The organism is Kocuria sp. JC486 (assembly GCF_011602805.1).
In the GTDB taxonomy this organism is placed as follows: domain Bacteria; phylum Actinomycetota; class Actinomycetes; order Actinomycetales; family Micrococcaceae; genus Kocuria; species Kocuria soli.
The window spans coordinates 1-57,671 of record NZ_JAAOZS010000006.1 but is presented as its reverse complement, the minus strand read 5'-3'; the positions used below and the strand labels follow the sequence as shown (position 1 = coordinate 57,671).

49 protein-coding genes, 1 tRNA gene, 1 pseudogene and 1 riboswitch (1 of these 52 running past the window's edge) are annotated in these 57,671 nt (G+C 68.1%); of the genes and pseudogenes, 30 read left to right on the top strand and 21 right to left on the bottom strand.

Annotated features, from left to right (window positions below; translation table 11 throughout):
• Together GWK18_RS05050 and GWK18_RS05045 are read right to left on the bottom strand one after the other, a co-directional pair.
• Positions 1-455, bottom strand: partial view of a response regulator transcription factor gene (locus GWK18_RS05050; RefSeq protein ID WP_123825114.1) — the 5' portion only. It extends 358 nt beyond the left edge of the window; 455 of the gene's 813 nt are visible here — the first part of the coding sequence; its start codon is at positions 453-455; its stop codon lies beyond the left edge, outside the window.
• Positions 452-1,807, bottom strand: a complete 1,356-nt coding sequence (locus tag GWK18_RS05045) for a histidine kinase (RefSeq protein ID WP_166833615.1) — start codon at positions 1,805-1,807, stop codon at positions 452-454. Before GWK18_RS05045 ends, GWK18_RS05050 begins: the two co-directional genes overlap by 4 nt.
• A gap of 158 nt (positions 1,808-1,965) precedes the next feature.
• Between GWK18_RS05045 and GWK18_RS05040 the strand changes: the two genes are divergently transcribed.
• Positions 1,966-2,724 carry a GAP family protein gene (locus GWK18_RS05040; RefSeq protein ID WP_123825116.1) on the top strand — a complete coding sequence of 253 codons (759 nt, stop codon included), beginning with the start codon at positions 1,966-1,968 and terminating at the stop codon, positions 2,722-2,724.
• A 19-nt stretch (positions 2,725-2,743) separates the two neighbouring features.
• Here the strand turns inward: GWK18_RS05040 and GWK18_RS05035 are convergent, their stop codons facing one another.
• Positions 2,744-3,385 carry a Maf family protein gene (locus GWK18_RS05035; protein ID WP_166833613.1) on the bottom strand — a complete coding sequence of 214 codons (642 nt, stop codon included), beginning with the start codon at positions 3,383-3,385 and terminating at the stop codon, positions 2,744-2,746.
• A gap of 46 nt (positions 3,386-3,431) precedes the next feature.
• Positions 3,432-3,869 carry a ChaB family protein gene (locus tag GWK18_RS05030; protein WP_123825118.1) on the bottom strand — a complete coding sequence of 146 codons (438 nt, stop codon included), beginning with the start codon at positions 3,867-3,869 and terminating at the stop codon, positions 3,432-3,434.
• A gap of 150 nt (positions 3,870-4,019) precedes the next feature.
• Here GWK18_RS05030 and GWK18_RS05025 point away from each other — a divergent pair, with 150 nt between their 5' ends.
• Positions 4,020-5,102 carry a biotin/lipoate A/B protein ligase family protein gene (locus tag GWK18_RS05025; RefSeq protein ID WP_166833611.1) on the top strand — a complete coding sequence of 361 codons (1,083 nt, stop codon included), beginning with the start codon at positions 4,020-4,022 and terminating at the stop codon, positions 5,100-5,102.
• Between the two features lie 113 nt (positions 5,103-5,215).
• Here GWK18_RS05025 and adhP read toward each other — a convergent pair whose 3' ends face one another.
• From adhP to GWK18_RS05010, 3 genes are all read right to left on the bottom strand, one after another.
• Complete coding sequence (gene adhP / locus GWK18_RS05020; protein ID WP_166833609.1) at positions 5,216-6,241, bottom strand: alcohol dehydrogenase AdhP; 1,026 nt, start codon at positions 6,239-6,241, stop codon at positions 5,216-5,218.
• 104 nt (positions 6,242-6,345) lie between these two features.
• Positions 6,346-6,780 (bottom strand): DUF779 domain-containing protein, encoded by a 435-nt coding sequence (locus GWK18_RS05015; protein ID WP_123825121.1) that lies wholly within the window; start codon positions 6,778-6,780, stop codon positions 6,346-6,348.
• Positions 6,780-8,303 carry an aldehyde dehydrogenase family protein gene (locus tag GWK18_RS05010; protein WP_123825122.1) on the bottom strand — a complete coding sequence of 508 codons (1,524 nt, stop codon included), beginning with the start codon at positions 8,301-8,303 and terminating at the stop codon, positions 6,780-6,782. The genes GWK18_RS05015 and GWK18_RS05010 overlap by 1 nt, the downstream gene beginning before the upstream one ends.
• A 406-nt stretch (positions 8,304-8,709) precedes the next feature.
• On the opposite strand from GWK18_RS05010, the gene GWK18_RS05005 reads away from it, so the two are divergent.
• Positions 8,710-9,672 (top strand): hypothetical protein, encoded by a 963-nt coding sequence (locus GWK18_RS05005; protein ID WP_123825123.1) that lies wholly within the window; start codon positions 8,710-8,712, stop codon positions 9,670-9,672.
• A gap of 94 nt (positions 9,673-9,766) precedes the next feature.
• On the opposite strand, the gene GWK18_RS05000 is transcribed toward GWK18_RS05005, so the two are convergent.
• The 4 genes from GWK18_RS05000 to GWK18_RS04985 form a co-directional block, all read right to left on the bottom strand.
• Positions 9,767-11,545: a DUF885 domain-containing protein gene (locus GWK18_RS05000; protein WP_123825124.1), complete on the bottom strand. Its 1,779-nt coding sequence runs from the start codon at positions 11,543-11,545 to the stop codon at positions 9,767-9,769.
• Positions 11,546-11,594: 49 nt separating this feature from the next.
• Positions 11,595-11,861 carry an acyl-CoA carboxylase epsilon subunit gene (locus GWK18_RS04995; RefSeq protein WP_233568744.1) on the bottom strand — a complete coding sequence of 89 codons (267 nt, stop codon included), beginning with the start codon at positions 11,859-11,861 and terminating at the stop codon, positions 11,595-11,597.
• Positions 11,858-13,441 (bottom strand): acyl-CoA carboxylase subunit beta, encoded by a 1,584-nt coding sequence (locus tag GWK18_RS04990; protein WP_123825125.1) that lies wholly within the window; start codon positions 13,439-13,441, stop codon positions 11,858-11,860. The genes GWK18_RS04995 and GWK18_RS04990 overlap by 4 nt, the downstream gene beginning before the upstream one ends.
• A gap of 184 nt (positions 13,442-13,625) precedes the next feature.
• A complete protein-coding gene (locus GWK18_RS04985) occupies positions 13,626-13,910 on the bottom strand; it encodes a YciI family protein (RefSeq protein ID WP_199732560.1) in 285 nt (94 codons plus the stop codon).
• Positions 13,911-14,113: 203 nt separating this feature from the next.
• Here GWK18_RS04985 and GWK18_RS04980 point away from each other — a divergent pair, with 203 nt between their 5' ends.
• From GWK18_RS04980 to GWK18_RS04965, 4 genes are read left to right on the top strand one after another with little or no spacing between them, the layout of a single operon-like run.
• Entirely contained in the window at positions 14,114-15,001 is an 888-nt protein-coding gene (locus tag GWK18_RS04980) for a biotin--[acetyl-CoA-carboxylase] ligase (protein WP_123825126.1), read from the top strand.
• Positions 14,998-15,612: a PH domain-containing protein gene (locus GWK18_RS13075; protein WP_123825127.1), complete on the top strand. Its 615-nt coding sequence runs from the start codon at positions 14,998-15,000 to the stop codon at positions 15,610-15,612. Before GWK18_RS04980 ends, GWK18_RS13075 begins: the two co-directional genes overlap by 4 nt.
• Positions 15,609-17,015, top strand: a complete 1,407-nt coding sequence (locus tag GWK18_RS04970; protein ID WP_233568745.1) for an adenylate/guanylate cyclase domain-containing protein — start codon at positions 15,609-15,611, stop codon at positions 17,013-17,015. The genes GWK18_RS13075 and GWK18_RS04970 overlap by 4 nt, the downstream gene beginning before the upstream one ends.
• Positions 17,012-18,109 carry a protein phosphatase 2C domain-containing protein gene (locus GWK18_RS04965; RefSeq protein WP_166833607.1) on the top strand — a complete coding sequence of 366 codons (1,098 nt, stop codon included), beginning with the start codon at positions 17,012-17,014 and terminating at the stop codon, positions 18,107-18,109. The genes GWK18_RS04970 and GWK18_RS04965 overlap by 4 nt, the downstream gene beginning before the upstream one ends.
• Positions 18,110-18,167: 58 nt before the next feature.
• On the opposite strand, the gene GWK18_RS04960 is transcribed toward GWK18_RS04965, so the two are convergent.
• Positions 18,168-20,300 (bottom strand): acyl-CoA dehydrogenase, encoded by a 2,133-nt coding sequence (locus tag GWK18_RS04960; protein ID WP_123825129.1) that lies wholly within the window; start codon positions 20,298-20,300, stop codon positions 18,168-18,170.
• Between the two features lie 93 nt (positions 20,301-20,393).
• Complete coding sequence (locus tag GWK18_RS04955; protein WP_158609543.1) at positions 20,394-21,134, bottom strand: TetR/AcrR family transcriptional regulator; 741 nt, start codon at positions 21,132-21,134, stop codon at positions 20,394-20,396.
• A 169-nt stretch (positions 21,135-21,303) separates the two neighbouring features.
• Here GWK18_RS04955 and GWK18_RS04950 point away from each other — a divergent pair, with 169 nt between their 5' ends.
• From GWK18_RS04950 to GWK18_RS04930, 5 genes are all read left to right on the top strand, one after another.
• Complete coding sequence (locus tag GWK18_RS04950; protein ID WP_123825131.1) at positions 21,304-22,659, top strand: acetyl-CoA C-acetyltransferase; 1,356 nt, start codon at positions 21,304-21,306, stop codon at positions 22,657-22,659.
• An 89-nt stretch (positions 22,660-22,748) separates the two neighbouring features.
• A complete protein-coding gene (locus GWK18_RS04945) occupies positions 22,749-24,257 on the top strand; it encodes a 3-oxoacyl-ACP reductase (protein ID WP_348535836.1) in 1,509 nt (502 codons plus the stop codon).
• Position 24,258: 1 nt separating this feature from the next.
• Positions 24,259-25,365 carry a MaoC/PaaZ C-terminal domain-containing protein gene (locus tag GWK18_RS04940; RefSeq protein WP_166833602.1) on the top strand — a complete coding sequence of 369 codons (1,107 nt, stop codon included), beginning with the start codon at positions 24,259-24,261 and terminating at the stop codon, positions 25,363-25,365.
• A 48-nt stretch (positions 25,366-25,413) separates the two neighbouring features.
• Positions 25,414-27,594 (top strand): NAD-dependent DNA ligase LigA, encoded by a 2,181-nt coding sequence (gene ligA / locus GWK18_RS04935; protein ID WP_348535835.1) that lies wholly within the window; start codon positions 25,414-25,416, stop codon positions 27,592-27,594.
• A gap of 515 nt (positions 27,595-28,109) precedes the next feature.
• Entirely contained in the window at positions 28,110-28,841 is a 732-nt protein-coding gene (locus tag GWK18_RS04930) for a transglycosylase family protein (protein WP_325049540.1), read from the top strand.
• A 154-nt stretch (positions 28,842-28,995) separates the two neighbouring features.
• Here GWK18_RS04930 and GWK18_RS04925 read toward each other — a convergent pair whose 3' ends face one another.
• A complete protein-coding gene (locus GWK18_RS04925; RefSeq protein WP_166833598.1) occupies positions 28,996-29,613 on the bottom strand; it encodes a hypothetical protein in 618 nt (205 codons plus the stop codon).
• A gap of 256 nt (positions 29,614-29,869) precedes the next feature.
• Between GWK18_RS04925 and gatC the strand changes: the two genes are divergently transcribed.
• From gatC to GWK18_RS04900, 5 genes are all read left to right on the top strand, one after another.
• Positions 29,870-30,166, top strand: a complete 297-nt coding sequence (gene gatC / locus GWK18_RS04920; RefSeq protein WP_123825135.1) for an Asp-tRNA(Asn)/Glu-tRNA(Gln) amidotransferase subunit GatC — start codon at positions 29,870-29,872, stop codon at positions 30,164-30,166.
• Between the two features lie 11 nt (positions 30,167-30,177).
• On the top strand, positions 30,178-31,797 hold the full coding sequence (gatA, locus tag GWK18_RS04915; protein ID WP_123825136.1) for an Asp-tRNA(Asn)/Glu-tRNA(Gln) amidotransferase subunit GatA: 1,620 nt from the start codon (positions 30,178-30,180) through the stop codon (positions 31,795-31,797).
• Positions 31,794-33,296: an Asp-tRNA(Asn)/Glu-tRNA(Gln) amidotransferase subunit GatB gene (gatB, locus tag GWK18_RS04910; protein ID WP_166833596.1), complete on the top strand. Its 1,503-nt coding sequence runs from the start codon at positions 31,794-31,796 to the stop codon at positions 33,294-33,296. Before gatA ends, gatB begins: the two co-directional genes overlap by 4 nt.
• 49 nt (positions 33,297-33,345) lie before the next feature.
• Positions 33,346-33,651 carry a membrane protein insertion efficiency factor YidD gene (gene yidD, locus GWK18_RS04905; RefSeq protein ID WP_123825138.1) on the top strand — a complete coding sequence of 102 codons (306 nt, stop codon included), beginning with the start codon at positions 33,346-33,348 and terminating at the stop codon, positions 33,649-33,651.
• Between the two features lie 109 nt (positions 33,652-33,760).
• A complete protein-coding gene (locus GWK18_RS04900) occupies positions 33,761-34,621 on the top strand; it encodes a CPBP family intramembrane glutamic endopeptidase (RefSeq protein ID WP_123825139.1) in 861 nt (286 codons plus the stop codon).
• Between the two features lie 9 nt (positions 34,622-34,630).
• Here the strand turns inward: GWK18_RS04900 and GWK18_RS04895 are convergent, their stop codons facing one another.
• On the bottom strand, positions 34,631-36,874 hold the full coding sequence (locus GWK18_RS04895; protein ID WP_166833594.1) for a S9 family peptidase: 2,244 nt from the start codon (positions 36,872-36,874) through the stop codon (positions 34,631-34,633).
• Between the two features lie 70 nt (positions 36,875-36,944).
• On the opposite strand from GWK18_RS04895, the gene GWK18_RS04890 reads away from it, so the two are divergent.
• From GWK18_RS04890 to GWK18_RS04870, 5 genes are all read left to right on the top strand, one after another.
• Positions 36,945-37,751 carry a CPBP family intramembrane glutamic endopeptidase gene (locus GWK18_RS04890; RefSeq protein ID WP_123825141.1) on the top strand — a complete coding sequence of 269 codons (807 nt, stop codon included), beginning with the start codon at positions 36,945-36,947 and terminating at the stop codon, positions 37,749-37,751.
• Positions 37,752-37,827: 76 nt separating this feature from the next.
• Positions 37,828-37,942: riboswitch (SAM riboswitch) on the top strand.
• Between the two features lie 66 nt (positions 37,943-38,008).
• Complete coding sequence (locus tag GWK18_RS04885) at positions 38,009-39,385, top strand: bifunctional o-acetylhomoserine/o-acetylserine sulfhydrylase (protein ID WP_166833592.1); 1,377 nt, start codon at positions 38,009-38,011, stop codon at positions 39,383-39,385.
• A 1-nt stretch (position 39,386) separates the two neighbouring features.
• Positions 39,387-40,607 (top strand): homoserine O-acetyltransferase, encoded by a 1,221-nt coding sequence (locus tag GWK18_RS04880; protein ID WP_166833590.1) that lies wholly within the window; start codon positions 39,387-39,389, stop codon positions 40,605-40,607.
• Between the two features lie 183 nt (positions 40,608-40,790).
• Positions 40,791-41,801 (top strand): hypothetical protein, encoded by a 1,011-nt coding sequence (locus tag GWK18_RS04875; RefSeq protein ID WP_166833588.1) that lies wholly within the window; start codon positions 40,791-40,793, stop codon positions 41,799-41,801.
• A gap of 60 nt (positions 41,802-41,861) precedes the next feature.
• Positions 41,862-42,509 (top strand): phospholipase, encoded by a 648-nt coding sequence (locus tag GWK18_RS04870; RefSeq protein ID WP_245192868.1) that lies wholly within the window; start codon positions 41,862-41,864, stop codon positions 42,507-42,509.
• Between the two features lie 45 nt (positions 42,510-42,554).
• On the opposite strand, the gene GWK18_RS04865 is transcribed toward GWK18_RS04870, so the two are convergent.
• A complete protein-coding gene (locus tag GWK18_RS04865; protein ID WP_123825146.1) occupies positions 42,555-42,788 on the bottom strand; it encodes an RNA-binding S4 domain-containing protein in 234 nt (77 codons plus the stop codon).
• Positions 42,789-42,861: 73 nt separating this feature from the next.
• Here GWK18_RS04865 and GWK18_RS04860 point away from each other — a divergent pair, with 73 nt between their 5' ends.
• The 3 genes from GWK18_RS04860 (at position 42,862) to GWK18_RS04850 (ending at position 46,599) form a co-directional block, all read left to right on the top strand.
• Entirely contained in the window at positions 42,862-43,941 is a 1,080-nt protein-coding gene (locus tag GWK18_RS04860; RefSeq protein ID WP_348535834.1) for a DMT family transporter, read from the top strand.
• 294 nt (positions 43,942-44,235) lie between these two features.
• Positions 44,236-45,615, top strand: coding sequence for a glycine--tRNA ligase (locus tag GWK18_RS04855; RefSeq protein WP_123825148.1), 1,380 nt, complete (start codon positions 44,236-44,238; stop codon positions 45,613-45,615).
• A 6-nt stretch (positions 45,616-45,621) separates the two neighbouring features.
• Positions 45,622-46,599 (top strand): N-acetyltransferase, encoded by a 978-nt coding sequence (locus GWK18_RS04850; protein ID WP_166833582.1) that lies wholly within the window; start codon positions 45,622-45,624, stop codon positions 46,597-46,599.
• A 94-nt stretch (positions 46,600-46,693) separates the two neighbouring features.
• Here GWK18_RS04850 and GWK18_RS04845 read toward each other — a convergent pair whose 3' ends face one another.
• Both GWK18_RS04845 and GWK18_RS04840 read right to left on the bottom strand, forming a co-directional pair.
• Entirely contained in the window at positions 46,694-47,218 is a 525-nt protein-coding gene (locus tag GWK18_RS04845; RefSeq protein ID WP_123825150.1) for a TM2 domain-containing protein, read from the bottom strand.
• Positions 47,219-47,234: 16 nt separating this feature from the next.
• The gene (locus GWK18_RS04840; protein WP_166833580.1) at positions 47,235-47,738 is read right to left on the bottom strand and encodes a TM2 domain-containing protein; all 504 of its coding nucleotides are present in this window, start codon (positions 47,736-47,738) and stop codon (positions 47,235-47,237) included.
• A 208-nt stretch (positions 47,739-47,946) separates the two neighbouring features.
• On the opposite strand from GWK18_RS04840, the gene dusB reads away from it, so the two are divergent.
• The 4 genes from dusB to dnaG all read left to right on the top strand — a co-directional run bounded on the left by dusB (position 47,947) and on the right by dnaG (position 54,006).
• The gene (gene dusB / locus GWK18_RS04835) at positions 47,947-49,188 is read left to right on the top strand and encodes a tRNA dihydrouridine synthase DusB (protein ID WP_166833578.1); all 1,242 of its coding nucleotides are present in this window, start codon (positions 47,947-47,949) and stop codon (positions 49,186-49,188) included.
• A gap of 96 nt (positions 49,189-49,284) precedes the next feature.
• Entirely contained in the window at positions 49,285-50,622 is a 1,338-nt protein-coding gene (locus GWK18_RS04830) for a deoxyguanosinetriphosphate triphosphohydrolase (protein ID WP_166833680.1), read from the top strand.
• 128 nt (positions 50,623-50,750) lie between these two features.
• Positions 50,751-52,085, top strand: a complete 1,335-nt coding sequence (locus tag GWK18_RS04825) for an aromatic acid/H+ symport family MFS transporter (protein WP_166833576.1) — start codon at positions 50,751-50,753, stop codon at positions 52,083-52,085.
• A 34-nt stretch (positions 52,086-52,119) separates the two neighbouring features.
• Positions 52,120-54,006 carry a DNA primase gene (dnaG, locus tag GWK18_RS04820; RefSeq protein ID WP_166833574.1) on the top strand — a complete coding sequence of 629 codons (1,887 nt, stop codon included), beginning with the start codon at positions 52,120-52,122 and terminating at the stop codon, positions 54,004-54,006.
• On the opposite strand, the pseudogene GWK18_RS04815 reads toward dnaG, so the two are convergent.
• Positions 53,994-55,470, bottom strand: a pseudogene (locus GWK18_RS04815) (PepSY-associated TM helix domain-containing protein). The gene dnaG and the pseudogene GWK18_RS04815 sit on opposite strands and share 13 nt — an antisense overlap.
• Positions 55,471-55,632: 162 nt before the next feature.
• Positions 55,633-56,268, bottom strand: coding sequence for a hypothetical protein (locus GWK18_RS04810; protein ID WP_166833572.1), 636 nt, complete (start codon positions 56,266-56,268; stop codon positions 55,633-55,635).
• Positions 56,269-56,352: 84 nt separating this feature from the next.
• On the opposite strand from GWK18_RS04810, the gene GWK18_RS04805 reads away from it, so the two are divergent.
• Positions 56,353-56,428 (top strand) — tRNA-Asn (locus GWK18_RS04805).
• A gap of 352 nt (positions 56,429-56,780) precedes the next feature.
• On the opposite strand, the gene GWK18_RS04800 is transcribed toward GWK18_RS04805, so the two are convergent.
• Positions 56,781-57,449, bottom strand: a complete 669-nt coding sequence (locus GWK18_RS04800; protein WP_123825155.1) for a hypothetical protein — start codon at positions 57,447-57,449, stop codon at positions 56,781-56,783.
• Between the last annotated feature and the right edge of the window lie 222 nt (positions 57,450-57,671).

Sequence of the window (57,671 nt, the reverse complement as noted above, 5' to 3'; positions counted from 1 at the left end):
ACGGACCTCAGGACTTCAGGGGCCAGGACCGCGTCCCCGGCGGCCACTCGCTGAACCGCGGCCACGATCTCCTGTGGCTCGGCCGACTTCACCAGGAAGCCGTCGGCCCCGGCCTCCAGGGCCGCCATGACGTACTCGTCCAGGGCGAAGGAGGTCAGGACGACGACGCTGGCGCCGGCCTCCCGCAACTGCCCGATCACGCTCAGGCCGCTGGGTCCGGGCATCCGGATGTCCAGCAGCACCACCTGGGGTCGTAGCGCTCGGGTGAGTTCGACGGCCTCGGTAGCCTTCTCGGCCTCACCCAGAACGAGGAACGGTTCCGGTGCCGTTTCCAGGATCAACCGCACCCCCGCACGGATGGCGGCGTGGTCGTCGGCCAGGACCACGGTGGTGCCCGGCACTCGTGGGTGGGATGTGGGCGTGCTCGGGGTGGACGGAATCAGTGCCTCGGTCATGGTCGGGGTGCCTTCTCATCGTGCTGGATTGAGACCTCCACGGAGGTCTCGTGTCTTCGGGGCAGAGCAAGTGGCTGAGCAGGCGGTGTCGTGGTGGCGGGCCAGAGTGCCTCCACGGTCCAGGTCGTGGCACAACTGTCGGTGGCAACCGGCCCGGCCGTGAACGTTCCTCCCGACTCCTCCGTGCGTAGCCGCATGGATCGCAGGCCGAGTCCGTCGTCCTCACGGGGCTGCGTGGTGGTGGTGCGGGACCTGCACAGGAGGTGGAGGGCTCCGTCGTCGTGGGTGAGTGACAGGTCGACGGGGCCCGGGGAGGCGTGTTTGAGCACGTTGGTGACGGACTCCTGGGCCACGCGAAGGGCCGCTTGCGCCGTCGCGGGGTCGGCGTGATCCAGCAGCAGCCCGGCCTGCTCGGCCTCGGTCGCCCGGGCCTCCGGGAAGGAAGCGCGGAGCCGGGCCGCGAGGCTACCCCATGTGCCGCGGTGGTCGAGGTCCTGATCCATGCCCTCGCGGAGCACGTCGATCAGCGTGCGCATCTCCGTGAGGGCATCCACGGACGCCGTTCGGATCGACTCCAACGTCTTGTCCCGGGTGGCGGCCGGTGCGGTGCGCATGCCTTCGGTGCGCAGGGCCGCCGTCTGCAGGGCAATGGCAGAAAGGTGCCCGGCGACGCCGTCGTGCAGGTCCTGGGCGATTCGGCGGCCGTGCTCCTGGACCTGCAGGGCGGCGCGGGCCTCCGCGAGTTCCCGCTCGCGGACCGCCAGCTGACGTTGCGCCGCGGCGGCGATCTCCGCTTGGCGCCGCGCCTCGCTGTGATTGCGCACCTCCCAGGCCCACAACAGAGGCAGGATCAACACCACCCCCAGCTGCACACCCGCCGCGAACCACAATTCGGGTTCGCGGGACACCGCAGTGGTGGCCAGCGTCCCCGCGATGGTGAGAACCACGCACAGGACAGTGGTGTTCCGTGCCAGACGCGGCGTGCCGTAGAGCACTGCGCTGAAGGCAGCTTCGAACTGCAGGAACGCGGCACCCAGCTCACCCGTCAAGAGCATGGCGAGTGTGGCGGACAGTCCGGTGACCACCAGAACCACCAGGGGGCGACGTTTCCGGAAGGCCGTGGTGGCGGCACCGACCAGCAACAGGCCCAACGACAGCTGAGGGGAGTGCTCACCCGGCAGGAGCAGGTCCTTCGCCATCGACCAGTCCGTCATCCACAACAGCACGACCACGACGACGTAGGTCGCGGCTGCGGGGAAGTCGAGAGACCTGCTTGCCCCTGCACCGTGGGCATCGATGCTGCCGGAGGGCTCAGCACCGGGGGATTCGACATCGGCAGGGTCGGTGGTCATGGTCCCGAATCTAATGTGCGCCCGTCAGCGGAGACAGGGGTCGGACGGGAACCGGGACGAAGATCCATCGATTGGGGGAGAAGGGGAGGGGTATGAGGTGTCCAGTGACGGTACCGATGGCCGATGCCCCGTGAACCCCGCGCGGACAGGCTGGAGACATGAACATTCTCGAGGCCGTCTTCACGGGGTTGAGCGCCCAGGAGGCCGTGACCCTCGGCGGACTGGCGCTGATCGATTCCACCAGCACGGGGACCTTGGTGCTGCCCCTGGTGCTCTTGCTCTTTACCTCCGGCGGCGGACGGGGCGGGGCCCGAGCCGTGGCGCTACGGGTCACGCTCTACCTGGCCGTCATCGCGCTGTTCTACTGGCTCCTGGGTGTGGCTCTCCTGGCGGGTGTCACCGTCGCCTTCCAACCCGTCGCCGACTTCCTGGCCACCCGCGTGGGCGCGGCCGCGTTGGTTGCCCTGGGCGCCGGGCTGACCGCGTTGAGCTGGTGGGTGGATCCCAAGGAGATCCGTAAGCGTGGAGGGGACCCGGACGCCTCGACTCGCCGTTGGATTGCACGCGCCGAACGTGCCGTGCGCAGGTGGCCGGCCCTGGCTGCGCTCGCGGTCGTTGCGGGACTGATCGAGGTCGCCTCGATGTTGCCGTACCTGGCAGCCATCGGTGGACTGGCCCAGTCGGAGTTGCCCCGCGGGGCTTCGGCGCTCGTGTTGGTGGCCTACTGCCTGGTCATGGTGCTGCCCGCGATGGTTCTGGTGATGGCGCGAATGGTCCTGGGGGAACGGATCGATCGTCCCGTGGCCGCGCTTCGGAACTGGGCGGTGCGCACCACGCCCACCACGCTGGCCTGGGTGCTCGGCATCGTCGGCGTGGTGATCATTGTGCGGACCGTGCCCACCCTGCTGGGTGGTTGACGAGGGGTCGCGCGGCGGGTCAGCTACCGGGCCGCCACAGGTCCGTGACGGCGACGCCGGCCCGTGCCGCCAGTTGGCGCAGGACGTTGACGGAGAGGCCGATGACAGCGTGCAGGTCGCCGTCCACGCGCTCGATGAACGCCGCACCGTAACCGTCCAGGGTGAAGGACCCTGCGACCCACAGGGGTTCTTGGGTGGCGACGTAGGCCGCGACGTCGTCGTCGCTCAGGGACGCGAAGGTGACGTCCGCCCCGGCCTCCATGCCGTCGCGGAACCCGGTTCCGCCGTCGTCGGGACTGCGGGTGTCGATCATCCAGTGGCCGGTGTGGAGGTGGCCGGTCCGCCCGCGCATGGCGCTGATCCGCTGGGTGGCGCGCTCGGGGGTCAACGGTTTGCCGTGGACCTCACCGTCGAAAGCGAACACCGAATCGCACCCGATGACCAGGTGCCCGGCCGCTTCGGGCAGGCTCGCGACGGCTTCGCACTTGGCACGGGCCAGCAGAAGTGCGATCTCTCGGGGGGCCGTGGCACCCGCGGCGGCAACGACGGCGTCCTCGTCGACCTCCGAGGCCAGCTGGGTGAATCCGATTCCCGAATCGCGCAATAACTTAGCGCGTGCAGGGGACTGGGAGGCCAGAACGATCAGCGGAGTCTCGGGCATGCGCCCCAGCCTAGGTCAGGCGCTGCAGCCACGGCCGGGTCAAGTGCTACCCGTTGTCCCGTGCCTGCCGGTCCTCGCGGTCATTGGCCTTCTGGATCGCCGCGACCAGCTCCTCCTTGGTCATCTCGGACCGACCGTCGATGTCGAGGCGCTGGGCGACCTCGTACAGGTGCTCCTTGCTCGCGTTGGCGTCCACGCCACCGGAGGTTTCGCCCTTGCGGGTGTTCGGGCCCTCGGACCGCTCGTCCGACGGACCCGGTTCGTCCTTCGGCTCCCAGTGGTCTCCGACCTTTTCGTGGGTGCGTTTAAGAGCGGCCCAGGCGGTCTGGTGGGCGCGCGCCTCGTCGTCGTACTGTTCCTCCGCGGAGCCCAATGCTTCTGCGTAGGTGCGTTGCGCCTTGTCGTCGGACCGTTGCAGGGTCGATGGAAGATCCTCGACCTCGGGGACGTTGGCATCCCCGGACGAAGTGTTCTTGGGACTCACGGCTGCCTCCCGGATCGACTGCGAGCGAATGTTCCGCAATCGTAAGCACGCTGCCCACTGGTGCGGAATGGAAGGCTGAACGTGATTCCCGCAGAACCGTGGACGGCTCCGGCCGCCCGGTAACGCGACAGCACGAGGTGAGGAGATTCGGTGCACGGAGAGTACAAGGTTCGCGGAGGAAAGCTCGTCGTCGTCGACCTGGAACTCAGCGGACAGGGCGACCTGGCCACCTTCCGGGACGTGGTGGTCTCCGGTGACTTCTTCCTGGAACCCGATGACGCCTTCGAGGACCTCAACGCAGCGTTGGAAGGACTCCCGGCCCACTTGAGCGTGGAGGGCATCGCCCGTGCGATCGAGGCCAAGTTCGAGGCCCGCGCCCTGGCCGGCGGGGACGAAGTCCGCATGATCGGCTTCAATGCAGAAGCCGTAGCGATCGCCGTCCGCCGAGCCGTGGGCGCGGCCCAGAGCTGGGCGGACCTGGACGTGGAGGTCATCGGCATGAGGACCATGGACCCCGCCATGCACGTCGCCCTGGACGAGGTCTTGGCGGCAGAGATGGCCGCGGGTCGCCGCGGCCCCACCTTGCGGTTCTGGGACTGGGACGACGCCCTGGTGGTGATCGGTTCCTACCAGTCGGTGCGCAACGAGGTCGACACGGAAGCGGCGGCCGAATACGGCGTCGGCGTGACCCGTAGGATCACCGGGGGAGGCGCGATGTTCATGGAGCCCGGCAACTGTGTGACGTACTCGCTCATGGTGCCCGCCGGTCTGGTGGAGGGGCTCAGCCATGAACGGGCCTACGCGTTCCTGGACGAATGGGTCATGGGTGCCCTGGAACAGATCGGGGTCAAGGCCCGCTACGTGCCGCTCAACGACATCACCACGGACCAGGGCAAGATCGGCGGCGCAGCTCAGCGACGGTTCGCGGACGGGACCCTTCTGCACCACGTGACCATGAGCTACGACATCGACGCCGACAAGATGCTCCAGGTGCTGCGCATCGGGCGGGAAAAGCTTTCCGACAAGGGCATCAAGTCGGCCAAGAAGCGGGTGGACCCCATGCGCTCGCAGACGGGCATGGTACGGGAGGCGATCATCGAGTCCTTCCGCGAGTACTTCCTGAGCAACTACCGCTCCCATGAAGGGGACTACCGCCCGGAGGAACTCGAGGCCGCCCGCGCCCTGGTGAAGTCCAAGTTCGCCACGGAGAAATGGACTCACCGCGTCCCGTGACCTCCCCCTGAGCCCCCTCCGAGTGCCGCACGCGCCGAGACCTCCGAAAGAGCCCGTTCCACAGCGCAATGTGGGCTCTTTCGGAGGTCTCGGCACACTCAGCTCGGGAGCGCTCAGTACTCGATGACCACGCGGCCTTCGATCTTCCCGTGGATCATCTCGTCGAACACGGCGTTGATGTCCTCGAGCGGACGCTTGGAGAACGTGGGGTGGATTAGCCCGCGGCTGTAGAACTCCAGCGCCTCCTCCATGTCCCGGCGCGTCCCGACGATCGACCCGCGAATGGTCAACCGCTTGAGCACGATCTCGAAGATCGGGGCCGGGAACTCACCCGGAGGCAGACCGTTGAACACGATCGTGCCCCTGCGGCGGGTCATCCCGATGGCCTGTCCGAACGCATCCGGGTGGACGGCCGTGACCAGCACACCGTGCGCACCGCCGATGGCCTCCTGGATGGCTTCCGCGGGGTCGGCGGCGAACGCGTTGACCACCACCTCCGCACCGTGCTGCTTGGCCAACTCGAGTTTGTCGTCGGCGACGTCGACCGCGGCCACTCGCATCCCCATGGCCACGGCGTACTGCACGGCAATGTGCCCCAGTCCGCCCACGCCGGAGATCACGACCCACTGACCGGGCTTGACCTCGGTCTCCTTGAGCCCCTTGTAGACGGTGACGCCGGCGCACAGGACCGGGGCGATCTCGTAGGAGTCGGCACCCTCGGGAATCAGGGCGCAGTACCGTGCATCGACCAGCATGTACTGGCCGAAGGAACCGTCCACGGAGTAGCCGCCGTTGGACTGCTGTTCGCACAGCGTCTCCCACCCGGCTTCGCAGTACTCGCACTCGCCGCAGGCACTCCACAGCCAGGCATTGCCCACCATGTCGCCGACCGCAACGCGCGTGACTCCCTCGCCGACTTCAACCACTTCACCCACGCCTTCGTGGCCCGGGATGAAGGGCGGGGTGGGCTTCACGGGCCAGTCACCGTGGGCTGCGTGCAGGTCCGTGTGGCACACGCCGGAAGCCACCAGCTTGACCAGCGCCTGACCGGGGCCGGGCTTGGGCATCGGGGTCTCGGTCACGTCCAGGTCTTCGCCGAATGCCTTGACCACTGCTGCGTTCATCGTCTGTTCGGTCATGTTCGTGCACGTCCTCTCGTCAGCGGCCGGCCTCCGAGGCGCGGGGGTGGCCGCAGAGGTTCACCGGGTACTTCCATTGAAGCCCGGAACGGCCGTGGGGTACATCACGTTGCACACAGTTGACTGCGCGTGAGGAACCGTTGACCCGTGGGAGCTTCGAGCGAGAACCCCGATCCGCGGCCCTTGACCGCGTCGATCACCAGGGCCGTGTGTTTCCACGCGTTGAACTGCTCACGGGAGATCCACAGCTCCAGCGGCCCGAGCACGGAGCCGTCGTCGTCGCTGAGCTCCGCCGTGCCCATCAGGACGTCGGCCCCACCCGTGCGGAACTCCCCTGCGGGGAAACACATGGGCGCGGAGCCGTCGCAGCATCCGCCCGACTGGTGGAACATGAGCGGACCGTGCCGCCGCCACAACTCTCGCAGGAGCTCGACGGCGGCCGCCGTGTACGCCACCCGCGCGACGTCATCCTCGGGGCCCGGTGCGGCCTCGAGGACGACGTCGAACCCGGCCACCTGCGTGACGGGTTTCTGGGACATCAGAACAACCCCATCGCGTTCTGCGAGTACGAGACCAGGAGGTTCTTGGTCTGCTGGTAGTGGTCCAGCATCATCAGGTGGTTCTCACGGCCGATGCCCGAGGACTTGTACCCGCCGAAGGCCGCGTGCGCGGGGTAGTTGTGGTAGTTGTTCACCCACACGCGCCCGGCCTGGATGGCCCGCCCGGCACGGTAGGCGGTGGTCCCGTTACGCGACCACACGCCGGCGCCCAGGCCGTAGAGGGTGTCGTTCGCGACCGAGATCGCCTCGTCGAAGTCGGTGAACGAGGTCAGGGAAAGGACCGGGCCGAAGATCTCCTCCTGGAAGATCCGCATGGTGTTGTCACCCTCGAAGATCGTGGGCTGGACGTAGTAGCCGCCGGACAGGTCGCCGTCGAGCTCCATGCGCTCGCCACCGATCAGTGCCTTGGCACCCTCCTGCTTGCCGATGTCCAGGTAGGAGAGGATCTTCTCGAGCTGGTCCGTGGAGGCCTGGGCGCCCACCATGGTGTTGGTGTCCAGGGGGTTACCCTGGACCATCTTCTTGACCCGTTCCACGCCCTCGGCCACGAACTCGTCGTACATCCCCTTCTGCACCAGGGCGCGGGAGGGGCAGGTGCAGACCTCGCCCTGGTTGAGCCCGAACAGCGCGAAGCCCTCCAGCGCCTTGTCGTAGAAGGCGTCCTTCTCCTGCGCAATGTCGTCGAAGAAGATGTTGGGGGACTTGCCGCCCAGCTCCAGGGTCACCGGAATGATGTTCTCGGAGGCGTACTGCATGATCAGGCGGCCCGTGGTGGTCTCACCCGTGAACGCGATCTTGCGGATCCTCGGGTTGGAGGCCAGCGGCTTGCCCGCCTCGGCACCGAAACCGTTGACCACGTTGACCACGCCGGCCGGGATCAGGTCCTCCAGGAGTTCGATCAGGAACAGGATCGACGCCGGGGTCTGCTCGGCGGGCTTGAGCACCACGCAGTTGCCGGCGGCCAGGGCGGGGGCCAGCTTCCAGACGCCCATCAGGATGGGGAAGTTCCAGGGGATGATCTGTCCCACCACGCCCAGCGGCTCGTGGAAGTGGTAGGCCACCGTGTCCTCGTCGATCTGGGACAGCCGACCTTCCTGTGCCCGGATCGCGCCCGCGAAGTAGCGGAAGTGATCGATGGCCAGCGGGATGTCCGCGGCCAGCGTCTCGCGGACCGGCTTCCCGTTGTCCCAGGTCTCGGCCACGGCAATGGCTTCGAGGTTCTCTTCCATCCGGTCGGCGATCTTGTTGAGCAGGACCGCTCGTTCGGCCGGAGTGGTGGCGTTCCACGACGGCGCCGCGGCCCACGCGGCGTCGAGTGCCGCCTCGATGTCCTCGGCCGTGCCACGGGCCACTTCCGCGAAGGCCTTGCCCGTCACGGGCGTGATGTCCTCGAAGTACTCGCCCTTGACGGGGGCCACCCATTTGCCTCCGATGAAGTGCTCGTATCGGGACTTGAAGGTGGCCGGAGAATCTGCTTGCCCGGGTTGTGCGTAGACCGTCATGGCTGACTCCTTCGTCATTGGGGGCGCGGGGTCGAATGTGACCCAGAACACGTGTCTGCAAACGCTACGTGAGTCGCCGCTCGGCTGCCACCCCGGGACACCTGCGGCGCGCGACCGACACCGTCGTCGTTGCCGTTGAGTAGTGGCCTCAGACTCCCTGGATCATGATTGCGAATGGAATCACCGCAGGTCTCGGGTCAATTGCGGTCCTGTCACGAAGTCGTCCCGGTGGTTCTCCCGGCCCGTGTTCGGTGCGTACGTTGCCATCACGGGAGCACACAGCCCCGTCCCGGTGGTGGACCAGAACAGATGTTCAGGACAGCCGGCCGACGGAGATCCGGCTCTGGGTCTTTGCGGTTCGAGTCCTCTGGCGCGCAGGCCGGGCGATCTGTAGGAGGCGATCGAAATGTCGATCGTCCAGAACCGGAACAACTTGACCGACCAGAAGTTGCGTCCGTTGGCCGGGCCGCGCCCAGCAGCCACATCGCAGGGGTCCTCAGCCGACGGTGTGGGGCATCTCCTGGACCGGCGGCGACTGTTCCTGTCCGGGGCAGTGATTGCGGCGGGCGGGCTGGCCCTGACGTCTGTGCGGGGCACTCCGGCCGCTGCCGAAGAGACCAAGGACCTCAGGTACGAATACCCCCAGCTCGGCCTCATCGTGACTCTCGTCGAGCCGTCCTACGGGGACCGTGCACACGCGATCCACACGGAGGCCACGGTCACCTCGACGCTGGACCATGCGGTCTCCATTGCCTGGGAGGCCACGGGGGCACAAGAGAGGGCCACCTACGAGATTGCGCCCGGTGGGAGTGCGGAGCAATTGCTGTTGTTCACCGAGTGGGACTCATTCGCCACGGTCCACGAACTCACTCTCTACAGTTCGGGCACCGGGGACGCGACCACCGTTGACACCTTTGCCTTGACCTGGGACGAGATCTTCGACGCGCATCTTCCCTCCCGCGGTGGAGCCACGTTGGCGGACGTCTCGACCGCACACGCGAACTACGACGACATCGTGTGGGCGCTGGACCGTGGGCTCGACTACGGGTCGGTGGGTATCCGCGACCGGTCCTTCTTTTACCCGGACGACGTCACCACCAAGGGTGACGTGGCGATGTTCCTCCACCACCTGAGGCATCCCCGCATCAAACCGGCTCCCTTCGAGGACCCCTTTGCGGACATCGAGCCCGCGGACGAAATTCTGCAGTCGGCAATCGATGTGCATGACCGCGGGATCATGTGGGTCAACACGGGTGGTGATCAGCGGCTCTACTTCGAGGGAGACGGTCAATGGGTGCGGGCACGTGTACCGTCCCAACAATACGTTGACCAGGGGCCAGCTGTGCGGGGTCGTTCGTCGCCTGGATGAGGTCCTCTTCGGCTGAGGCAGGTTCAGCTGAGACACGACGAGTGCCTTGCCGGGGCGGCCGTCATGGGAGACGACGGCCGCCCCGGCCCGGGACTCAAGGTGCGTGGTGCAGTGCCTGGGTCTTGAGGTTCAGCGCGTAGTCCAGGGAATCCAGTCCGAGGGAGCCCAATGACAACGACTCTCGGTGGAATTCGGGCAGGTTGAACTGCCGGCCCCTGGCCTTGCCCCACGTTTGGCGGGCCTCCTGCCAGCGGTGCATCCCGATCTGGTAGGACGGGGCCTGCCCGGGCCATCCCATGTAGCGCAACCATTCGAACCGCAAGGCTGCTTCAGCCATCACGATGTTCTCCTTGAGGAAGGCCCAGCCCGTGGCCGGTGACCACTGCGTGGCACCGGCGGCACTGCCCAGCAGGCCATCCAGGTCGCGGGGGACCGGCAGTCCACAGTGGAAGCCCACGTCGAAGACCACTCGCGCGGCGCGCATCCGCATGGCGTTGAGCATGCCCATGCGGTCGCCGGGATCCTGGAAGTAGCCGAGTTCTGCCATGAGCCGCTCGGCGTACAGCGCCCAGCCCTCCCCGTGTCCGGAGACCCAGAGACCGACGCGTCGCCATGCGTTCAATGTGTCTCCGGCGGCCACGGCGGTGGCCATCTGGAGGTGATGACCGGGAACGCCTTCGTGGTAGACCGTGGTGCGTTCGCCCCAGGTGCGGAAGACGCTTGTGCCGGGGGTGACCGACCACCACATCCGCCCCGGGCGCGTGAAGTCCGGCGAGGGCGGTGTGTAGTAGATACCGCCGTCGTTGGTCGGGGCGATCCTGCACTCGAGCCGCTTCATCGGCTCGGTGATCTCGAAGTGGCTCCCCGCCAGCGCGTCGATCGCGTCCTGGCTGACCCCCTGCATCCACGCGGTCAATTCGTAGGGCCCGTGCAGCTGCCGGTGTACGTCGGCGTCCAAGGCCTTCATGGCAGCCCGGATCAGACCCCGTCCGTGATGATCGGGCACGATCTGGCGTGCGGTCTGCCGCATCTCGGAGACGACCGCGCGAAGCTGTTCGATTCCCCACTCGTACACGCGGGTCAGATCCAGGCGGGCGCCCGTGAACTGACGCAGCCGAACCCCGTACTCCTCCCGGCCCACCGCCATTTCCGTGGGGGCGGTTTCCGCCAGACCGCGGAGACCTTCGGCCAGACCCGTGTAGGCGACACGGGCCTCCGCCACGGCCTCCCGTAACCGGTCCTGGGACCGGGCGGGCAGACGTACGACGGCGGGCCGGTGGGTCAGCGCCAGGAAGGCGCCGTCGGAGGTGGCATAGCTCTCCGCCTGGTCAGCGGCGTGCAGCAGCTGAGCCGCCGCGGAGACCGGTCCCACCTGTTGCCTGTGGGCCACGCCGTCGAGGAGCCGCCGGACCGCCCCGGGTACCTCGTGCAGTTGGTGCAGGATACCGTCCCAGTCCTCCGGCGTGTTCTTCGGGAGGTTGTCGAAGGTTTCGCGGATCTTCTGGACGGGGGAGGAGATGCCGTTGATCCGATCACCGGCGAGCCCGAGGTCGTGGAGTTCCCGGGTGATGTCGACGTGTTCCCGGAGGGCGTGCAAGGTGACCCGGTCGACGTCGTCGACGGCTTCCACGATTCTCGCCTCACGTCGTGTACGGAGCGAGGCCTCCCACAGTGCTTCCTGCGCCTCCGGACCGTAGTCGGGGTACCCCCAGCCGTGCTGTCCGGTGCCCAGTTCGATGGCCCACGCGGGATCGACCCGGAGCAGCCGGTTGAAGTGGGCCTCGGCCACGCGGTCCACGGCCGACGGCGAACGCTGACCTTCACCGAGCGACCCGTCGACGGTGGATCGGGGATGCGGAAATCGGGCACTCATGCCTTCCGATCCTAAGCACTGTCGGGTCCTCCGCGGACCATGCCAGGTATCAGCGGAACGGCAAGGTGCGCCGCCAGGCGCCCAGCCCGGGCCGCAACCGCAGCCCCAGGCGGGCGCGCCGGTTCTGAGCGCGGCGGACCCCCGGCGTGGCGGACTCCTCGGATTCCGCGGCGGCAGCCACCACGACGGCGGTCACGGCGGCAATGTCCTCTGGGGAGGGGTTTCCGCCCACGAAGTGCAGGACCGAGCCCTGGTCCTTGATGTGCTCCGGTTCGTGCTCGCGCCCGCCCGGGGTGTGCTCGGGTGCGGCGGTCACAGCGGAATGTTCCCGTGCTTCTTGGCGGGCGTGGACGCGCGCTTCTCGCGCAGCCCGCGCAGCGCGCGGATGATGTTCTCCCGGGTCTCCGAAGGTGCGATCACTGAGTCCAAATAGCCCAACTGGGTGGCCTGGTACGGATTGAGCAGCTGCTGTTCGTACTGTTCCACGAGCTCGGCGCGCTTGGCATCCACGTCACCACCCTCGTCGGCCACGGCCTTGAGCTCACGCCGGTACAGGATCTCCACGGCACCCTGGGCGCCCATCACACCGATCTGAGCGGTGGGCCAGGCCAGGTTGATGTCTGCTCCGAGCTTCTTGGAGCCCATCACGATGTAGGCCCCGCCGTAGGCCTTCCGGGTGATCAGGGTGACCAATGGAACCGTGGCTTCGGCGTAGGCGTACAGCAGCTTGGCTCCGCGGCGGATGATGCCGTTGAACTCCTGGTCCGTGCCGGGCAGGAAGCCGGGGACGTCCACGAGCGTGAGGATCGGGATGTTGAAGGCGTCGCAGTGCCGCACGAAGCGCGCGGCCTTCTCCGACGCGGCGATGTCCAACGTGCCCGCGAACTCCATGGGTTGGTTGGCCACGATGCCCACCGTGTGTCCTTCGACCCGGGCGTACCCGATCATCACGTTGGGTGCGTACAGCGCCTGCATCTCCAGGAAATGTCCGTCGTCCACGACGGTCTCGATGACCTCGCGCATGTTGTAGGGCTGGTTCGCCGAGTCGGGGATCAGTTCGTCCAGGGCCAGGTCGTCGTCCGTCAGGTCGAATTCCTGGGCGTGGTCCAACAAGGGAGGTTCGGTCAGGTTGTTGGCAGGCAGGAACTCCAGCAGTTCCCGCAGGAAGTCCAGGGCATCTTCTTCGTCGTCGGCCAGGTAGGTCGCGGTCCCCGTGGTCTCGTTGTGGGAGCGTGCGCCACCCAGTGTTTCCATGTCCACGTCCTCACCGGTGACGGTCTTGATGACGTCCGGGCCGGTGATGAACATGTGGGAGGTCTGGTCGACCATGATGATGTAGTCGGTCAGGGCGGGGGAGTAGGCGGCACCGCCGGCGCAGGGGCCCATGATGAGCGAGATCTGCGGGACCACACCCGATGAACGGACGTTCATGTTGAAGATGTCCGCGAACATCGCCAGTGATGCCACGCCCTCCTGGATGCGTGCACCGCCGCCGTCGTTGATGCCGATGACCGGGCAGCCGTTCTTCAACGCGAACTTCTGTACCTTGACGATCTTCTCGCCGTTGGCCTCGGAGAGGGACCCGCCAAGGACTGTGAAGTCCTGCGAGTAGATGGCGACCAGGCGACCGTCGATGGTGCCGTACCCGGCCACGACGCCGTCGCCGGGCATCTTCTTCTTGTCCATCCCGAAGGCGGTGCTCCGGTGCGTGCGCAGAGCGTCGAGTTCCACGAACGAGTCTTCGTCCAGCAGCATGTCAACGCGTTCGCGCGCGGTGCTCTTTCCACGGGCGTGCTGCCGCTCGATCGCGGCCTCCCCGGCGGGTACGAAGGAGTGCTCGCGCCGTTCACGGAAGTCGGCGATCTTTCCAGCGGTCGTGGACAAGTCGTGGCTCATGGCACCTCGCAACTAACCGGATTCACTGACGGGCCCGGTCCCCCGGGAATGACCCAGCCAGTCTAGAGAAGCCCACGGCAGCCGCCGTTGTACGACATCTACAAGATCTCGGCTTCGGAATCACGCGTCCCGGCCCGTCTCCCCGGAGGTTTCGGCCGGTCGCGTCACGTCTCCTCAGGTCCTGTCAGTCCAGGGATCCGACCGTGATCTTCCACGGGCGTGCGCTGCGTTCGGTGATGACCTGCTCGATCAGCAGCGGGTCCGGGTCCAACGCCGCCAGAGCGGCTTCGGGGGATTCCGCCTGGATCAAGAGCAGTGCGCCCGGGGCCTCATGGTCGTCGTAGGGGCCGGCGGCCCGCAGCGTTCCGGCCTCCCGGAGGTCATTGAGGAACTGTCGGTGGGCGGGGCGATGCTCGGCCAGAGCTTCAGCGGAACCTCCGTACACGTAGGTCACGGCCTGGAGGGACATGTGCTCCTCTTTCGTCGTCGATGGCTGCGCCATGGGCCACAGGGCAAGTGCACGATCCGGCACTCGGGGTTCTCTCGGGTGGGTGTACTACTACTGTGGACTCAGGCAGGTTTCTGTGTGACGACGATAACCCTGTCTGGGGTCGTGGCCCGTTTCGGGTACGGAGATGACGGAAGGCCGCAGTGCCAGAGGGAGCCGGAGAGGTGAAGTCGGAGAGCATGGTTGACACGCTGCCCGCGGTGAACGGTGCTCATTCGCCGATGCAGCCACTGACCGGTGACACCGCGTTGATCTCACGGCTGCAGGCACTGCTCGGTGCACCGGTGGAGATCGTTGCGGAGCTGGGATCGACCAACGACGAACTCGTCCGCCGTGCCCTTGCCGACTCCCAAGCCCTGGCCCTGCCGGATATGAGCCTGTTGGTCACCGACTACCAGAACGCCGGAAAAGGACGACTGGACCGCACCTGGGAGGTGCGCCCGGGCGAAGCCCTGACCTTCTCCCTGCTGCTCCGTCCGGTGGCCGTGCCTCCGGAAACCTACGGGTGGTTCACCATGCTCATGAGCTGCGCGGTGACCCAGGCCCTCCGGGATCACGGCCTGGCGGCCCAGACCAAGTGGCCCAACGACGTGCTGGTGGGAACGAGGAAGATCACCGGGATCCTGGCGGCGCTGGTGGTCACCCCTGGAGCGGCCCCCGCCGTCGTCGTGGGTACCGGGCTCAACGTGAGCACCACGCACCTACCCGTGGAGACCGCGACGTCCGTGCAGCGCGAAGGCTGCAACCTGGGCCGCGCCGATCTTTTGGTTGACGTCTTGGAGAAGTTCCTTCCGCTCTATCGGAGGTTCTGTGCGGATCCCACGGAACTCACGGTGCCGGACGGTCGATTGCGCACCGTCGTCGAGTCGCAGCTGGGAACCCTGGGCCAACGGGTGCGAGCGGAACTCCCCGGGGCGCAGGCACCTCTGACGGGCCGGGCGGTCGGCCTGGACGATCACGGAGCCCTGCTGATCCGCCCCGAGGGTGGCCGGGTTCGCGCGGTCAGTGCCGGTGACGTGGTCCATCTGCGCCCGACCGAGGAGCGTTCGTGAAGAAGAAACTCCACCTGGAGCCCGGTGAGCACGTGGTGGTGTCCACGCTCGCGCACCCGAGCAAGCTGTTGCGGCCCGCGATCGTCCTGATCGTCGCGGTCTTCCTGCACGGGTTGCTGCAGCGGATGCTGGAGGTCCGGTGGCGCCCCATGAACCAGCCCTGGACCTCGATCCACACGGTGTTGGAGATGGCGCTGTCCGTGCTGCTGGTGCTCGTCGTGCTGTTCGCGGTCCTGCGCCCCGTGGTGCGGTGGGCGCGGACCCGTTTCGTCTTGACGGACCGCCGCCTCATGCTGTTGGGTGGAGCGGCTCCGCGGGATGGGGTACGTATCCCGTTGGCCTGGCTGCATCACGTGGACACGGTTCCCGCGCGTTGGCCGTTGGGGCTCGCCGGGATCGGGACGCTGAGCGTGGACTTCGGACAGGCCGGGGTCCTGCGCCTCACGCACTCCCCGCGGGTGGCGGAATTCGGGCAGTTGATCGAATCGAAGGCAACGGCTCACCGGCAGCCGTCCTACCCGAATCCGTACGGTCAGGGCGCCTACGGGTATGCCGGTGGGTACGGAGTGACCGGCCCCGTGGGCGGGGGCCCGATGGGTGGCCACCGATGACGGCGCGGGACGAGGCCATGCCGCCGTTGCCGTGGCAGGACGACGGCGCCGCCCCCGGTGCCGGTCATGGTGCGGGAGACGGTCGCTCCACGGACGGCAGCACGGCGGAGCACACAGGACACGACGACGGCGAGGAGGGCGAGATGAGCGGCGAACACGTCGACGGTGATCGCGCTGACCGCGGGGGTCCGGCAGATGCTCGGGCAGATCTGCCCCCGGCCGAGGCGGACGCGCACGTCCCCGACGTACCCCTGTCGAAGGAACCGGTCGTCGGTCCCCAGACCGCCCAGATTAACTTGAACCTGAGCAACCCGGTGCAGTCCAATGTCTACCGATCGGCAGAATCCAGGGCTGCCTTCCATGCGCTCGAGGACCTGCTGCTGGGCTCCGAACGAACCATGCGGCGCCGGGAGGCGGCCAAGGAAGGCAACCTCTCGCTGCTCAACGCGCGCAAGATCTGGCGCGCCATGGGCTTCCCCAATCTCTCCGACGACGAAGTCTTCTTCACCCCTCGCGATGCCGAGGCACTGCGCGAGATCGCCGAACTCGTGACGGACCACGAGGTCACGGAGGAGGGCACGCTGTCCATCGTGCGGGCGATGGCACAGATGACCGACCGCATGGTCGTGTGGCAGGTCGAAGCCCTGGTCGAGGACCTGGTGGTGCACGGCAACCGCAGCGACGCCGAAGCCCGCCGCGAACTGCTCAACGTGCTGCCGCGGATCATGCCCACGTTGGAGAAGCTGCTGATCTATTCGTGGCGCCGCCAGCTCAACGCTGCGGTCCAGCGCCTGGCCATGCGGCAGGAGCGCCCGGACGGCTCGACCATCAGCGGTCTGCGTGACGGCTTGGAGGACACCGGTGAGCAGGATTCCGCCAGCCTTCCCCTGGCGCGCGGCATCGGGTTCGCGGACATGGTCTCCTACACGTCCCTGTCACGGCAGATGAACGAACGGACCCTGGCGGCCCTTGTCCAGCGCTTCGAACAGCGTTGCGCCGAGGTGATCGCGGTCGGCCGTGGACGGCTCATTAAGACCATCGGCGACGAAATCATGTTCATGGCCGAGAGCCCGGAGGAAGGGGCGCTCATGGCTCTCGCGCTGGCCCGAATCATCCGTGAAGATCCCGAACTGCCACAGGCGCGCGTTGCGTTTGTGTGGGGGCGTGTGTTGCCACGATTGGGTGACTTGTACGGTCCAACTGTTAACTTGGCTTCGCGTCTGGTTGCGTTGACGCCCCCCGGCAGCGTGCTGGTGGACGCGTCGACCGCTTCCGTCTTGGCGGGTGACGACCGGTTCATGCTGATCCCCAAGCAAACGCACAACGTACGCGGATTCGGAGATGTACAGCCCGTGGAGCTATCGGCAGGACCCGGACAACAGCTGGAGGTGGACTACGTATGAGCGTGGAACTGGTCATTCGCGCCGGTGCGGCCACCGATCGTGGCCTGAGGCGTGAAACCAACGAGGACTCGCTCGTGGTCACCCGCACCATGTGCGCCGTCGCCGACGGCATGGGGGGGCACGAAGCGGGGGAGGTCGCGTCCGCGCTCGCGGTGCGCACCCTGGGCTCGTCCCAGTTGTTCAGCTCCCGTGACCCGTGGAGCGTCGAGGTCCCCGCGGAGCCGGAACCGCCGGAGGACGTCGCTCGCTTCCGTGCCCGGGTCGAACGCGAACTCAAACTCGACCCCGAGATTCCCGACGCGACGCTAGCGCTCATGGCCAAGTTGCGCGCCGTGCTCGGTGCTGCCGACACCTCCATCCAGGAGAGCCTGGGTGGACGGGCCGGGACCACGGTGACCGGGGCGTGGCTGGTCGACGTCGAAGGCACCCGCCTGTGGCTGGTCTTCAACGTGGGTGATTCACGCACCTACCGTCTGGTCCGCCCGGAGGGCGCGGCACCCGCTCCAGACCACGCCTCGGTCGCACACCACCCCACCGGTGAAATCACGGCCCACACGGCCTCGGAGGAAGCGCCGGAACTGCTCCACGAGCAGATCGCGGACCCGGATTCCCCCGGCGTGGAGGTAGCCACGACCACTCCGCTTCCCGTCACCCCCGCTCCCAAGGACGGCCCGCAGCCGGAGGTCCAACAGATCACCGTGGATCATTCGGAGGTCCAGTACCTGGTGTCGATCGGGCAGATCACTCCCGCCCAGGCGTTGGTTCACCCCCGCCGGAATGTCATCACCCGTGCCCTGGGCACCGGGCAGGTGTGGGAACCCGACGTCTGGGTGGTGCCCGCGCAATCGGGCGATCGCCTCCTCCTGTGCTCCGACGGCCTGACGGGTGAGGTGGCGACGGCGCACATCGCGCGCGTTCTGCACTCCGTTCCACACCCCAAGGAGGCCGCGGACGTCCTGGTGAACGCTGCGCTGCGCGCCGGCGGTCGGGACAACGTGACGGTCATCGTGGCCGACGCCGTCGCCTCCCGTCCCGCGGACGAGGACACCACGACGTTCGTCCCGATCGACATGCGGCACGACCTGGGTTCCTGACCTTGTGATCGGCAGCCGGGGCCGTCGATCACAAGGTCAGGATTCCGGGTGCTGCCGCTCAGCGGTTGGTGCCGCCCTTCTCGCTGCGCGGCCAGCGGCCGGCCGCCTTCTCCGCGGCCACCCAGTCGGCCGCTTCCTGCTGCCGTTGCGCTTCCGCACCGGAGGCGATCCGGGCGCGGAGGTGCTCCGGGGCCAGGTCGAAGGAGTCGACCACGTCCATGATGTGCGGACGCAGGCGCGTGACCAGGCGGTCCACGTAGGACTCGACCATGCGGCCGCGCATGAGTGACATCCGTCCGTGGGACAGGTACCAGTCCAGGTGCTCCTCGATCACCGAAAGCCCGTACAGGTCGCGCAACCACAGCAGGACCTGGTGGGTCCCCGGGTCCTCGACCGTGTCCAGAGCCCGGGTGAAGGCCTCCCACTGGAGCAGGTGGGCGTGCGCGCGGGCCGCCTCGATCAACCGGTGCTGGTTGCGGTCGAAGGCTTCCGCCGTGGCCTCGGGCGAACCCTTGCCCGCGCCGCGCATGTTCTCGGCCACCTCGCCGATCATTGACCGCACCCGGTCGGTCAGCAGGCTGCGCTGGGTCTCCGGGTCGCGCAGGGCGTTGACCGAGCGTCGCGGGTCGGCGGAGTCGCGGAAGACCTGGGACAGCCCGCGCAGACCCGAGCGGTTCACGGCCGTCTCCGTGGCACGATCGGCCACCCAGCGGGCCATGACACCCACGTCCATGCGGGCGAACTCCCGCGCGTGGTCACCCAGCAGGCGCTTGGCCACCAGCTGCATGAGCACGGTGTTGTCGCCCTCGAAAGTCGCGTAGACGTCCATGTCGTGGTGGAGGTCCACGATCCGGTTCTCGGACAGGAAGCCGGAGCCGCCGCAGGCCTCGCGGCATTCCTGCAGCGCATCCAGAGCCAGGCGGGTGGAGGTCGCCTTCATGGCTGCCGCCAGGGTCTCGAGGTCCTGCCGGGCGTCGTCGGTGTCCGTGCGTCCGGAGAAGACGTCGTCGTAGGCCTCGAGCAGTTCCTCGTGGGCGAATCCTGCCGCGAGCACCCGGGCGACGTACGGGAAGAGGCGACGACGGTGCCGGTGGTAGTCCAGCAGCGTGCGTTCGGGCTGGCCCTGGACCGGGGAGAACTGCCGCCGTTCGTTCGCGTAGGTCAGTGCGATGGCCAGCCCCGCCCGCGTGGCGACCACGGAGGACCCGTCCAGGGACACGCGCCCCTGCACCAGCGTTCCGAGCATGGTGAAGAACCGGCGCCCGGGGGACTCGATGGGTGAGGTGTAGGTCCCGTCGGGATCCACGTGACCGTAACGGTCCAGGAGGTTCTCCCGCGGGACGCGGACGTGGGTGAAGTGCAGGCGGCCGTTGTCCACACCGTTGAGCCCGCCCTTGTGACCGTCGTCCTCGCCGCCGACACCCGGGAGGAACTGACCGTCGTCGTTGCGGATCGGGACGTAGAGGGCGTGGACCCCGTGATTGACCCCGCCCGTGATGAGCTGCGCGAAGACCACCGCTGCCCGCCCATGAATGGCGGCGTTGCCCAGGTAGTCCTTCCACGCCGCCCGGTGCGGTGTGTGAATCTCGAATTCCTGGGACTCGGGGTCATAGGTGGCGGTCGTGGCGATGGAGGCAACGTCGGACCCGTGGCCGGTCTCCGTCATGGCGAAGGCTCCCGGGATCTTGAGATCCCAGATGTCGGGCAGCCACTTGTCGTGGTGGGCCTGGGTCCCCAGGTTCAGAACGGCGGAGCCGAACAGGCCCCACTGCACGCCCGCCTTGATCTGCAGGGAGGCGTCGGCCAGCACGAACTCCTCGAAGGAGGCTACGTAGGCGCCGGGGCGTCCGCCGCCGCCCTGATCGGTGGGCAGCCCGGCCATCACGGCATCGGAACCGGCCAGAGACTTGAGTGCTTCGAAGGTGCGGTCGCGCTGTTCCTCCTTGGTGCGCCCCGGGACGTGGTGGAACCGCTCGTCCTTGATCAGTTCCCGTGACGCCCGGCGTTCCTCGGCGTAGGCCCCGGCCAGCACGTCCCGCAGGAGCGCGGTGTCCACGGAGATCTCTGCGTCCTGGGCCTCGGTGGCGAACTCCGATTCGACGTCGTGTTCCGGACCGGTGCCCGCGGTGTGGTGGGCCCGCGAGCGGGCGGCGCGGCGGCTGAGGCGGTTGCGTGGTGATGTGGTGGCCATGGTGTCCTTCTCGATCGGTTCTCACGGGCGGGTTTCACGGGCGGGTTCGCCCGGGGTTGTTCTCGGGACGGGTTCCGGGGTGCGGCCCCGGGGTCAGGTGGTCGGGGTGATGGAGGAGAGCGCGGGTGGTTGGGAGCCCTTGACCACCCACGCGGTCACGGTTTCCACGAACTCCTCCAGGCTCGGTCGCTCGGGCTCGGCGGCCGACGGGTGGTTCTCGTCGGGGTTGGCCGGGGCCTGTGGACCGGCGGTGGTCCGGGGGCGCATCCAGGCTTCGCCGGCCCCGCGGACCAGGCCGACGACGCCGGCGGCCCAGTACCGGGCCGTGGGCTCGGGGAGACGGTCGTGATCCGCGCTGTGCCTGCGTTGAGCGTCCACGAGTAGTTCGGCCACGGCCTGGACGAATCGGTCGACGGGGCTCTGCCCGTCGGGGGCGCTCTCCGAGACCACGAAGAGGTAGACCTCCGGTGCGTTCTCGAGCTGCCACAGGTACTGGACCACGAGTTCGTGGACGGTTTCCTCGAAGGACCCGGCTTCCGCGACCGCCTCCGTCATGCGTCTGCCCATGCGTTCGACGACGTACTCGGCCAGCTTGCGCTTGAGGCCGTCCTTGTCCTCGAAGTACCGGTAGAAGACGGACTTGGAGGTTCGGCAGTGGGCAGCGATCTCCGACATGGATGCGTTGGCGCCCAATTCCGCGATGGCTTCCCGGGCGAGTTTCAGCAGTTCGATCCGCCGTCGTTCGCGGTGCAGACGCCACCGACGGGTGCGCCCGTCGGTGCGGTCCTTGGCTTCACGGCCCTTGACGGTGGGCTCAGCGGTCGAGGTGTTCACGATACCGAGAGTATCAGTTACTCTTGGAAAACGTGATACCCGTCACCTCAAGATTTTCGACGGGTCCACGCACGACTTCCGATCGGTTTCCGAACCGACCGCCGCCCACATCAAGCACACCAATCACCGATCACATCAAGCACCGAGAAAATCGAGGAGCACTCCCGTCATGAGCAGTGAGCCCACCATCCAGCCCGCGTCCGATCCCACCGCACCCCGCCAGCTGCGCAGCGCCTGGGTGGTCGCGGGCAACCGCACCCCGTTCGCCCGTGCGGGTGGCCCGTACGCCAGCACCTCCGTGCAGGAGATGTTCACCGCCGCACTGGACGGGCTGGTCGCGCGTACCGGCATCGCCGGAGAACGTCTGGGCGCGGTTGCCGGTGGCGCGGTCCTCAAGCAGCCCAAGGCCTTCAACCTGGTGCGCGAATCCGTGCTCGGTTCGGCCCTGGACCCGCAGACCCCCGGGATCGACGTCCAGCAGGCCTGCGCCACGGGCATGGAGACCACTTCCCTGATCGCCAACAAGATCCGTTGCGGTCAGATCGACGCGGGTGTGGCCGGCGGTGTGGACTCCGCCTCGGACGCGCCGATCGTCGTCGGGGAGGGGCTGCGGAAGGTGCTCCTCCAGCTCAACCGGGCCAAGACGCCCAAGGACAAGCTCAAGGCCCTGGCCAAGCTGCGCCCCGGTGATCTGGCCCCCGTGGCCCCCGGTGTGGCCGAGCCGCGCACGGGGTTGTCGATGGGGGAGCACCAGGCCCTGACCACCGCGCAGTGGGGCATCACCCGGCAGGCCCAGGACGAGATCGCCGCCAACAGCCACCACAATCTGGCGGCCGCCTGGGACAGCGGGTTCTTCGACGACCTGGTGACCCCGTTCCGCGGTCTCACCAAGGACAACAACCTCCGGCCGGACACCTCGGTGGAGAAACTTGGCGGGCTCTCGCCTGTGTTCGGTAAGAACCTGGAGACGGACCCGACCATGACGGCGGGCAACTCGACGCCGCTGACCGACGGCGCCTCCGCGATCCTCCTGGCGACCGCGGAGTGGGCCGAGGAACACAACCTGCCCAAGCTGGCCGAGATCGTGGATGCCGAGACCGCCGCCGTCGACTTCGTGGACGGCAACGAAGGTCTGCTCATGGCACCGGCCTACGCGGCACCCCGCCTGCTCGCGCGCAACGGGCTGAAACTGCAGGACATCGACCTGGTGGAGATCCACGAGGCCTTCGCCTCCACCGTGTTGACCATCCTTGCGGCTTGGGAGGACGCGGACTTCTGCAAGGTCAACCTGGGCCTCGACGAACCCGTGGGCGTCCTGGACCGGTCGCGTCTCAACGTCCGTGGCTCCTCTTTGGCCGCCGGGCACCCGTTCGCCGCCACGGGCACCCGGGTCGTGGCAACCCTGTCCAAGGAACTCAAGGCGCGCGCTGTCGCGGAGAACCGCCCGGTCACGGGCCTGATCTCCGTGTGCGCGGCTGGCGGCCAGGGGGCCGTGGCCCTGCTGCGCGCCTACCCCGAGTCCTGACCGGACCTCCGATACCGAGACCTGGGCGCTCCCGCGTCCGCATGTGTTGACGGGAGCGCCCAGGTGTTCCATCCACCGAAAGGACCTTCGTGAGTCCCTCACCCTTTGACCTCACCTCCCTGCTGGGCCACGCGCCCGCCACCGATGACGCCTACCTGTCCGTGGTCTCCCAAGGCCCCGGACGAAAGATCGCCACCTCCCTGGGGCTGCCCGCCCCGGTCGCCCTGCGTCGACACGACCCCGACACACCCGCAGTTCCCGGCCTGGTCCTGGTGCTCGGTGCCGGCAGCGGCACGACGACGACGCCCGGGTCCGACCCCGATGCCGACGCCCTCGCCCAGCACCTGCTTACCCGAGGTTTCGAGGTGCACCGTCACGGTGACGGGCTGCGTCGCGTCGGCGCCGTGGTGCTCTGCCTGACCGGTCTCACAGAACTCGGCGGGCTGAGCGCTCCCGCACTGGAACTCGGCGGGCTGCTGCGCTCCCTGGCCCCCGGTGGCCGGGTGATCACGATCTCCCGACCGGCCGACGGCGTGGCGGCGGGCGGCGCTGCCAGCCTGCCCACGGCGGCCGATGACCCCGCTGCCGGAACGGCGGCGGGAGGCGCGCCGTTCGACGTCGTCGACCGCAACGCGGCCCGTCAAGGTGTGGTGGGCTTCCTCCGCTCCGTGGCCCAGGAGATGCGCGGAGGGGCCACGGCCAACGGGATCCTGGTGGCCGACGGCGTGGCCGCCACCGCGCCGTCCGTGCTGGGCGGGCTCGACTTCCTGCTCTCCGGGCGCAGCGCGTTCGTGGACGGCCAGTTCCTGGTGGTCGGCTCCGATGCAGGCCCCGAAGGGCTGGCCACCGCGCCCCAGGGCGAGACCCCGCTGGACCGGCGCGTCGTCGTGGTCACCGGGGCGGCCCGGGGGATCGGCGAACAGATCGCCCGCCTGCTGCACGCCCAAGGGGCGCGAGTGGTACCCGTGGACGTTCCGGCCGCGGGACAGCCGCTGTCCGAGCTGGCCAACCAGCTGGGAACCGCCTCGCTGCCCCTGGACGTGACCGCTCCCGATGCGGGCACGCGCATCCTGGAACACTGCAAGACGCGGTACGGGCGGATCGACGGGATCGTGCACAATGCGGGCATCACCCGGGACAAGATGCTGGCCAACATGGACGAATCCCGCTTCGCCTCCGTCCTGGCGGTCAACACGGAGGCCCCGCTGCGGATCACCCGCCAGCTGCTGGCCGATCCCGCCGCGGACGGTCTGCGTGTGGTGGGTCTGGCCTCGACCTCCGGGATTGCGGGCAACCGCGGGCAGACGAACTACGCGGCCTCCAAAGCGGGGATCGTCGGGATGGTGGCCGCTTTGGCGCCGGTGCTGGCCGAACGCGGCGGGACGGCCAATGCGGTGGCCCCCGGTTTCATCGAGACCGAGATGACGGCCAAGATCCCCATGGCGCGTCGGCAGGTGGCACGCCGCCTCAACTCCTTGCAGCAGGGTGGTCTGCCGCTGGACGTCGCGGAGGCCATCGCCTTCCTGCTTTCGGACGCAGCGGCCGGCATCAGCGGGCAGACCTTGCGCGTGTGCGGACAGAACCTGGTGGGAGCCTGAGATGACGACGACGCCGAACACACCAGCCCCCGAACCGACGCCCGGACAGGGACAGAACCGACGTGCCGGTGAGGGCGAGTCCCCGCAGGGCATCGTCCTGGACACCATGCCCGCACTGGGCGGTCTGTATGCGAAGGCCGCTGCCGGCACCACCGCCCGAGCGGCCACGCTCGGGATGCGCAGGGCGTTCAAGGGCCTTCCGTTGCCCGTCCCCGGGAAGGGAGCGCGTGCCGGGAGCCGGTCGGGTCGGTCGAACCCACGGCTTCCTGACGTGGAGATTGTGGTGCCCGCCGTGGAGGTCAAGGCCACCGAACACCGTGCTTTCTGCGAGGTGGTGGGTGCCCGGATCAGGGCAACGTCCACGGGGGCGGGCTCCGGGACCGAGGTCTTCAGCGGTTACCTGCACGCCCTGGCCTTTCCGGCGGCCATGGTCCTGCTCACGCGCAAGGACTTCCCGCTGCCCACGGTGGGTCTGGTCCACCTGGCCAACGCGGTCACCCAGACGGAGACCGTCCTGGAAGGTGATCTCCTGCAGGTGAACGTGCGCGCGGAGAACCTGCGTCCGCACCGCGCCGGGACCGCCGTGGACGTGGTCGCGGAGCTGCGACGCAGCCCGGATGCGCCGCCGATCTGGGTCGGGCGTTCGGTCTACCTGGCCCGCGGCACCCGGATCCCCGGGGCCGAGGGCTCACGCAGCACGGATTCCGGGACGACGACGCAGAGCGCAGCCGGGGACGGGACCCGGCCGGAGTTCGTGCCTCCCGTGCCCACGGCGCGCTGGCAACTGGGGGCGGACACGGGCCGGAAGTACGCCGCCGTGTCCGGGGACGTGAACCCCATCCACCTGAGTGGACCCAGCGCCAAGGCCCTCGGTATGAAGGGGGCCATCGCGCACGGTATGTACACGGCCTCCCGGGCGTTGGCGCTGCTGGACACCTCCGCGCCCCTGACCTGGGAGGTGGAGTTCGCGACCCCCTTGGTGTTGCCGGGGTCGGCGGCGGTGGCGGTGCAGCGTGATGGCCGCGGCGAGAACCTCCGCTCCGCCACGGTCACCGTCTGGAACGCCAAGAAACGCAAACCGCACGCCACGATCAGCGCGACCCGCTGAGCCGTGCTCACCGGTCCGGGTGTCGGGCCCTTGGGCCACAATGGACCGGTGAGCACGCAGATCGAAACCGCCCAGGCCGACCGTCCGACCGACGAGCTGCGCGAGGAGTACGCGCAACTGGTGGAGGCGGTCCGCGAGGCGCGCACGGCCTACTACGTCCAGGACGCCCCGACTCTCTCGGACGCGGAGTATGACCGGCTCTATCGGCGGCTGGAGGAGCTCGAAGGGTTGCACCCGGAGCTCGTGGCCAATGATTCGCCCACGCAGGAGGTCGGCGGGGAGGTCTCCGCGGCCTTCGCACCCGTCAAGCACCTGGAGAAGATGTACTCCCTGGAGGACGTCTTCTCCATCGACGAGCTCCGCGCCTGGCTGGCCCGCGCGGAGGCCTCCGTGGCGAACCTGCACGGGGCACCTCCCGCCCAATGGTTGACGGAGTTGAAGATTGACGGCCTGGCCGTGAATCTGCTCTACCGCCACGGCAAGCTGGTCCGCGCGGCCACCCGCGGGGACGGCACGACGGGCGAGGACGTCACGCACAACGTCCAGACCATCAAGACCATCCCCGCCGAACTCACCGGGGACCAGATCCCGGAGGAGATCGAGATCCGCGGGGAAATCTTCATCTCCACCCAGGACTTCGAGCGCGTGAATGCCGAACGCGTGGCCGAGGGCAAGCCACCGTTCGCGAATCCGCGGAACTCCGCGGCCGGTTCGCTGCGGCAGAAGGACCCCGCGGAGACGGCCAAGCGGCCCCTGTCCATGTACGTCCACGGCATCGGCGCGGTTTCCGGTCTGCAGATCACCCGCCAGTCCGAGGTCTACGACCACATGGCCGCGTGGGGCCTGCCCGTGAGTCCGTACTCACAGGTGCTGGACTCCGTGGACCAGGTCCTGGAGTTCATCGAGCGTTACGGGGACCAGCGGCATTCCCTGACGCACGGGATCGACGGCATCGTCATCAAGATCGACGACCGGGCCACCCAGCGCCAACTCGGCCACACCTCGCGCACTCCGCGTTGGGCCGTGGCGTACAAGTACCCGCCCGAAGAGGTCAACACCAAGCTGCTGGACATTGCCGTGGGCGTGGGGCGCACCGGACGCGTCACACCGTACGGCGTGATGGAGCCCGTGACCGTTGCCGGCTCCACGGTCTCCATGGCCACCCTGCACAACCAGGACGTGGTCAAGGCGAAGGGTGTTTTGATCGGCGACACCGTGGTCCTGCGCAAGGCGGGCGACGTGATTCCGGAGATCGTCGGCCCCGTCGTCGCGCTGCGGGACGGCACGGAACGTGAGTTCGTGATGCCCACCCACTGTCCGTCCTGCGGGACCCCTCTGGCTCCCGCCAAGGAAGGGGACGTGGACATCCGCTGCCCCAACTCCCGGTCCTGCCCCGACCAACTGCGGCAGCGGGTCTTCCACGCCGCGGGCCGCGGCGCCTTCGACATCGAGGCGCTGGGGGAGGAGGCGGCCAAGGCCCTCACGGACCCCGACGGCGCAACGGCTCCGCCGTTGACCTCGGAAGCGCAGCTGTTCGATCTGACCCCCGAGGAGCTGGCCGACGTGATGATCGCCCGTCCCAAGCGCGGGCGCGGCGCGGCCGACGGGGAGACGGAACTGGTTCCCTACTTCTGGACCAAGCCCACGGCCAAGAAGCCGTCGGTTCCCAGCGCGAACACCAGTCGTCTGTTCGACCAATTGGAGAAGGCCAAGGAACAACCGCTGTGGCGGGTGCTCGTGGCGTTGTCGATCCGACACGTGGGCCCCACCGCGGCGCGGTCGCTGGCAACAGCGTTTGGCTCCATGGAGCGCATCCGAACCGCGACCGAGGAAGAGCTTTCGGCCACCGACGGTGTGGGGCCCACGATCGCCCGCGCCGTGATCGAGTGGTTCGCGGAGGACTGGCACCGGGAGATCGTGGACGCATGGGCAGCGGCAGGAGTGCGCACGGAGGACGAGGTCGACGACTCCGTCCCCAAGGTCCTGGAAGGACTGACCGTGGTGGTCACCGGAACCCTGGAGAACTACTCCCGTGACACCGCCAAGGAGGCCATCCTGCTGCGCGGCGGCAAGGCCTCGGGCTCCGTGTCCAAGAAGACCGACTATCTGGTGGCGGGAGCCTCGGCGGGGTCCAAGCTGGACAAGGCGGAGTCCCTGGGCGTGCCCGTCCTGGACGAGGAAGCCTTCGGCCGCCTGCTCACCCAGGGACCGGAGGGTCTGGCCGGCTGACAACTGTCGCTTGAGGCGGAACACGCCGCGGCGAGAATGTGATGAAGGTCACATTTTATGGACGTGTCCATAAGATCCGGTGGGTTCGGTCACAAACCTCGTGACCGTTCCGTGATGTGGCTGTTATGGTCTTGTTACCTTGATTTCGCGGGGTGCACGGCGTCCGTGCGTGGAATCAGGGGCTGTTCGTGGGGCTGGAAGTCGTTGCGTCGCGTCCATGCAAATGGATGGACAACCTTCCATGTTGACCCGAATCACACGCCCAAGGGGTGACAGTGACGAAATCGTTACTGTACTGTGATCTTCGAACTTCCCGCGGGGGACTCCCCGTTCAGGGGATTCACCTCAGCGGACTGGCTGTTCGTCAGCCGCCACAAACGAATCCCGGGTATTGCTCAACCGTCATCGCTGTCCGCGAGCAATGCCTGAACCTCGATCCATAGATTTCGGGAAGACAGCGACGCAAGGACGCCGGGGACGGCACGAGCGTAGACGGGACCGCACAGGAGCTAGTTGTGAACAAGAACTTCAAGAAGACCATCGTTGCCGGCACCGCCACCGTCATGGGCGGCATCGCCCTGGCTGGTGCCTCCGCTCCCGCCAACGCGGTTGACTGGGATGCCGTGGCTCAGTGCGAGTCCGGCGGCAACTGGGGCATCAACACCGGTAACGGTTTCTCCGGTGGCCTGCAGTTCACCCCCTCCACCTGGGCTGCCTACGGCGGACAGGGTGCTGCGCAGGACGCTTCCCGCGAGCAGCAGATCGCCGTCGCCGAGCGCGTGCTCGAAGGCCAGGGTATCGGCGCATGGCCGACCTGCGGTCAGCTGGGCCTGGGTGGCACCACCTCCAACGTCTCCACCCAGTCGGTCGAGACCCCCGCCGCTCCGGCTCAGCAGGCTCCGGTCGAGCAGGCTCCGGTTGCCGAGGCCGCTCCGGTCGAGCAGGCCCCCGTTGCTGAAGCTGCTCCGGTTGAGCAGGCTCCGGTTGCCGAGGCCGCTCCGGTCGAGCAGGCTCCGGTTGCCGAGGCCGCCCCGGTTGCCGAGTACACCGCTCCGGCTGCCCCGGTCCAGACCGAGGCCGTTGCCACCTCCGGCACCTACACCGTCGAGTCCGGCGACACCCTGGCTTCGATCGCCGCGAAGCTCGGCATCGAGGGTGGCTGGGAGGCCCTGTATGCGGCCAACGCCGACTCCGTGGCTGACGCGAACATGATCTTCGTGGGCCAGACCCTGAACATCCCCGCCTGATCATCACCTGATCACGGGATGAGGTGACTCGTTCACCATCCATGCACCAGGACCCCGTTACCGCAACCGCGGTAGCGGGGTCCTGTCATGTCCGGGCAAACCCGACGGACCGGACCGGCCCGGTGCGACGGGGCCGAAACGGTCCGAGGAAGGCTCAGCGCAGCAGGGAGGGCTCCCTGTTCTCGACCGTGGCGTCCTCCAGCTCCGTGCGCTTGGCGCCCTTGGTGCCCTTGACCTTGTACGCCTGGATCACCGTCAGGCTCACGCCGTCCACGTGCTCGACCTCCGCGATCAGCGCTGAGGCGCCCGAACGGTCCGGCAACGTGGCGCCGAAGGCCAGCGCCGCCCCCAGCAACTCCGCGGCGGACTCTCGGGTCCAGTTCCGGAGCGAGTCCAGGGCGTCCGCGGGGCTGGACCGTTGCAGTTCCTCGGGGGAGAGGCTGTGCAGTTCGAACTCACCGTCCCGCCGCGCGACGACGACGAACGGTGGGAACGCACCGAACTGCTCGAGTTGGTCCAGCACGACCGCCTGGACGTGCGCCGTCATCTGATCGACGGCCGATGCCGTGGCCGTCGAGATTCCCTGCCGCCACGCGTTCGCGGCATCCTGGGACCGTGTGCGCCGGGTGCTGGAGGGAGTCGAGGGGTCCTTGGCCGCAGCCCTGGCGCGCCGGGCGGCGCCCCGGTCCTTCTTGGGCTTGCCGGACTTTGCCTGTCCTGCCCGGGTCTTGCCCGGGGCGGACGTCGAGGGTTTCTGGGATCCTGATGCCACGGAGGCTCCTTGTCTGGGGTACGTGCTGGTCGACCGAACTCCGGTTCGGAGCACCCCGCACGGGGTGCGATCAGGCGACCGCGATCTCTTGCTGCCACCAGAGTATGTGTCGGAAGCGTCTGCGCGCCGTGGCTAGACTGGCCGGGTCGAGCCGCCGCCGTCGTCGTCGTGCGTGCTGCCCCGCCCCACGGGCGCCGTGGAAGCACCCGGATGTTGAGTCCGGCCCGACCCCTGAACCCGAGAACAAGGAGCGTGCATGTCCGAGATCACACGTGACACCGTCGCCCATCTGGCGACGTTGGCGCACATCGAGATGTCGGAGGAGCAACTGCAGGCCATGGCCGGCGAACTGCAGCAGATCGTGGGTGCCGTGGCGCAGGTCAGCGAGGTTGCCGGGGACGACGTGCCCGCGACCAGCCACCCGCTGCCGCTGCGCAACGTGATGCGCGAGGACGTGGTGGGCGAACCGCTGACGGCCGAGGAAGCGCTGTCCGGAGCCCCGGATGCCGAGGACGGGCAGTTCAAGGTGCCCGCGATTCTCGAGGAAGACTGAGGACCAGCACCATGACGCAGAACATCATCGAACTGTCCGCGGCCGAACTCGCCCAGAAGCTGGCCGAGCGTGAAGTGACCTCCGTGCAGGCGGTCGAAGCGCACCTGGAGCGGATCGCCGCGACCGACGGCCGCCCGGTGGAGGCCGACAACCCGTACGCGGGCAAGACCGGTCTCAACGCCTTCCTGCACGTCAACACCGAAGAGGCCCTCAGCGTGGCCGCGGAGGTGGATGCGGCTCGCGAGAGCGGCGAGGACCTTCCGGAGCTGGCGGGCGTGCCGATTGCGGTCAAGGACCTGATCGTGACCAAGGGGCAGCCCACCACCGCGGCCTCCAAGATGCTCGAAGGGTGGATGAGCCCCTACGACGGCACGGTGACCCAGCGTCTGCGCGCGGCCCGGATGCCCATGCTGGGCAAGACCAACCTGGACGAGTTCGCGATGGGCTCCACCACCGAACACTCCGCGTACGGCGTGACCCGCAACCCCTGGGACCTGACCCGTATCCCGGGTGGGTCCGGTGGCGGTTCGGCGGCCGCGGTGACCGCCTTCCAGGCGCCGTTGGCGCTGGGCACGGACACCGGCGGATCGATCCGTCAGCCCGCCGCGGTGACCGGTTCCGTGGGCGTGAAGCCGACCTACGGCTCCGTGTCCCGCTACGGCGTGATCGCCATGGCCTCCTCCCTGGACCAGGTTGGTCCGTGCTCGCGCACCGTCCTGGACGCCGCGTTGCTGCACGAGGTGGTGGGCGGTCACGACCCGCAGGACTCGACCTCCCTGACCGACCCCGCCACGGGATTCGCCTCTGCCGCCCGTGCCGGTGCCGCCGAGGGTGGGCTCAAGGGCCTGCGCGTGGGTGTTGTGAAGGAACTGACCGGCGAGGGCTTCCAGGCGGGAGTCGAGCAGCGTTTCCGCGAGGCCGTGGACCTGCTGCGCTCGGCCGGTGCCGAGGTGGTCGAGGTGGAGACCCCCAACTTCCGCTACGCGTTGGGTGCCTACTACCTGATCATGTCCTCGGAGGTCTCCTCCAACCTGGCCAAGTACGACGGCGTCCGGTTCGGCCGCCGCACATTGCCCACGGACGGCAACCTGACCATCGAGCGGGTCATGGGTGCCACGCGCGCGGCCGGTTTCGGCGCCGAGGTCAAGCGCCGCACCATTCTGGGCACCTACGCCCTGTCCGCGGGGTACTACGACGCCTACTACGGCTCCGCCCAGAAGGTCCGCACGCTGGTGCAGCGGGACTTCAACGCGGCCTTCGAGAAGTGCGACGTCCTGATCTCCCCGACGGCGCCAACCACGGCGTTCCCGATCGGTTCGGTGGACGAACACGCGGACCCCATGCAGATGTACCTCAACGACGTCGCCACGATTCCGACCAACCTGGCCGGTGTTCCCGCGATCTCGCTGCCCGCCGGCCTCGCGCCGGAGGACGGACTGCCCGTCGGCGTCCAGTTCATGGCCCCCGCCCGTGAGGACGCCCGGCTCTACTGCGCCGGTGCAGGCCTGGAGGCATTGCTGACCCAGGCCAACGGCGGGCCGATCTGGAAGGACCTGCCCGACGTCGTGACCGCCGTGAACAATCTCCCCGGAACCACTTCCGCCGTCGCCACCGAAGGAGCCGCCAAGTGAGCGCCGACATCCTGTCCTTCGAAGAGGCCATGGAGAACTTCGATCCCGTGCTGGGATTCGAGGTTCACGTGGAACTGAACACCAAGACCAAGATGTTCGACGCCGCCCCCAACGCCTTCGGGGACCAGCCCAACACCAACACCACGCCGGTGTCCCTGGGCCTGCCGGGCGTGCTGCCGGTGGTCAACAAGAAGGCCGTGGAATCCGCCGTGCGCCTGGGGCTGGCGCTAAACTGTTCGATCGCCCCGGTGTCCCATTTCGCGCGGAAGAACTACTTCTACCCGGACACCCCCAAGAACTTCCAGACCTCGCAGTACGACGAGCCGATCGCGTTCGATGGCGAGATCACCGTGGAGCTCGAGGACGGAACACCGTTCACCATCGAGATCGAGCGGGCCCACATGGAGGAGGACGCCGGGAAGCTCACCCACAAGGGTGGCGCGACGGGTCGGATCCAGGGTGCGGAGTTCTCCCTGGTGGACTACAACCGCGCCGGTGTGCCGCTGATCGAGATCGTGACCAAGCCGATCGTCGGTGCCGGCGACCGCGCGCCCGAACTGGCTCGCGTGTACGTGGCCGCGATCCGCGAGATCGTGAAGAACCTGGGGATTTCGGACGCCCGCATGGAGCGCGGCAACGTGCGTTGCGACGCCAACGTGTCCCTGATGCCCAAGGGCTCCACCACATTCGGCACGCGTTCGGAGACCAAGAACGTGAACTCGCTGCGCGCCGTCGAACGTGCCGTGCGCTACGAGATCCAGCGCCATGCCGCCGTGCTCGCGGCCGGGGACGCGATCGTGCAGGAGACCCGGCACTGGCACGAGGACACCCGGTCGACCACCTCCGGTCGCCCGAAGTCCGATGCCGACGACTACCGCTACTTCCCGGAGCCCGACCTGGTGCCCGTGGTGCCGGACCCGGAGTGGGTGGAGCAACTGCGCGCGGAACTCCCGGAGCCGCCGTCCGAACGGCGCAAGAAGCTCAAGGCTGAGTGGGGCTACTCGGACCAGGAGTTCCGCGACGTCGTCAACGCGGGTGTGCTGGACGAGATCGAAGCGACCATCGCCGCCGGAGCCACCGCGGGTGCCGCCCGCAAGTGGTGGATGGGCGAGATTGCGCGCCTGGCCAATGTGCGCGGTACGGAGATCGCCGAGCTCGGCGTGACCCCGGAGCACGTGGTGGAGATTGAATCTCTCATCGGCGCCAAGACCATCAACGACAAGATCGCCAAGCAGGTCATCGGCCACATCGCCGCCGGCGAGGGATCGCCCGCGCAGATTGTGGAAGCCCGGTCCCTGGCCGTGGTCTCCGACGACGGCGTGCTGCTCACCGCGATCGACGACGCGATGGCGCAGATGCCCGACGTGGTTGCCAAGGTTCAGGCGGGCAAGGTTCAGGCCGTCGGGGCCCTGATCGGTCCCGTCATGAAGGCGACGAAGGGTCAGGCCGACGCGGGACGCGTGCGCGAACTGATTCTGGAGAAGCTCGGGATCAACTGAAGGCTCCGCTAGGCCCGGGATCAACTGAAGGCTCCGCTAGGGTGGTGACATGGAAACACTAAGTAGGGTTACGGTCGCTCCCCGTCGCTTTGTGGACCTTGCCATCCGCGGGTACCAGCGGTATCTGTCCCCCCGCAAGGGCTACACCTGCGCCCACCTGGTGGCGCGCGGTGGCCAGTCCTGTTCGGCGGTGATCCGGGGCATCATCGCCGAACGCGGGGTGCTGCGCGGCGTGGTTCCCACCCTGGCCCAGTTCGCCGCGTGCCATCAGGCCGCCCTGCTCCTCAGCACGCAGCCCTCGCGTGTGCAGGGCGTGTGCTGCTGCGGCGGTATTCCGATCCCGTTCCGGTTCTAGTCGCCGTCACGGTCACCGGCTCCGGGGCAGGGGGCCCGGTGGGCGTTTCCGGTCACCGGGGGCGGTTCGCCCGCACGTGATTCGGCGGGGCGTGGACTATTCTCAGCCCATGCGCGGACTTCAACGATCGGTGCGTGACCGTCCACTGGCGGCGGTCCTGGCCACCCTGATCGTCTCTCTCATCGTTTCCTGGCGGATGGCCGTCCGGGACTGGCCCTGGGAGATCGTCTTCCTGGTCCAGCCCGTGGCCGTTCTGCTGATCTGGTTCCTGATCACCAAGCGGGGAGTCCTGGCTCTGGGCTTCCCGGGGTGGGACAAATCGGTGGGCTCCGCACCCGCCGTGCTGCCCAAGCTCATGGGCGCCGACGTCCGCTCCGGGGCGCAGAAGCTGCGGGCGTTGTGGATCGCACTGTTGTTCTCCGGGGCCATCACGGGGATCACCTCCGCACTGTTTCTGGTCACGGGCGCGACCACACCGATGGGCGTGTGGCTGCCACGCGCCGGACTTTTCGCGGCGTTGGGCGCCGTGGTGATCGGTGTGCTGGCCACCGCGCTGCCCGAAGAACTCGTCTATCGCGGAGTTCTGGTGCGGCTCAGCGAGAGCCGTTGGCATCCCGCGGTGGTGATCGCCGTCAGCAGCCTGTTGTTCTCCGCTGCGCACGCAGCCAATCTGTACAGCAACGGGGGGTCCGGTCACTGGGTTCTGATGCGTCTGGTGGAGCTTGCGGTTCTGGGCGCGACCCTGACCTGGGCGTCCCTGCGTACGGGCGCGTTGTGGATTCCGCTGGGTTGGCATGCGGGCGCGAATCTTGCCGGGTACTTCGTGGAACTCGTGTGGGTCCCGCAGACCGTGGCGTTGTGGCCGGTGTTCCTGACCTCCATCGCCACGGCACTGTTGGTGATCCCGCTGGTCCTGGTCCTGGAAAGGTTGCCGCCCAAGCGAACGCCCATGTGGGCTGTGAGTTCCTGATCCGTGCCGTCAGACCAACCCCATCCGCTCCAAGGCCCACGTGTCCTCCCACGCCGTGTCCCGCCACTGCTGGTAGCGGCCCGACGCACCACCGTGGCCGCCGGCCATCTCGATCCGCATGATGACCTGATCGGCGGCATCCGGACGGGCGTGGCGGAGGGCGGCCACCCACTTGGCGGGTTCGACGTACAGCACACGCGTGTCGTGCAGGGACGTGACCGCGAGGATCGGCGGGTAGGCGACGCCGGGGTCGGTCGAGATGTTCTCGTACGGGGAGTACGCCTTCATGTACGCGTAGACCTCCCGATCCTCGATCGGATTGCCCCATTCCTCCCATTCCAGCGCGGTCAAGGGGAGTTCCGGCATGAGGATGGAGGTCAGCGGGTCCACGAACGGGACGGAAGCCACCGCCCCGCGGTAGAGGTGCGGTGCCAGGTTCAACACGGCGCCTACCATGAGCCCTCCCGCGGAACCACCCATGAGGACCAGCCGGTCGGCATCGACGTCGGCCCGCCGTCCCACGTGCTCCGTCACGGCCACCACGTCCGTGAACGTGTTGTTCTTCCGCAGCTTCTTCCCGTCGTCGTACCACGCACGGCCACATTCCCCGCCGCCGCGGGCGTGGGCGATGACCCACACCGCACCGCGGTCGAGCAGGGAGATCCGGGAGTAGGAGAACGCCGGGTCCATGCTGATTTCGTAGGAGCCGTAGGCGTAGACGACGGCGGGGGCGGGCTCCAGGAGGCCGCGGCGGCGGATCAGGGTCACGGGGATGCGCGTGCCGTCGATGGCGGTGGCCCAGTCCCGTTCGACCTCGTAATCGGCGGGGTCGTAACCACCCAGCACCGCTTTCTCTTGGCGGAGAACGGGGACGACCTGCGAGGAGTTGTCCGGTGTGCTGCCGGTCGAACTGCTCGAGAGGATCAGGTCGAAGATCCTGGTCGGGCGCAGGAAGGTCTCCACGGCGAACCTGACCACGGGGGAATCGTGTTCGGCGGCGATCAAGTTCACGGAGGCCAGGTCGCCGTCGTCGTTCCACACGCGGGTGACCGGGGCCTGGTCCGGGGTCCCCAGACCGGCCAGGGGGAGGAGCAGCACGGTCGGCAGGGTGTTCTCCCGCACCGACACGAGCAGGTGGTCCGCGGTCACGGCGAAGCCCTGAAGGCGCAGGTCCTCGCGCGGCGAGATGACGTCCACGGCCCCGGCCCGGTCCAGCGGCAGCCCCAACCGGTCCAGCTCCAGGAGCGAGAGCCGACCGTCCGCGGCACCGTGGTCATGCGAGACCAGGACGACGTCGCGGCCGTCCACCCGCACCGGTTCCGCCTGGTAGAGCACGCGCTCACCACGGGGAATCACGACTGTGGGGGCCGTGCCCGGAGCGGCGTCGAGCGGCAGGATCGACACCTCGGAGAACTCGGAGCACCCGGCATCCAGGACCAGCCACCGGCGATCCGCCGACAGCCCGGCGCCGAGCCAGAGGCCCGGGTCCTCCTCCTGGGCGATCAAGGCGTCTGCGTCCAGTGGGGTGGTGGCGCTACCGGCCCCTACGTCGTGGCGGCGTACCCGCCAGGGGCGCCAGGAGTCGTCCACCTCGGTGTAGTAAACCGCGCGGCCGTCGGGGGAAAGGAACGCGCCGTAGGAGGTACCGGGGATTTCGTCCGGGAGGACCTCTCCCGTGGTGAGGTCCTTGATCCGCACGGTGAAGCGCTCATCACCCGTGGTGTCCGCGGCCCACAGCATCCACCGGCCGTCCAGGGAGACGTCCCACGCGCCCAGGGACCAGAAATCGTGTGCGGCGGCTTCCGCATTGCCGTCCAGCAGGACCTCTTCGCCGGGGAGGGCAACGCCGGGTTCGACGACGGGTGGGGTCCAGGCGTCCTCGGAGTCCAGCGGGGCCGTGGCAGGCACCCGGCATCGGATCCCGTGCTCTCCGCCTTCGACCGTGCGCCCGAAGTACCACCAGTCGCCACGACGCCACGGAACGGACAGGTCGGTCTCCTGCACGCGACCCTTGATCTCCTGGAAGATCTGCTCCCGAGTGCTGGCCAGGTGTGCGGTGCTGGATTCCGCGAAGGCCGTTTCCGCCTCCAGGTGGCTGATGACCTCCGGGGATTCCTTGTCCCGCAGCCATTCGTAGGGGTCCCGGAAGCGGTCACCGTGGAACTCACGGACGCTGTCGCGTCGTTCGGCGACCGGGGCGTGAACGGGAGCGGGAACTGAAACGGTGCTGTGATCGGCTGCGGCATCGGTCATGGCGTTCAACCTATCGCGGCCGGACTGGTGAGCGGGCCGGGGCGTCGTCGTCGGACGGCACAATGGGGCCATGACGGAAGCGGAACGCCGGGACGAGCACTGGCAAGGGCACGAGGACAGGCGTCCGGAGGAATTCGGAGGCCGACGGGCCGATCTGTGGGTGCAGATCCTGCTGGTGCTCGGGGTCTCTCTCGGCGCGAGCGCTCTGTGGGCGATCCTGAAGATCGCCGAGGTCATGACCACTTCGTCGATCGCGCAGTCCCACGCGACCATGAATCAGCCCATGAGCGATGTCCCGGTTTTCGACGTGCTGCGTCAGGTGCTGACGATCGTCCTCGCCCTGGTGCCGGTGCTGCTGGCGCTCTACCTCCTGGCAGGTTCCGCCGGGCAGCTGAGAACCGTGTGCCGCCAGATCGGGTTGGACCTCAGGGCACCGTGGCAGGACCTCGCGCTCGGAACGCTGTTGTTCGTGGTCATGGGTCTGGGCACGCTGGGCATGTATCAGGCCGGGCGGGCTCTGGGGCTTACCGCGGAGCTGACCACCAACGGTGGCGGGACCGAGTGGTGGAGTGTGCTCTTGCTGATCGGACAGGCTGCGCGCCACTCGCTGGTTGAAGAGGTCATCGTGGTCGCGTTCCTGGCCGACCGGCTCCTGCGCGTGGGGTGGGCGTGGCCCGCCGTGCTGATCGGGTCGGCGCTGCTGCGCGGCAGCTACCACCTGTACCAGGGGTTCGGGCCGACGCTGGGCAACGTGGTCATGGGGCTTGTGTTCCTGTGGATCTACCGGCGCACGGGGCGGGTCATGCCCCTGGTCGTCGCGCACTTTCTGCTCGACGCCGTCGGGTTCCTGGCGGGGGCCTACCTTTTCGGATCCTGAGCCCCGGTTGCCCAGCCCTGCTCCGTCGTCGGTTCCCGGCTTGCAGTTCCGACGGTGTGCCCGTGACAATGGGAGCGGTCACGAGAGCCAGCGTCAAGCCCCAGCTTGCTGGCCGGCAACCCTCCAACCGCGGTGGGGTGCCCTGGGTGAGGACCGGGCCGGACGCGACCGCGTCACGGCAAGCGCGGGTCGCGGACCCGGACCCGGTGCGGGACTGCGCCGGCTCCGGCTGGGACCCCTGAGACCAGGAGCCACCGTTGAGCAACACCCCCACCCCCGCACAGCCCGCCGGCTGGAACTTCGAGACCCGCCAGATCCACGCGGGCCAGGAACCCGACCCAGTCACCGGTGCACGGGCGCTGCCGATTCAGCAGACCACGTCCTTCGTCTTCCCGGACGCGGCGACGGCGGCAGATCGGTTCGCGCTCGAGCAGCTGGGCCCCATCTACACCCGGCTCAACAACCCGACCACCGAAGTGGTCGAGAATCGGATCGCCTCCCTGGAGGGCGGCGTGGCCGCCGTCATGGTGGCCTCCGGTCAGGCCGCGACCACGTACGCCATCCTGAACATCGCCGGTTCGGGCGACCACGTGGTGGCCAGCGCCTCCCTCTACGGCGGCACCTTCAACCTCTTCAAGTACTCGCTGGCCAAGTTGGGCATCGAGGTCACCTTCGTGACGGATCCCGACGACGTCGACGCCTGGCGGGGCGCCGTCCGTCCCAACACCAAGGCCTTCTACGCCGAGTCGATCCCCAACCCGCGCAATGACGTCTTGGACATCGAAGCCGTCTCACGGATCGCCCACGAGTCCGAAGTCCCGCTCATCGTGGACAACACCGTCGCCACGCCGTACCTGGTGCGGCCCTTCGAGTGGGGGGCCGACGTCGTCGTGCATTCGGCCACCAAGTTCCTGGGCGGACACGGCACCTCGATCGGGGGGTTCGTGGTCGACTCCGGAAACTTTGACTACACGCGTTATCCGGAGCGGTTCCCGGAGTTCGTGAATCCCGATCCGTCGTACAACAACATCGTTTTCGGAGAGGTGTTCGGGACGAACGGACCCTTCGGCGCCAACCTCTCCTACGCGCTCAAGGTGCGCACCCAGCTGCTGCGGGACCTGGGCGCCTCGATCTCCCCGTTCAACGCGTTCATGATCGAACAGGGCATCGAGACGCTGTCCCTGCGCATGGAGCGACACGTGGCCAACGCGCAGAAGGTCGCCCAGTGGCTCGAGGGCCACGACGGCGTCCGTTCCGTGTCCTACGCGGGCCTGGAATCCTCGCCCTGGCACGAACGGGCCACCCGCTACGCACCGAACGGGGCCGGCTCTGTGCTCGGTTTCGTCCTGGACGGCGGGGCCGCCGCGGGACAGGCCTTCGTGGACGCGCTGGGGCTGCACTCGAACGTGGCCAACATCGGTGACGTGCGCTCGCTGGTGATCCACCCGGCCTCCACCACGCACTCGCAGCTGACCGCGGACGAGCAGCGGGACGCGGGCGTGGATCCCGGATTCGTGCGGCTGTCCGTGGGGCTCGAGCACATCGACGACATCCTGGCGGATCTGGAACTGGGCTTCGCGGCTGTCGCGGGGTCCGGCTCCGGAACCGAGCCCTCGGAGAACGGAGCGTCCTGAGATGACCCTGGTCGGGGGCGGGCGCACGGGGGCCCCGGACTTCGTCCGTGAGGACGGTGTGCTCGCGTACGTGGACGTGGGCGACCTCCCGCTGGAATCCGGGGTGGTCCTGCCCGGCGTGCGGCTGGCCTACGAGACCTGGGGTGAACTCGACGCGGACGGTTCGAACGCTGTCCTGGTCGAGCACGCCCTCACCGGCGACGCCCACCTGGCTCCCGGGCGTGCCCGCGAGCACGCCCCCGAGGTGGAACGCACCCGCGCGGAAGCCCCGGGGTGGTGCGAGGGTCTGGTCGGCCCCGGACGGGTGATCGACACCGACCGGTACTTCGTGGTCTCGATCAACATGCTCGGCGGGTGCTACGGCTCCACGGGTCCGGCCACGCCGGCGCCGTCGTCGGTGGACCCGACCGGTGCGCCCTGGGGCTCGCGGTTCCCGTTCGTGACCATCCGCGACGGGGTGCGGGCGGAGGCCGCGGTGGCCGACGCCCTGGGCATCCGGCAGTGGCGGCTGGTGATCGGCGGGTCCATGGGCGGGGCGCGCGCCCTTGAGTGGGCGGTGACCTTCCCCGACCGGGTGCGGGCCTGCGGCGTGGTGGCGGCCTGTGCGGCGTCCAGTGCCGAGCAGATCGCGTGGGGGCAGGCGCAGAACCTGGCCCTGCGGCAGGACCCGGCGTTCCGCGGTGGCGACTACTACGACGGCGAGTTCCCCACCGTTGGGCTGGGCCTGGCGCGGCGGATCGCGCACATCACCTACCGGTCCGCGGCCGAACTGCAGACCCGGTTCAGCCGTGACCCGCAGCCCGGTGAGAGCGTGCTGGGTTCGACGGCGGGGGACCGGGGACGCTACAAGGTCGAGAGCTATCTGGACCACCAGGCCTCCAAACTGGCCGATCGGTTCGACGCCAACTCGTACCTGACGTTGAACGAGGCGTTGATGAGCCACGACGTGGCCCGTGGGCGCGGGACGTTGCGGGAGGCGCTGGCACGTACCCGGTGCGACTGGCTGGTGGCCGCCGTCGACTCCGATCGGCTCTACTTCCCGTCCGAATCCGACGCGCTGTGCGAGGCACTGCCCGTGCCCGTGACCCGGCAGACCATCCGCTCCGACGCGGGCCACGACGGCTTCCTGATCGAAGACGCGCAACTGGGCGAGCTGGTCGCCCGCACGGTCCTGTCGTCCACCCCCGCCGAACCCTCCCGAAACTCGCCCATCACCCCCTGATCCGCGAGTTTTGCGAGGGTTCGGCGGGGGTGGAGGGGCACGGTCCGGCTCCACAGACGACGGCGGACCGGCACACACAGGTGCGACGTCCCCAGGTGGGTGCTTGAAGGCTACGGGGTGTGCCTGTCCCCGGGGTGTGCTGGGTGCATGCCCACACCGCGTCACCGACCGCCGGACAGTCTGATGGACCGATGGTTCACGGTCCGGGAAGCCACCGAAGCCGGACTGACCCGCAGCCAACTGTGGGGGTCTGCCTACACGTCGATCACGCGCGGGGTGTGGGCCGTGAGCGCTTCAGACGTACCTGAACGATCCGGGATGGTCGGGCCCGGGACACCCGAGGGCCTGGCTGCTCGTCTTCCCGCGCTGCAGGAGGTTTGCCCGGACAGTGCGGCGAGCCACGTCACGGCGGCAGTTCTGCTGGGCTTCCGCCTCTCCCAGCGCGTGGTGGAGTCCCCGGCGGTACACCTCACCTGCGTGGGTCATGGGAACCCGCCGCGCGGGCCTGCTGTCCAGGGGCACGAATGTCTCCCGGCCCTCGAAGACGTCTGGGAGGTCGACGGCATGCGGGTGACCTCGCCGATCCGCACCTTGATAGACCTGGCCGGCGCGTACACGCGGCGGAAGTGCCCCGTGTTCTCGGACTCGGACCTGGTGGGCATCGTGGACGGTGTGATCAACGAACACGAGACCGGGATCAATGCGGGGCGCCCCGCACTGCGGACCCGGTCCGGGTTGGCACAGGACCTCGGCGGGTTCCACGGATGTCGCGGTGTAGCGAGGCTGAGATCCGCGCTGGACCGCGCCGCCGTCGGGGTGGATTCGGTCTTGGAGACGAAGGTGCGCCTGTTGCTGGAGGACCACGGGCTCACGGGGTGGACGACCGACCTCCAGCTGCAGGCCCCGGGCCACCGTGCCGTGTGGCCTGATCTGGCAGACGTGGAGCACCGTATCGCCATCCAGGTTGAGGGTGCCCACCATGACGGGCACGATCAGCGACTCCGCGACATCGAACGGCAGCGCGCCACGGAGGCCCTGGGCTGGACCGAGATCCGTGTGATGGCTGCCGACCTGAACCCTGATCCCCTCGGCCAGGGTGGCACCGTGCCCCGCGTGGTCCGTATGGTCCGCGCAGCCCGGAAACGCTCCCTCCCACCAGCCGAACCCTCCCGAAACTCGTTCATCACGCCCTGATCTGCGAGTTTCGGGAGGGTTCGGCGGAAGGGGGTGGGGCGGAATGGGAGGATGGGGCCCATGGCTGAGAACTTGGTTGACGAATTGACCGTTGCGTGGAACCGCGACCCCGCCGCCGACCCGAACGCGCCCCTGCTGGTGATGTTCCACGGATTCGGTGCGGACGAGAACGACCTGATGGGCCTGGTCCCCGGTCTGCCCGACGAATTCGTGGTGGCCTCCGTGCGGGCCCCGCAGCGGGAGGGCTACGGCTACCGTTGGTTCCCGCTCTACAGCGACGAGGCGTTCGACGCCGCCCAGGTGCAAGCGGCCCTGGAACCCGTGGTCGCGTGGGTTCGGCAACAGGCCGAGGGGCGGCCATCCGTGTCCCTACTCGGCTTCTCCCAGGGCATGTGCATCGCGACCTCGGTGGTCCGCGCCATGCCGGGGGAGATCGCCGCCGTCGCGGGGCTCTCCGGCTTCACCCTCCCGGACCCGCTGCCCATGTTCCGGGACGGAGCCCTGGAGCAGGAACCCTTCAAGCTGTTCTGGGGCCGCGACCCCCAGGACCCCGTGGTCAACGAGGCACTGGTCAACCAGTCCGCCGAATGGCTGCTGACCCACGCCGATTCCACCAAGGTCCAGTACCAGGGAATGGGCCACAGCATCGCCCAGCAGGAACTGCGCCACGTCAACGAGTACCTGACGCACCACGTGCTCAAGGCCTGACCGCAGGGGACAAGCCTCCGGCCCGTTGCGACCTGGCCGACCGGTTCAGGAGTCCGAACGGATCACGACCGACTCGGCGTTGAACGTGATGACGTCCCCGTCGCGTAGTTGCCGGCCGCGCCGGTCCTCGATGTCACCGTTGACCTTGACCAGACCGTCGTCGATCACGGTCCGGGCCTGGGCACCGTCCTCGACCAAACTGGCCAGTTTGAGGGCCTGGCCCAGGCGGATCATCTCGTCGCGGATCGGCAGTTCTGCAGGTTCGGGGGTCTTAGCCATACCCCCATTTTTGCTGATCGCCGATGAGGTGCCAGGCCTCCGGGGCTCGGTGTGGGCACATTAGCCTGGAACCGTGTCCTACGCAGCAGATGATGGCTTAGGCCCGCCAAACCGCCCGAACTCTGACTCGAACGCAGCCCCCGGTTCCAATACGGCTCAGGGCCGACTGGCCGGTCTGCTCGTACAGGTCGCGGCCGTGTTGTGTGGATCCGGGATGGCCGTGCAGTCCCGCGTCAACGGGGAACTCGGGACCCGGACGGGGGATCCCACCGGGGCGTCTCTGGTGAGCTTCGGGACGGGCCTGATCGTCGTCATCGTCCTCGCACTCGCCCTGCCCAAAGGACGGGCGGGCACACGACGACTGGCGACCTCCCTGCGTGAGCGGCATCTGCCCTACAGTTTTCTGCTCTCCGGTGTGTTCGGCGCTTTCCTGGTGCTCGTGCAGACCTTCACCACGCCCCTGGTGGGAGTGGCTGTGTTCATCCTTGGGGTGGTTGTGGGCCAGTCCCTGGGCGGTTTGGTCGTGGACCGGATCGGGTTTGGACCGGGCGGTGCCAAACCCCTCACGGGGTGGCGAATCGCAGGCACCGCCGTGATCGCCGGGGCGGTCGTCCTGGCGGAATCGCCTCGGTTCGGCGCAGGGCAGGGGAGTGCGACGACGGCGGGCCCCGGTTTGCTGGTGCCGCTGGCACTCCTGCAGGTCCTGGCGGGTGTCGGTGTGGCCGTTCAGACGGCCATGAACGGCCGAACGGCGCAGGCGGCCGACACGCCCATCACATCCACGCTGGTGAACTTCGCCGGAGGAGCAGTGGGGCTGACGGTCACCGCCGTGATCTACCGCGCGGCGGCGGATCTCCCGCCATGGCACTTCCCACCGGAATGGTGGCTCTACACGGGCGGGATCGTGGGACTGGTGTTCGTGGCGGCCGGTGCGGTGCTGGCCCGGGTGATCGGTGTCCTGCGGACAAGCCTGTCCTTGACCGCGGGCATGCTCTCCGGGGCGCTGGTCCTGGACCTGCTGGCCCCGACTGCAGGGAACTTGATCGAGCCCGTGACCGTCATGGGTACCCTGCTGACCTTCCTCGGGCTCGTACTGGCGACCCTGCCGTGGAAGGTACCTCGAGATCCGGGCAACAGGCCGGATGCTCCCTGACATGGCGTCAGCAGGAGCCCTGACCTTCCTGAGACCACAGGCTCTCGACCAAGTCGCGACGACGACGTCGGCCCCAACGTCGGCCTCGCCGCTTTGGCGGCGGTTCGGTGGCGCCGGGAGTCGCTGAGGATCGCCGTCGTTCGTTACCCTTGACCGAGCGCCGAACCGGCGCGATCTTCGTGTTGTCCACATTGCTGCCCGAACGCCCGATCGGCCCCTCAGGGTCCACCGGGGCGGGCAGCCCCACGCCAGGCCGCAGCCAGCGGTCGCGGCAGAGACTGGAGTGAATCACCCATGGCCCAAAAGTCCACGCTGGAGAACGTCATCTCGCTGTGCAAGCGACGCGGCTTCGTGTTCCAGGCGGGTGAGATCTACGGCGGTTCCCGTTCGGCGTGGGACTACGGACCCTTGGGTGCTGAGCTCAAGGAGAACATCAAGCGTGAGTGGTGGCAGACCTTCGTGCGCGGACGCGAGGACATGGTAGGTCTGGACTCCTCGATCATCCTGCCCACCGCCGTGTGGGAGGCCTCCGGTCACGTGGCCACCTTCACCGACCCGCTGGTCGAGTGCCTGTCCTGCCACACCCGCCACCGTCAGGACCACCTGGAGGAGGCCTTCGCGGACAAGAAGGGCCGCGCGGCCGAGTCCATGGCAGAGATTGTCTGCCCCAACTGCGGCACCAAGGGCGAATGGACGGACCCCCAGCAGTTCTCCGGTCTGATGAAGACCTACCTGGGCCCGGTGGACGACGAGAAGGGCAAGCACTACCTGCGCCCGGAGACCGCTCAGGGCATCTTCGTGAACTTCCTTAACGTGGTCACCGCCGCCCGCAAGAAGCCGCCGTTCGGCATCGGCCAGGTGGGCAAGGCGTTCCGCAACGAGATCACCCCGGGCAACTTCATCTTCCGCACGCGTGAGTTCGAGCAGATGGAGATCGAGTACTTCGTCCACCCGTCCGAGGCACAGAAGTGGTTCGACGACTGGGTCGAGTCCTGCTGGAACTGGTTCGTGGACCTGGGCATCAACCCGGACAACATGCGCCGCTTCGACGTCCCTGACGAAGAACGCGCCCACTATTCGGACGGCACGATCGACATCGAGTACAAGTTCGGCTTCCAGGGCTCGGAGTACGGCGAACTCATGGGCATCGCCAACCGCACGGACTTCGACCTGGGCAACCACACCGAACACTCCGGCACCAAGATGCAGTACTTCGACCAGACCACGGACGAGCGCTACACCCCGTACGTGATCGAACCGTCCTTCGGCCTGACCCGCTCCATGATGGCGTTTCTGGTGGACGCCTACGTGGAGGACGAGGCTCCCAACACCAAGGGTGGGGTGGACACCCGCACCGTGCTCAAGCTCGACCCGCGCCTGGCGCCGGTCAAGGCGGCCGTGCTCCCGCTGTCCAAGAAGGACGACCTCAAGCCCGTGGCCCAGAACCTGGCCGCCGAGCTGCGTCGCCGCTGGAACATCGACTACGACGACGCCGGAGCGATCGGCCGCCGCTACCGTCGCCAGGACGAGATCGGCACCCCGTTCTGCGTGACCGTGGACTTCGACTCCCTCGAGGACCAGGCCGTGACCATCCGCTCGCGCGACGAGATGACGCAGGAACGCGTGTCCCTGGACAAGGTCAGCTCCTACCTGTCCGAAAAGTTGGGCTGCTGATCGCCCATGGCCGTGTCCTACCGCTCCTGGAACGACGGCGACGACCTCCGACTGCTTGAGGTCCTGCCCGCACCCGAGGCTGATCCCGTCATCGCGCTGCGGGCGCTCATGGGCCCGGACACGGACGAACCCGCGTGGTCGCGGACGGTGGTGGCCACCGACGACGACGTCGTGGTCGGGGCCGGCGCGGTGCAGCTCAACCCGTTGCACCCGTCCCGGCTGTGGGCCTTCGTGGAGGTCGGCTCGGCCAACCGCGGCGACGGCGTGGGCCAGGCCCTGGCCGCGCGCATGCGCGAGGCGGGCGAGCAGTCCCACCCCGGGCTGCCGCTGCGGACCAAGGTGGGTCCGGGCACCACGGGGGAGTCCTTCGCCCAGGCGCAGGGCATGGTTCCGGTGATGACGCACCGCCACGTCGTCGTCGCTCCGGGGGCCATTCCACCGCAGCCCATCGGCGAAGGGGACTCCGCGACCGAGTCCGTCGAGGACCTGGCGACCGGGTCGGTCGAACTGACCCGCGCGGTCGGGGAGTTCTACCGGGCCGCCAATGCGTGGGATCCGCCCGCGGACCTGACGTTGGGGCAGGTCAACAAGCAGTTCCTCTCCGATTCCGCGCAGGCCTACGGGGCCATCGTGCTGCGCCGCGGCGTGGACCGCGGGGCAGGGGTCCGGGGAAGCATCGGCGCCTTTGCGATCAGCTACCGGTCCCTGGAACTCGACGCCGAACGGGCCGAGGCCGACCCCGAGCGCCTGGCCGAACTGGACGACCTGCCCACGGACGTCCTGATCGGCTGGGACCCCACGTTGTCCGACGAGGAGGCCGCGGTCGCCGTCGCCAAGCTCATGGGGCTGCTGGTGGCCCGCTACCCGATCCGGGTGGAGGTCACCGACGCCATGCGCCCGCTGGCCGTGGTCTGCGCCCAGTTGGTGGCCGAGGGCACGGCCAAGGTGATCGACGAAGCCGTCACCTACGCCGACCCCACCTAAGACCACCGTCGAGTGTCCGAGTCAGGTCGCTTCCATGGCGGAAAAACGACTCAACTCGGACACTCGGCGGGCGGGTCAGGCGGTGGGGCGGGGTTCAGAAGGACCAGGGGTCGATGCCCAGTTCGCCGGCGATCTGCTGGCGGGTCTTGTCGTTCTGCGCCTCGATGCGTCGGGTCATGCGGAAGGCGTCCACGATCCACCAGACCAGCAGGGCCAGGAAGCACAGGATGCTCACGATGATCCCGGTCAGGAACAACGGTCCGGGCGGCGGCACCTCGTCCGAGTACCCCGTGGTGGGGATGGAGACGATCCACGAGACGTACCCCACCATGAACAGGCCCCAACCCAGCACCATGAGGCCGATCTTGATCAGGCCGCGGCCGATGGAGCCCAGGTAGAAGTCGTGGATCTGGACGCCCACGACGAACGGCGCCAAGGCCCACATGATCCACGCGGCACTGTTGTTCTTGTTCCGGGCAGAGAAGCGCCAGGCGGCCTGACGTGCCAGCGCGGGGTCCGCTGCTCCCGGGGACTCCGCGTGGTTCAGGGGTCGCGAGGGTTCCTGCGGTGGGTAGTTCGAGGGTGGGTTGTTCGAGGCTGGGTTGTTCGAGAAGGACACGCTCACTCCTGTGCGGTCAGAAGGACCAGGGATCGATGCCCTGCTCGGAGGCGATCTCCTGACGGATCTGGTTGTTCTTGCTCTCGATGCGGCGGGACATGACCACGCCGTCGTAGATCCACCAGGCGATCGAGGCCAGGATGCACAGCCCGGCTAACCCGAGCCCGAGGAAGACCCCGACCGGTGCCGCCGAGGCGTTGGACTCGGCCGCGATCCCCGTGATGATCATTCCCACGAAGAACGAGACGAACGACACCACCAGGAGCCCGATCTTGGCCAGGCCCTTGCCGATGTCGCCGAAGTAGAAGTCGTGAATGGGCAGTCCGACCAGGAAGGGCCCACCGATCCACAGCAGCCACGCGGCGGTCTCGTTCTTGCGACGCGCGGAGAAACGCCAGGCAGCCTGCAGCTGAGACGGGTTCTGTCCCGCATTCATTCCCGGGTTCATGCCCGCGGGCTGCGCCCCGGCGGGGTAGGGGCTGGGTTGGTACGGCCCGGGGCCCTGAGGGGCGTAGGACATGGTGGCCTCCGTGGGGCGATCAGCGCCTGCGGCGCAAAAATGTGCAGTTGCGAATATCGTAGGGTGCCGCGGACCCGAAAGCGAACCCGTGCCGCCGTGTTGCGCTGGTTCGCCCACGATGTGGACGCGGTGTGGGCGAGGGTGAACGCGGTGTGAGCGCGGCCAATCTCACGCCGCCCGTCCACGGACCCTGTGCGAAAATGTCCGGATGACCGCAACCACCGCAGCCCCCGTCGTCGACGCAGCCAGGACACCGTTCGGTCCCGGAACGGTGGAGACCGTGGATGCTGACGAGGCCGTCGTCCTGGACCTCCCACCGCTCCGGCTCGGCAACCTGACCGTGGACGTCCCGGTGGTCCTGGCACCGATGGCCGGTGTGACCAACAAGGCCTTCCGTCGCCTGTGCCGCGAACACGGCGGCGGGCTGTACGTCACGGAGATGGTCACCGCCCGGGCGCTGGTGGAACGCCGCGAGAAGTCGCTGCAGATCGTCCATCACGACGCCGACGAGACCCCGCGGTCCGTGCAGATCTACGGCGTGGACGCCCTGAACGTGGGCAATGCGGTTCGCATGGTGGTCGAGGAGGACATCGCCGACCACGTCGACCTGAACTTCGGCTGTCCCGTCCCCAAGGTCACCAAACGCGGAGGCGGGTCGGCACTTCCGTGGAAGACCGACCTGTTCCACGCCATCGTCTCCGCCGCCGTCCGCGAAGCCGACCGCGGTGGCATCCCGGTCACGGTCAAGACCCGTATGGGCATCGACGACGACCACCTCACCTACCTCGAGGCGGGCCGCATGGCGCGTGACATCGGCGTCGCCGCGGTCACCCTGCACGGGCGCACCCTCGAACAGCACTACTCGGGGACCGCCGACTGGTCCGCGATCGCCCGCCTCCGGGAAGCCCTGCCGGACGTCCCGGTGCTGGGCAACGGGGACATCTGGTCCGCGGAGGACGCCGTGCGCATGGTCGAACAGACCGGCGTGGACGGCGTGGTCATCGGCCGCGGGTGCCAAGGCCGCCCGTGGCTCTTCGGCGACCTGCAAGCGGCGTTCGACGGACGCCGCGACCGGGCCCGCCCCGGCCTGCGTGCCGTGGCCGCCACGATCTACCGCCACGCCCAGTTGTTGGCCGAGCAGAACGACGACGAACTGCAGGGCTTGCGCGAAATCCGCAAGCACGTCGCCTGGTACTTCAAGGGCTACCCGGTGGGCGGCCAGCTACGCGCCCAGCTGGCCGGCGTGGAGACCTTGGACCAGCTCGAGGAACTGCTCAACCAGCTCGACCTGGACCAGCCCTACCCGGGCCCCGCCGTCGAAGGCCCGCGGGGACGCGCCGGAAATCCCAAGAAGGCGGCCCTGCCAGACCGGTGGCTCGAGGACCGACTGATCCACGACGACCAGCGCCTCGGCCTGGTGGACGCGGAATTGGACGTCTCCGGAGGCTGAGCCCGGCACAATGGGGGCGTGAACTCTCCCGACCCCACCGTCATGTCTCCCCAGACCGGACCCGTTCCGGAACTCCCGATCGAAGGCATCGCACAGATGCTCGCCTCGGTGGACCGGACCCGGACACCCGCGGAGGGATACGCGGCGCGGGACATCGAACGCTGGGTCACGGAGAACCACCACAACAAGTACCGGTCGCACTTCGAACGCGACCGTGCCCGCGTCCTGCACTCCTCCGCGCTGCGGCGTCTGGCGGCCAAGACGCAGGTGGTCGCGCCGTCGTCGGACGATTTCGTGCGCAATCGGCTCACCCACTCCCTGGAGGTCGCCCAGATCGGCCGCGAACTGGGGCGGATGCTCGGGTGCGATCCGGACGTGGTGGACGCGGCCAGCCTGTCCCACGACCTGGGCCACCCGCCGTTCGGCCACAACGGGGAGACCGAACTCAACGCCCAAGCCGCCCACATCGGCGGATTCGAAGGCAATGCGCAGACCTTGCGTCTGCTGGTCAGGCTGGAACCCAAGGTCTACAGCGAGCCCGACGACGGGTCGGAGGGCACCTCCGCGGGGCTCAACCTCACCCGCGCCACCCTGGACGCCACGTGCAAGTACCCGTGGCGCGCCCACGAAGCCCCGCTCAAACCCGACGGCACCCGCTCGCAGAAGTTCGGGGTCTACGAGGACGACCTGCCCGTCTTTGAGTGGATGCGCAACGGCGCCCCGGAACGGGTCAAGTGCCTGGAGGCCCAGGTCATGGACCTGGCCGACGACATCTCGTACTCGGTGCACGACGTCGAGGACGCGGTGGCCGGCGGGATGCTGCGCCTGAGCAGACTCTCCGATCCCAAGCAGCGGGAACGGGTCTTCGAGAACACCCGGAACTGGTACCTGCCCGGGATCGAGGACGAGCAGCTGGACGCGGCGTTGTCCCGGTTGGAGTCGGCCCCCGAATGGGTGGGGGAGATGAACGGTTCGCGGCGGGCCCTGGCCCGGTTGAAGGACATGACCTCTCAGCTGATCGGGCGCTTCGCCATGTCCTCCGTGGCCGCCACGCGTCAGGTCACGGGTCAGGGTGATCTCACCCGCTACGCGGCCTCCCTGGTGGTTCCGGCCGAGACCGTCGAAGAGATCGCGATCCTCAAGGGCATCGCCGTGACGTACATGATGAACGTCCGGGACGCCCAGCCGATCTACGAGAACCAGCGGGAGATCCTGCGCGTCCTGGTCTCGGCCCTCATGGATTCCGACGGTCGGTTCCTGTCGCAGGCTTTCAGCGCGGACTGGCACGCCGTGGGAGACGGGCCGGCCGCCGAGGCCCAGCGCCTCCGGATCGTCATCGATCAGATCGCCTCCCTCACGGACACCTCCGCGCTGCGTTTGCACGACCGCATCGTCGGAGCCAACTGGCGCGTCGGGGACAAACCCCTCTGGTGACTCGGCAGCCCGGTGACACGGGTGGGCGTGGGCAAATGCCGGGTGATGCAAGTCATAAGGGGTAGAAAAGAGGAACCCTCACACCCGCGCGCCTGTGCCGCGCCCTGCTCCCGAATAGGTCTGGTCCCATGCCCGGAAACACCACTGCGCCCCAGAGCGCGTCCAACCACCTGATCCTCAAAGGCCGAGGCTGGGTGGCACCACTGTGCTGGATCGCCGTGCTGTTGGACGGGTTCGACGCCGTCGTGCTGGGGGCCGTGATGCCCTCCATGATCGAGGATCCCGAGTTCGGACTCACCGCAGGCTCCGGAACCGTGGTGGCCACGGTCGGTCTGGTCGGCATGATGATCGGCGCGCTCGGCATGGGCTGGGCCACGGACAAGTTCGGGCGGCGCAAGCTGCTGATCGGCGCCGTCGTCCTGTTCTCCGTCTTCACCCTGGCCATGGCCTTCGTGGACTCGATCTTCCTGTTCGGCCTGCTGCGCTTCCTGGCCGGGGTGGGACTGGGTGGCTGCCTGCCCACCGGCATCTCGATGGTGACCGAGTTCGCGGGCAAGGGCCGCACGGGTAAGTCGACCACGCTCATGATGACCGGCTACCACGTGGGCGCCGTGGTCACGGCGGCCCTGGCGATCGTCGTCGTGCAGAACCTCAACTGGCACGCCATGTTCATCATCGGTGCCCTGCCCTCCTTGATCCTGGTCCCGCTGATGTACCTCTACCTCCCCGAGTCCCCGGACTACCTGCTGTCCAAGGGGCGGGTGCAGGAGGCCAAGACCGTGTCCGAGCACTACGGCCTGGACTTCTCCGGGCAGGCGCACCACGAACAGGTGCTCACGGAGGCCGCCCCGGAGAGCGCCGAAGCCGCCCGCAAAGGTCCCTCCCTGGTGCTGCAGGGCCAGTTCCGGCGCAACACTATCTTCGTGTGGATCGCCTCCTTCATGGGCCTGCTCCTGGTCTACGGACTCAACACCTGGCTGCCGCAGATCATGCGCGCCGCAGACTACGACCTCGGCAACGCGCTCGGCTTCCTCCTCATCCTCAACATCGGCGCCGTCGTGGGCCTGATGATCGCCGGGCGCGTGGCCGACAGGATCACCCCGCGCAACGCGGGCATCATCTGGTTCATCGGTGCCGGTGTGCTGCTGGCCGCCCTGGCGATCAAACTCCCGCTACTGGGCATCTACGTCATGGTGTTCGTGACCGGGTGCTTCGTGTTCTCGGCCCAGGTCCTGGTCTACGCGTTCTGTGCGGCGAACTACCCCGCCAACGTGCGGGCCACCGCCCTGGGCATGTCCGCCGGTGTGGGCCGGTTGGGCGCGATCTCCGGCCCCACGCTCGGCGGGGCCATGCTGGCCGCCGGTATCGCCTACCCGTGGGGCTTCTTCGGCTTTGCCCTGGCAGCACTGCTGGGTGGCGGTGCCCTGACGGCCACCAAGACTCTGCGGCAAGAGGAATCCTGACCCAGCGATCCGTGCGACAACTACACTGGCTCGCGTGGCTGGGCTGATTCGACGCGAGGATATTGACGAGGTGCGTTCGCGCACCGATATCCGCGAGATCGTCGAAGGGTACGTGACCCTCAAGTCCGCGGGAATCGGCTCCTACAAGGGCCTGTGCCCCTTCCACGACGAGCGCACACCCTCCTTCCACGTCCGGCCGCAGTACGGGACGTACCACTGCTTCGGCTGCGACGAGTCCGGTGACGTCATCGCCTTCATCATGGCGTTGGAGCACACCACCTTCGCCGAAACCGTGGAGCGGCTGGCCGCCCGGATCGGTTACGAGCTGCACTACGAACAGGGAAGCGGCCCCGACCGGGAGATGGTGGGGCGCCGCCAACGTCTGCTGGATGCGCACAAGGTGGCCGCCGAATACTTCCAGGCCCAGTTGCGCACGCGCGGCGCGGCCGCCGCGCAGCGTTACCTGGGGGAGCGCGGCTTCACCCCGCAGGACGCCGAATCCTACGGCGTGGGCTACGCCCCGCAGGGCTGGGACCACCTGCTCAAGCACTTGCGCTCGCGCGGCTACACGGACGAGGAACTGCAGGCCACGGGCATGTTCTCCGAGAACAACCGCGGTGGCTTCTACGACCGTTTCCGCGGCCGTCTGATCTTCCCCATCCGCGGCATCGGCGGGGAGGTCATCGGCTTCGGCGCCCGCAAGCTCTACGACGACGACCAGGGCCCCAAGTACCTCAACACCCCCGAGACCCAGCTCTACAAGAAGTCCCAGGTGCTCTACGGCATCGACAAGGCCAAGCGCCAGATCGCCAAACAGCGACAGGTGGTGGTGGTCGAGGGCTACACGGACGTGATGTCCATGCACCTGGCGGGCGTGCCCACCGCCGTGGCCACGTGTGGTACCGCCTTCGGTGCCGAACACATCAAAATCGTTCGACGCTTCCTCTCCGACGACGGCAGCGGCGGGGAGGTCATCTTCACCTTCGACGGCGACGCGGCCGGTCAGAAGGCGGCGCTACGGGCCTTCGACGAAGACCAGAAGTTCATGGCCCAGACCTTCGTGGCCGTCGAACCCCACGGGATGGATCCGTGTGAACTGCGGCTGGCCCGCGGGGACGCCGCCTTGCGGTCACTGCTGGAGGCCAAACGGCCGTTGTTCGAGTTCGCAATCGACGCGACCCTCAAGCGATTCGACGTCAAGAGCCTGGAGGGGCGGGTGCAGGCCATGCGCGCCGCAGCCCCGATCGTCGCCCAGATCCGGGACGTGACGCTGCGGCCCGCCTACGCCCGTCAGCTGTCGGGGAAGGTCGGGCTGGACACGGCCGAGGTGGTCCGGGCCGTCGAGGACGCGGCCCGGACGCCGCGCACCGACCGGCGGCCCGCCTACGAGCCCGCGGAAGCCGCGGACGAACCCGTTGCAGCGACTCCCCGGATTTCCCTGCCGGATCCCCGGGACCCCATGCTGCGCGCAGAGCGGGAGGCGCTGGAGGTCGTCGTGCAGGTCCCGCACCTGCTGGGGGAGGCGGCGTGGGACCAGTTCACGGCCGTCGAATGTGCCCACCCGGTGCACACCGCGGTCCACGACGCCGTGACGGCCGTGTACTCCGGGGCCGGCGGCGGCGAGGTCCGGCAGGGACGCGCCTGGGTCGAAGCCCTGAGCGCAGCCGTGCCGGAACCTCTGCGTGGCTACGTGGCGGGCCTCTCCATGCGCGCCCTGCCGGCCTCCAATGACGCCCAACTGGAACGCTACGCGGCGGGAGTCGTCTCCCACCTGTACGACCGTCAGATCCACCGGCGTCAGGCCGATCTCCGGGCCGAACTCGAGCGCACGGACTCCCGGACCCAGCCCGAGCAGTACCAGGCCGTGAGCCGTCAGCTGCTGGACCTGGAACTGCAGCGCCGCAAGCTTCAGGCGAGCTGACGCGTTCCTCGCCGCCGGGCCATCCGCAGGATCACCCCGACGACCACGTCCACCCCCAGGAAGCAGAGCAGGCTGATGCCCAGCAGCGGCAGGAACATCCCCACGGCAACGGTGGTCACGGCCAGGCCGACGACCACCCACCAAGGCGTCCTCCGCAGGGCGCCCCGCACCGGAGCGCGGCCCGCACCGAAACCGGGGCGGCGCCGCCACCACATGAGGTAACCCCACACGGTCATGGCGGCCAGGCCGAGCGCGACGACGAACAGCACGACCTGATTGACCAGCCCGAACAGCAGCCCCATGTGCGCGTCGATGCCCCAGCGGGTCAGCTTGGCGGCCAGGCCGTAGTCCTGGAACCGCACCTCGTTGACCACCCGGTCCGTGGTTGGATCGACGGCCACGGAATCCGCCTGGGTCGGCCAGGAACGGTCGACCTCGGTCACGCTCCAGGCTTGCCCGTCCGCCGCGGGCGGCGCGATCTCCACGAGCGACGAATCGATCCCGGCGTCCCGGGCGACGGCCAGGACGCCGTCGTACTCGGCTCCGGCCGTCGGGGTCGCCATGGTGTGCCCCGCGTGGCCGCTGTGGCCTTCGTGACCACCGGCAGCCCCCGTCCCGTCGCCCGATTGCAGAGCCGTGTCCAAGGTCGGCGTCGTCCATCCGAGAACCGTGCGGAGCTCCGCGACGTTCGCACCGGCACGGGCCGACCAGGTGAGGCCGGTGGCCGAGAGGAACAGGAAGCTGAGTGCCAGCCAGATCCCAGCGGCGCTGTGCCGGTTCAAGGTCCGTCGGTATGCGTTGAGTTCACCGGCCTCGGGCAGAACCAAGGTCCGACGACGTCGTTCGGGCTTGGTCCGTTGCCAGCGGGCGAGCCACAGACCGGCACCCGAGAGGGCAAGGACCCACAGCCACGACGCGGCCAGTTCGCTGTAGACCCGCCCCGGTTCACCGAGCAAGAGCGACCTGTGGAGATTGGACAACCAGGTGCGCAGCGGCAGCGCACCGCTGGTTCCGTAGACCGTCAGGTCTCCCGTGACGTTGCCCGTGGAAGGATCCACGAACACCGCCCGCGACTCGGATTCCCCGAGGGCCGGGTCGGCGAACATGACCCTCGTGGTGGTGCCGTCCTGTCCGGGACGCACCGCGGAGGGGGGCGTCGTCGGTCCCGATGCTCTCCTGGGCTCGGTCAATCTGGGTCTCCAGTCGGACGGACACGACGGGCGTGTGGGCATTGAGTTCGTCGGCGTACACGATTTTCTCGAGCTGTGGGCTGATCGCGTACACCGCGCCGGTGAGCGCCGCGACGATCAGGAACGGTCCCACGAAGATGCCGACGTAGAAGTGAAGCCTGAGCAGCAGCGACTTTGCCCAAGGCCGTCGGTGGCGGGTGGATGACGGGCCGTCGGTGTTGACGAAGCCTCCCGGGGCTGCCGGGGGACCGGAGGTGATGCTGGTTGTGGACATGATGAGATGACCTTTCGAATGGGCCCCGCCCATGGCGGGGCCTCCCGGTTCGATGAATGCGCGGGCCGGTACGGTCCCGGCCTGCGGGCGCGTTCGGACGCAAGGCAGTACCCGGCCTGGGGTCTGCTCAGGCCGGTGCGGCAGCGCGAACGCGCGGAGTCTTCACATCTCGGGAAGGGGAGGCCCACGGCGGGCGTGGGCCGTCATGAACCAGCGACTGGCCACCAGATGGTGCGGTGCAGGCCAGTCGAACCGACCAACACGGCGCGGACCCGGGTGGGGCGTCGGGCGCCAACGAACCAAGCCGACGGCGCGGGCGCACCAGGCGTCCACGACGGCCCAACAGGTTCGCTCGCCGAACCGCACCAACACGTAGGTCGCCACGGTGGCCAGGACGTGGGCCAGGAGCATGGCGCCGCCCGTGCTGTGCTCCACGGCGGTGGAGGTTGTCATGTGTGTGTGGTGCTGCAGCATCGCATGGTCGTGCGCCCCGGCCGACACCTGAGCGGTGGCGCCGCCCTGGGCGGAGAACACGGCGTGAAAGGCGCCCTGACCGGCACCGACCAGAAGGACGGTCCGTACCGGTCCCAGCCGGTGCGACGCCAGGAGCACGCTCACGAATCCGGCCGCCACGAACGCGATCCCCAGGAATCGGAGGTCGGGGGCATGAGCTGCCACGGCGTAGTGACCGGTGGCCGCGCACAGGGTGGACAGCACGGCCGCGAGCCACCCGCGGACAAGACGAGCGCGGGGCGAGGCCTGCTCGCCCCGCGAGGCGCCGTCGTCCCTGGGATTCACGGACGACAGCCTACGTGACGGTGAATTGTGCGATGCCGACGGGCAGGGTATGGTGTTCTCTCGTTGCACGCGATGCGCGCACATTCCCCCGTAGCTCAGTTGGCAGAGCATTCGACTGTTAATCGAAGTGTCACTGGTTCGAGCCCAGTCGGGGGAGCCACTCGAGCACAGACTGAATGGTCTCTCACCAGGCCAAACAGAGAGAAGGGCCCCTGTCTTATTAGCCGGAGACAAGGGCCCTTCTTCGTGCCTTCACAAGCACACTCACAAACGGTGGAAGCCGCTCACGACGTCTAGCCGAGCGTCGGAACGGCTCACACTTGCGGCCTAAGCCGACCCTGTCACCAACTCGTTCCTCACGCCCGGCGGTCGTTAGACACCTCCATCCTGACCGGTTGAGGCCCGTTCCTTCATCCTCGCCCTGGTGACGACAACGTCGTGGACGGCCACACCTTGGCGGGGAGATCCCAGAAGCGGGGAGACTGTCAGTCCCTTCGTGGCTTCGCTACCTTCTATCCAGAAACCTCGCCTCTGTTCCATTGCTGGGTCAGTTGCTTCACCTGGGTCACCGTTGCAGGCAGGGACTCGTGAGGCTCCGCGCTGATTGGGGGCGCTCCCGCCCGAGCATGGATGGCGATTTCGTTCATCAGGAACTGCAACGCCTGCGCCATGTCTTTCCGAATCCATTGTTCCGGGGGTTCGTCTGACGCGCTGAAGGTCGCGGAGTGAAGAGCGAACAGCGCGCTGATGAAGACCATGTCCGGGTCGTTTGGGTCAGGGGCGCCGTCCCGGTCGAAATCCCGGGAAGTCGCGAATAGACGGCGTCCGAGAGCCAAGGCCTCCGCCGTGGCCTCGCGGAGTCCGGCGGTTGAGACCACATCCGGTTGTTCAATCCGCCACATGATGTCGCTGATCTGCTCGGCAAGACCGGCGCGGGTCTCGGCCTCCCGCTGGCGGCGCTCGTGGCGGAAGCCGAACCACAGGGCCGCGATCGTGAAGCTTCCGCCGACGAGTGCGCTGAGAAGGCCCACGGCGAGGTCGAACCAGTTGGACGGCTCGAGGTCGGGGATCGACCTCGCGAGGCTGACGGTCAAGGGGGCGGCGACAAGCGCCCCAACGACTACGCCGACGCCGAACCAGGCGACATCGTGCTTCCTGTTCCGCTTTGAATTCTGAGCCATGACGGAGAGCCTAGGATGCGTTTGGGGCGGTCAAGTAGTCACTACGACGAGACATAGTCAAAGGCATGGACGGCCAGGCAAATTGAAACCCGTCGAAGTTCACGGAGATTAGGATCGTGATGCAGTGGATTCCGTCAGCTGCACACCTAGGTGTACTTCCCCGGCAGGTTGTGAACACGCGGGGTAGATGAAGGCCTCCGGGCAAGATGTGGGTTACCACAC

Coding starts and splice junctions, on each gene's coding strand:
- gatA (WP_123825136.1), top strand. CDS start 30,178: ATGACGCAGAACATCATCGAACTGTCCGCGGCCGAACTCGCCCAGAAG.
- GWK18_RS04890 (WP_123825141.1), top strand. CDS start 36,945: ATGACGGAAGCGGAACGCCGGGACGAGCACTGGCAAGGGCACGAGGAC.
- GWK18_RS04850 (WP_166833582.1), top strand. CDS start 45,622: ATGGCCGTGTCCTACCGCTCCTGGAACGACGGCGACGACCTCCGACTG.
- GWK18_RS04895 (WP_166833594.1), bottom strand. CDS start 36,874: ATGACCGATGCCGCAGCCGATCACAGCACCGTTTCAGTTCCCGCTCCC.
- GWK18_RS04965 (WP_166833607.1), top strand. CDS start 17,012: ATGAGCGTGGAACTGGTCATTCGCGCCGGTGCGGCCACCGATCGTGGC.
- GWK18_RS04985 (WP_199732560.1), bottom strand. CDS start 13,910: ATGTCCCTCCAGGCCGTGACCTACGTGTACGGAGGTTCCGCTGAAGCT.
- GWK18_RS04855 (WP_123825148.1), top strand. CDS start 44,236: ATGGCCCAAAAGTCCACGCTGGAGAACGTCATCTCGCTGTGCAAGCGA.
- GWK18_RS05000 (WP_123825124.1), bottom strand. CDS start 11,545: ATGAGTGCCCGATTTCCGCATCCCCGATCCACCGTCGACGGGTCGCTC.
- GWK18_RS05035 (WP_166833613.1), bottom strand. CDS start 3,385: ATGCCCGAGACTCCGCTGATCGTTCTGGCCTCCCAGTCCCCTGCACGC.
- dusB (WP_166833578.1), top strand. CDS start 47,947: ATGACCGCAACCACCGCAGCCCCCGTCGTCGACGCAGCCAGGACACCG.
- GWK18_RS05040 (WP_123825116.1), top strand. CDS start 1,966: ATGAACATTCTCGAGGCCGTCTTCACGGGGTTGAGCGCCCAGGAGGCC.
- GWK18_RS04960 (WP_123825129.1), bottom strand. CDS start 20,300: ATGGCCACCACATCACCACGCAACCGCCTCAGCCGCCGCGCCGCCCGC.
- GWK18_RS04970 (WP_233568745.1), top strand. CDS start 15,609: ATGACGGCGCGGGACGAGGCCATGCCGCCGTTGCCGTGGCAGGACGAC.
- GWK18_RS05015 (WP_123825121.1), bottom strand. CDS start 6,780: ATGTCCCAGAAACCCGTCACGCAGGTGGCCGGGTTCGACGTCGTCCTC.
- GWK18_RS05045 (WP_166833615.1), bottom strand. CDS start 1,807: ATGACCACCGACCCTGCCGATGTCGAATCCCCCGGTGCTGAGCCCTCC.
- GWK18_RS04865 (WP_123825146.1), bottom strand. CDS start 42,788: ATGGCTAAGACCCCCGAACCTGCAGAACTGCCGATCCGCGACGAGATG.
- GWK18_RS04940 (WP_166833602.1), top strand. CDS start 24,259: ATGACGACGACGCCGAACACACCAGCCCCCGAACCGACGCCCGGACAG.
- GWK18_RS04800 (WP_123825155.1), bottom strand. CDS start 57,449: ATGGCTCAGAATTCAAAGCGGAACAGGAAGCACGATGTCGCCTGGTTC.
- GWK18_RS05005 (WP_123825123.1), top strand. CDS start 8,710: ATGTCGATCGTCCAGAACCGGAACAACTTGACCGACCAGAAGTTGCGT.
- GWK18_RS04880 (WP_166833590.1), top strand. CDS start 39,387: ATGACCCTGGTCGGGGGCGGGCGCACGGGGGCCCCGGACTTCGTCCGT.
- yidD (WP_123825138.1), top strand. CDS start 33,346: ATGGAAACACTAAGTAGGGTTACGGTCGCTCCCCGTCGCTTTGTGGAC.
- GWK18_RS04950 (WP_123825131.1), top strand. CDS start 21,304: ATGAGCAGTGAGCCCACCATCCAGCCCGCGTCCGATCCCACCGCACCC.
- GWK18_RS05010 (WP_123825122.1), bottom strand. CDS start 8,303: ATGACGGTCTACGCACAACCCGGGCAAGCAGATTCTCCGGCCACCTTC.
- GWK18_RS04900 (WP_123825139.1), top strand. CDS start 33,761: ATGCGCGGACTTCAACGATCGGTGCGTGACCGTCCACTGGCGGCGGTC.
- GWK18_RS04840 (WP_166833580.1), bottom strand. CDS start 47,738: ATGTCCTACGCCCCTCAGGGCCCCGGGCCGTACCAACCCAGCCCCTAC.
- GWK18_RS04875 (WP_166833588.1), top strand. CDS start 40,791: ATGGACCGATGGTTCACGGTCCGGGAAGCCACCGAAGCCGGACTGACC.
- adhP (WP_166833609.1), bottom strand. CDS start 6,241: ATGACCGAACAGACGATGAACGCAGCAGTGGTCAAGGCATTCGGCGAA.
- GWK18_RS04830 (WP_166833680.1), top strand. CDS start 49,285: ATGCTCGCCTCGGTGGACCGGACCCGGACACCCGCGGAGGGATACGCG.
- gatC (WP_123825135.1), top strand. CDS start 29,870: ATGTCCGAGATCACACGTGACACCGTCGCCCATCTGGCGACGTTGGCG.
- GWK18_RS04825 (WP_166833576.1), top strand. CDS start 50,751: ATGCCCGGAAACACCACTGCGCCCCAGAGCGCGTCCAACCACCTGATC.
- GWK18_RS04870 (WP_245192868.1), top strand. CDS start 41,862: ATGGCTGAGAACTTGGTTGACGAATTGACCGTTGCGTGGAACCGCGAC.
- GWK18_RS04990 (WP_123825125.1), bottom strand. CDS start 13,441: ATGAGCCACGACTTGTCCACGACCGCTGGAAAGATCGCCGACTTCCGT.